We start from the raw sequence: 57,671 nt of genomic DNA on the forward strand, positions 1-57,671 counted from the left end.
CGAATAGGAATCGGTAATTTTTCTAACTTAATTGCCGAAAACCATTTATTAAAAGCAGAATTTAGTTTATACTTATCCATAAGTTGGGTCCTTTTTATTGGTCTTGGATAAGTCATCCAAGTTCAGTATAAAGGACTTTTTTGCATATTGGAATAGGATACATAACATTGTGAAACATATTATGTTTCATGCAACACTAGTGAGACAATACGTTGAATTTAGAATTTGTTTTAAGGATGGTTAAATAATATGTGGAGCAAGAAAAAGTTACTCTTTTAGGAGTGTCATTTGATAACAAAACAAAAAAATTGTTGAAGAATTATTGCTCCGGATTCAAGAGGAGAAAAAATTGTAGTTACGGCAAATCCTGAAATTGTTATGTATGCTAAAAAATCCAAACTATATGAATATCATAAAAAAGCCAATTACATTGCTGCTGATGGTATCGGCAACATTAAAGAAGCTAAAATTATTCAAACACCAATAGTTGAAAGAATAGCAGGATATGAATTAATGCTCAATTTACTTAATAAAGCAAATCAGCATAAGTTGAAGGTTTCTTTTTTAGTTGCTACAGAAAAAGTATCTGTTAAAACAATAAAAAAGTGAAACAAATCTATCCTCCCATTAATATCGTTGGTTCACATAATGGTTACTTTGACTTCTCAGATCAATCTATTATTGACAAAATTCAATATACTAACCCTGATATAGTATTTTGTTGCTTTGGGGTTTCCAAAACAAGAGCAATGGGTTCAACAATATATGACTACTGCTACTGAAGGTTTATTAAGGGGTGTTGGTATAAGCTTTGATGTGCTTTCTGAAAAAACTAAACGAGCTCTAAAATTTTTTCTTAGGTTTCATCTTGAATGGTTTTATCGCCTGAACAAACAACCGTCACGAATTGGCAGGATGATGGTTTTACATCATTTCATTTTAGAACTAAGAAATAAAAAAAAGTAAGCATAATTAACTGATTATTTTTATTAGTAGTCGCCAGTAAAGTATAAAAAAACGTTTAGTTATATTATATATTCTGTTGATGCTTCTTGATATTATTCGTTATAAATTTAAAGCAGAGGCTGGGACAAAACCCCAGCCTCTGCTTTTTTATTTTGATATTTTATTTCGTAGTTTTTGCAGAGTCAGATAACTTTTATCTTTCCAAGTGACTGTTTTGATTTGTGCCATTTTTTTATTTTTACTGGCAGGTCCTACTGGATTCTCTTTCAGTCCATTATAGATCGACAACATTTGGCGTTTTATCAGTTTCTTCTGTTCTTTTGAATAGTTGTTTTGAAAGTACATCTTCTCTAATTCTTTATAGATGACTGCGTAAGAATCAAACGTTCGTTTCAGTCTTTCATTACTTTGATTGGTCATTATAGAATTTTCACGATAACGTCTATTGTAATAATAATGATTCATGTACATCATTGAATGAATAGCTACAAAAACTTGTGTCGTGAACAACTCATCTTCATGTAAAATACCCTCATAAAAGCGAATGTTGTTTTTTTCAAGGACTTCTCTTCTTATTATATATAAATACACTGGGGATACAAAAGTTCGACGATTGGCTTTAAACAAATTATTTGTGTAAATTATGTCCTCTTGTAAACGATGACTAAAATCATAAGAATTTTGTTCAATAGGTTCGTTCAGCTCGTCAAGAAACGCCTTACCATTAAAACGAATCAAATCCAATTGATTTTTTTCAAGATACTTTACAGTTTCTTCTATAGTATTCAATTGAATGTAATCATCTGAATCTACAAACAGTACGTATTTTCCAATCGCTATTCCCAATCCGGTATTTCTTGCCCCAGACAATCCTTTATTGGCTTGCGTAATCAGCTGAACTCGCTTATCTGATAAATAAGGTTGTACTTTTTGATTGCTGTTGTCGGTACTGCCATCATCAATGACAATGATTTCTAATTGTTGATACGTTTGGTCAATGATTGATTGAAGACAGTCTTCTATATAAACTTCTACATTGTATACTGGTACAATCACTGAAACTAAAGGATATTCTACCATTACTTTTTTCCTTTCACTAATACATCTTTAAGTAATTTCATTTGCCCCGTAACCATCAACCCGATTCCAAATAACACTACAAAAGCTGACCCGTAGATAAGAAGATTAATAAAGTTCACAAAAGGCAATTCGGGCATGAAGAAAAAGAATACCATTTGGAGCGCAGCCATAATCAGTGGCTTTACTAAAGCTTTGATGACTTCTGTAAAGTTTGTTTGAAATAATCGATACATCAGGAGATAAATGGTTTGAACAAAATTGATTGAAAAAGCGATAATGACCATTAAAGCCACATATTCTATCTTACCAGCAAAGATCCCGATGAAAATAGCGGAGACTGTCACAATGGCTGATAAAATTCCAGAAAGCAGCAATAAATCGGTCCGGTTAGCGGATTGGAAGATAGCCCCTGTACTGCTGGATATCATTTGCACCCACACAGAAACAGCTAAAATTTGAAAAGGAAGCACACTTCCACTCCATTGATCTCCAAATAAAAATAAAATGATTTCGCTCGCATTAAAGAATAAAAAGACTGACAAAGGAAGTCCAATGGAAGCTAAAATAGTCGTAATTTTTAAGTAGACCGTTTTGATTTTTTGCAAATCCGTTTCATACTCCGACATGATCGGTTGGATAACAGGTGAAATCACGTTGGTCAATATTTGATTGGGATACAATGATACCTGATAAGCTTTATCGTAAAAAGCTAGCGCACTAGCTGAAAAGTAACGCCCAATCAGCATACTGTCCAGATTTCTTGAAAAATAATTGATAAAATTAAACAGAAACTGATTTTTAGAGAAACTGAATATCTTTTTTAACGGACTGGTATCTAATTTGAATTGAGGGTTGATATCTGTTTTAAAATAAAAGACAACAAATAATAAAGCCGCTTTGACAGTATTGCTGATAATCAATGCATAATAACTGAATCCATTAAATGCCAAAACGATTGAGACTACTCCTGAAGCTACATTTGCTAAGATAGTGACCATGTTTACGGTACTGAATTTTTTTTCGCGCAGCAATATCGATTGCGGGACCACTAATACGCCATAAAAAAACAAACAAACGGCTAATACCATGCTAATGGGTATGTACACTTGATTGCTGTAAAAAATACTAATGGGATAGCCTAGGAAGACAAACACAATTCCTAAGAATAAGGCTAAATAAATAGAAAATCCAAAAATACTGTTTATTTCATACTTTGTTAAGGTTTTATTTTGAATAATGGCTGGCCCTATTCCGAAATCAGCCAACATTTGGAAAAAGATCAAAAAAACATTTACTACCGCCACGATTCCATACTCTTGAGGAGTCAAAATTCTTGATAAAATTGCCGTTACTACCAGCTGAATCACAACGTTGGAATATTTTCCCAAAGCGCTGTAAAAAACACCTTTCTTAAATTCATCAGCCATTCCCATCAATGATCTTCTCCTTATTGCCTTAGCTAAATTTTTCTTTGATCCATTTAAAGCTGGTTTGGAAATTCTTCCCCACCACTACCCTTAAATGCATCACTTGTAACGCACTAAAATAACGTTCTTTTTTTAATAATTTGATCAGTAATTTTACAAACGCATTCGATTCCTCTTCTACGTTAAATTCTGACACTGCCAGATTGATTTTCGAGTCACTCATAATCTCTTCTACTCGTTCCACTTTTTCACTAGTACTTAACGGGCAATCTTTCCATGCCAAATTGCTTAATTCCAAATAGAGAGCACCCCAGTATTCTTTATGAACCAGATCTGCATACTGCTGTTCTTTTTCCCAGTGCTGCATCCATTTTTCAAAATGGTTTGCAATGTTGTATTCATATGAAAACCGTTCTTTTCGATAGCGATTGACCGCTGAGCCTTCTCGAAATACATAATGGTAATACGCTTTTTGGTGATAGACTACATCCTCTAGATCATAGCCTACCTGTTGGTTGAATAAAGCATCTTGTCCTACTTTTTGATTTGTAAACCGGCAATGGCGTTGTTCTAAATATTCACGTCGATACAATTTATTCCATAACGCATACGGAGACAGAGCATAGTGTTTTCGAAACTGTTCTCTGAAGTCTTCTTTAGAAAGTTTCCCGCTTAATAGAGGCAGCTGCTCTACTTGATGGACATCCCCAGCTTTATTGATCGTTTCGTTAATGTAACCAAATACCACCATATTTGCATTGGTCTCTTCAGCTTTTGCAACAGTTTCTTCAATCAAGGTTTCTTCAAAGTAATCATCAGGATCAGCGAAGTAAATATATTCTCCAACAGCTGCATTAAGACCTGCATTTCTGGCATAACCTGAACCCGCATTTTTTTGGTGAATGACTGTGATTCGCGTATCTTCTTGTTGGTAATGATCGCAAATAGCTCCAGATTCATCAGTTGAACCATCATTCACTAATATCAGCTCGATATTGTGGTACGTTTGATTTAACGCGCATTGAATGGCATTTTTTAATTGTTCAGCCACGTTATAAATAGGCATAATAATAGATACTTTGCTCATAGGTCTATCCTTTCCTGCTGACTGTTGCAATGACTTGCCTATTATAGCATAATCTTACAGTCCAAACATTACAGTTTTCTTAAGAGTTTCTCGGTAAACTCTAGAGAATTGTTATATACATGAGGCGTTATTCTATTGTTCAACCCTAAGTAAAATATGCTTACGGATTATAATCATACAAAAAAAAGTTTTTTTCTTTCTTTTTCCGTTATACTAAAGTGGATAACTTTCATTTGAAAGTTCATTTGCACAAAAGGATTTATACCTTATTTTCAGTTTAATAAAAAAGGAATCTTTACTTTATCTCTAAGCTACTTCAATGGTATGATAAATAAAAAGTTAGACTAGTAAACGTGTTAAGGATGATTAGGGAATATGGAGCATAAAAAAGTATCGGTATTAGGGGTTTCTTTTGATAATAAAACTAAAGGCACACTCCTCAAAGAATTAATGAAACGGATCCATCAAAACAAAAAAACATTTGTCGTCACAGCGAATCCAGAAATCGTGATGTACGCAAAAAAAGATTCCTCTTATATGTTGCTAGTAAAAGAAGCGGACTATGTCATAGCGGATGGTATCGGCATCATCAAGGGCTCAAAAATATTAGGAACGCCTATTGTAGAACGCGTCGCAGGATATGATTTAATGATCAGTTTGCTTGAAGAAGCGGATAAAAATGGCAGCCGTGTTTACTTATTAGGTGCAAAAGAGGACGTTTTACAAAGTACTGTTCAAAAAGTTCAAGAACGCTATCCTTCTATTCATTTAGTTGGAGCAAGAAATGGCTACTTTGATTTGTCCGATACATCGATTATTGAACAAATTCAACAAACTGAACCTGATATGGTATTTGTTGCAACCGGCTATCCGAGACAAGAGCAATGGATTCATCAATACTTGCAAACTGCTTCAAAAGGGTTACTAATGGGCGTTGGCGGCAGCTTTGATGTTTTGTCTGGCAAGTCCAAACGATCACCAAAAATATTTATCCAATTAAATATCGAGTGGCTGTATCGTTTGATCAAACAGCCTTACCGTATCAAGCGGATGATGGCTTTGCCTCACTTTTTGCATGAAGTCAAGCAAGAGAAAAAACAGCTTCGCAATAAACAATCCTAAAACTGAACATAACTTTGTTCAGTTTTTTTGTGAAAATAAAGAGATTAAAATTGATGATAAATGAGGTTAACTATCTATGAAAGTACTACACGTAAATGCAGGTTTAGAGAATGGTGGCGGTAAAAACCATATCCTGTCGTTGCTCTCTCAATTTGATTCAGCAACGGCTGAGCTACTTGTCTTAGAGAATGGTATCATCGCTGAAGAAGCAACAAAATTAGGTATTACTGTCCACAGGATTGAACAGAAATCGCGTTATGATTTATCTATTCTAAAACGAATGGCTCAATTTATTATAGAAGGTTCTTTTGATATTGTGCACACGCATGGCGCGCGTGCGAATTTTATGTTTGCCGCTATCCATAAAAAAATTCCTTCCATTTGGGTGACTACTGTCCACAGTGACCCTACTCTTGATTTCATGAATCAAGGATTAAAAGGGACTATTTTCACTAAATTAAATATCGCGAGCCTGAAAAAAGCAGATTATTTAATACTGGTATCTGACAGTTTAGAACGACCTTTACTTGATTTGGGAGTAAAAAAAGACAATATGACTATTATTTATAATGGAATTCAATTTGAAACGGATGAAGTCGAACGAAAGTCTAAAAATGAGGTATTTACTTTAACTTGTGTTGCTCGCTTGCATCCTATTAAAGGACACGAAGTCTTGTTGAAGAGTTTAGCCGCTGCTCAATTTATGGATTTCAATTTGCATTTAGTTGGCGATGGTGAATTAAAACCTACACTTGAGCAAATGGTTCAAGAATTGAACTTGCAAAAACAAGTCCAATTTCATGGATTTTTGGATTCCGGACAAGTTGAAACACAAATTGCTCAATCTGATTTGACAGTTTTAGCTTCTTACAATGAAGGCTTCCCTTTAGTTCTGCTGGAATCGGCTAAACAAAAAGTCCCATTTATCGCTACGAATGTTGGCGATATCCAACGATTACTGCCAGATAGCAGTTATGGCTGGTGTATTCCGGCCCACTCAGTCAGTTCTCTAACAGAAGCTTTAAACGAAGCTTATAACGCTTGGGAACAAAATGACTTAAAAGCTAAAGGTGAGAAAGTGTATCAGTTAGCTTCCGATCAGTTTTCTCTTCCTCGTTTCTACAACAATACTGTCGCTCTTTACCAAAAGTTGCTTCAGTAAATCATGTCGAAAAAATAGACATTCCATTCTAAACTATCAAGAAAATAGTTTGTGTGATAAAATAAAACAGATGAAAGAACCTTTTAAATTAAAGAAACCAACTTAAGAAAGAAGGCTAATTTATGTCAATTTTAGTTACAGGCGGTGCTGGTTATATCGGCAGCCATACAGTAGTAGAATTATTGAATGCAAATTATGAAGTAGTCATTGTAGATGACTACTCAAACAGCAAACCAGAAGTCTTAAATCGCATCAAAGAACTTACGGGTAAAGGCTTCAAATTTTACGAAGCAAATATTTTAGACAAAGAAGCATTGGAACCTGTCTTTAAAGAGAACGCTATTGAAGCAGTGATCCACTTTGCGGGTTACAAAGCAGTCGGCGAATCGGTTGCCGAACCTTTGAAATACTACCACAATAACTTAACGGGTACTTTTGTATTGTGCGAATTGATGGCACAATACAATGTGAAGAAAATCGTGTTCAGTTCATCTGCAACCGTTTATGGAATGAACAATGTTTCTCCACTTACAGAAGACTTGCCATTAAGTACAACAAATCCATATGGGACAACAAAAATGATGATTGAACAAATCCTACAAGACGTGTATGCTGCAGATCATTCTTGGAGCATCGCGCTTCTTCGTTACTTCAACCCAATCGGAGCACACGAAAGCGGCCGTATTGGTGAAGATCCAAATGGAATTCCAAATAATTTAATGCCGTACATCACTCAAGTGGCTGTTGGCAAACGTGATCACTTAAGTGTATTCGGAGATGACTACGATACTCCTGACGGTACAGGTGTCCGCGACTACATTCACGTAGTTGATTTGGCAAAAGGTCATTTAAAAGCTGTTAAAAAAGTGTTAGAAACAGAACAAATTGAAGCTTATAACTTAGGAACCGGTGTGGGATATAGTGTGCTTGATGTTGTAAACAACTTCGAAAAAGCCACTGGTCAAAAAGTGCCTTACGAAATCGTTGAAAGACGTCCTGGTGACATTGGAACGTGTTACTCTGATGCAACTAAAGCTGCCACTGAGTTAGACTGGAAAGCGGAATTGTCTTTAGAAGACATGTGCCGTGACTCTTGGAAATGGCAAAATAACAACCCGAATGGTTATGCAGAATAATAACTGAAATGCCCCATTCGCTGATGAACATTACATCAGCGAATGGGGCATTTTTTTATTCTATTACACTACTCACTTAGAAGATAAACTCTTTTGATCAAATGGGTACACAATTGCTCGATAGACGGCTTCTAGCTCATAAACCTCACACTTCTACCAGCGCTATTGTGAGATAGACTGCTTCTACTTAATAATCCTCAACTTGCTGTCAGCGCTATTGTGAGATAGACTGCTTCTACTTAATAATCCTCAACTTGCTGTAACTGTCATTATGAACTAGACGGATTTCTAGCGAGTACAAAGCCATCATCCCAATTCAGATGATGGCTCCTGCAGTTTATGGTAAAACTTTCCCAGTACTCTTATACAATTTATACCACTCTTCACGAGTCAAGGTGATTTCTGACGCTTGGCAAATAGCTTTGATACGATCCGGATTCATGCTTCCCACAATCGGCTGCATTCGTGCTGGATGACGCAACAACCAAGCAACAGCAATAGCTTCGCGAGCCACAGCCTTTTCAGCGGCCATTTCATTGATCAACTGATTTAGCTCTGGATAATCTGGGTGATCAAAGAATAAGCCTTTCTTCCCATTACCTGCTTGGAATGGCGACCAGGGTTGGATGGTCATATCATTTAGTCGACTGTATTCCAAAATACCACCATCGTGAACTACGGACGCTTCATTGACCATATTGACGTTAAAGCCAGCATCAATCATGGGTGCATGCGTAATGCTCAACTGCAACTGATTAGCAATCAGAGGTTGTTCAACTGTTTTTTTGAGCAGTTCAATTTGAAGCGGATTTTGGTTGCTGACACCAAAATAGCGCACTTTTCCCGCTTTTTCCAGTTCGTCAAAAGCAGCTGCTACTTCCTCTGGTTCTACTAACGTATCGGGACGATGCAACAGTAATGTGTCGACATAATCTGTCTGAAGACGTTTCAAACTAGCTTCTACAGATTCAATGATGTGTTCTTTTGAAAAATCAAACATCACTCCTGGAACGATTCCAGTTTTCGTTTGCAGCAAAACTTTGTCCCGCGAGATCCCCAACTCTTTAAAGGCTTGTCCAAAAATCTGTTCCGAATCTCCGCGACCATAAATATCGGCATGATCAAAATAATCAATACCTTCATGAATAGCAGTCTCAATGACTGTTTTAGCTTCTTCATTGGACAAAGTGTTCATACGCATAATACCAAGGGAAATTTCGGATGCCATTAATCTTGATTGTCCTATGTTGATTTTTTTCACTTGTCTTCCTCCGCTTCACTATATTTTTGAAATCGTTTTCCATTATAGTATACCACTCTTTACCTGAAAAAGTCCTCTCCTGAGCCACTGCTTTTAGCATTGTTCTATAAAATCCATTTTTTGAGTCCAGGTATTTTGATCAGCATTTTCACGACAACATAACCCAAAGCTGCCACAAGTAATACTAATAAAGGAACCGAAATCAAGGGGTTCAACAATTGGGTATCTATGTTAGCTGAGTTCAACAGAAAGATGATCAATACATGGCTCAAATAAACCCCAAAGGAAATATCGGAGAATTCCTTGATCCATTTTCTAGCTGTTTCAGAAAAAACACGATTGTTAAAAGTTTCTTTGAACCACACAAAAACAGCGATACTGGTCATCATGACATTCGGTGTCAAATATTCAAACAACCACCCTACTGGTTTTCCGGCTTCTAAAGATAAATAGCTGGTTCCGAACAAGGTTACTAACAGCCCCACAATTCCCAATCCATAGATCCAGCGCTTTACTTTCGGTGTTACTCCATAGCGGTGCAAATAACTTCCCGCAAAGAAATATCCGACATAACCAAACGTAATGTCCAGATTTATCCAGTCATCGGCGATAGTGACTGTTGAGCCAATCGGAAACTGTCGAATTGTCGGAATGAGAAAACCTAGCACGAAACAATACGCCATTATGTATTGCATTAATTTCTTTTCTTCCGCTATTTTGCGTAAAAAAGGCGTCATAATATACAATTCCACAATCCGAAATAAAAACCACAAATGAAAATGCCCTTCAATAAAGCGGTCGATTGTTTCACTCACTTGGTCTGCAGAAAATGACTGAAACGGATAAAACGCCATAAAAACAGCATAGAAAGACGACCAGAAAAGGAATACACGTACGATCCGCCAGATATTTTTGCGGTACAATTTTCTGATCCCAATTTCTTTTGTGGGTTCTAAGAAAAATATTCCACTGATCATCACAAATAACGGCACACAAATACGTGCTACCGCATCAAAAGCATTTAATGTCTGCCATTCCATCGAATTGATTTGGTACCAATCAAAATTGCTGGATGAAACATGGACAACAATGACTAAAAAAATGGACGTGATGCGAATTAAATCTACATACCATAAACGATTTTTCATAATTTACTCCTTTTTCATTATCGTACTGTATTATACCAAACAATTATGAAAAGGTTCTTCTATCTGCTCTTCAGGGTCAGTAGTTTAGTCACACTCGTTCTTGTGATTGTATTAAATAGGATTGAACTGAATCGGTAACGCTCCACCGAAAGTTAGGCTAACACTTAATTTTCAGGTGCATTTTTTATATCCACGCATAGTTACGAATTTAGGCTGCAAGTGGTTCAAAGGGGGCTAAAGGGGGCTTTTGCGGACATTTATTCACGAAACATAAGATATTTCTTATTACTCTATCCTTAAACTCTGTTGGAACAGTAATACAGTGGCTTTGAGACAACCAGTGGCGTTGTTATTTTAATTTATTCTTCAAGTGAGTCTTCTTTCAATGTTCACTTGATGAATAAACCTGCTTTATTAGTCAAGTGAGTACTTCTTTTAATGCCACTTAATGAGTAAACCCACTTTATTCATCAAGTGGGAAACAATTCCATGCTCACTTGATGAATAACCTGCCTAAATTGATTTTGCGTTCCTGTTTTGTCTTTTTTACTGGAAATTGGAACATCTAACCTTTCTCACAACTCTAGCTTTCTCCTCACTAAACAAAAAACATCATCACCAGTCAATGAATTCGACTAATGATGATGCTAGTTTATTTATTGATCCCCTTGAGAAGTTAAAATGCGTGGACCGTCTTTCGTGATCGCTAATGTGTGCTCGAATTGGCAGCTGATTCCGCCGTCTTCTGTGCGCGCTGTCCAACCGTTGTTGTCCATTTTCGATTTCCATGTACCAGTATTGATCATGGGTTCGATCGTAATGACCATTCCTTCTTTCAAACGCAAGCCTTTACCTGCTTCACCATAGTGAGGTACAGATGGGGCTTCATGAAGTGTTGGTCCAATTCCATGACCGATAAATTCACGTACGACTGAAAAGCCTTCAGGTTCTACATAAGATTGAATTGCATGACCGATGTCACCGATGCGGTTTCCAACTTGTGCTTGCTCGATTCCTTTGTATAAAGCTGTAAGAGTTACTTCCATCAATTTGTCCAACTCAGGAGTAGACTCTCCAACAATGTAACTCCAACAAGAGTCGCTCAAAGCCCCTTTCAAATTGATAACCGTATCCACTTTGATCAGATCTCCATCTTTTAATTTCTCTTTACGCGGAAAACCATGACAAATTTCATCATTGATGCTGACACAAGTTGCGTATTCATATCCTTCAAAACCAATTTGCTCTGGAATAGCTCCATTATCAATAATAAATTTATGGCAAAATTCTTCAATGTCCCAACTAGTAATCCCAGGTTTAATAAAATCACGCAATGCAATATGCATGTTCGCTAGTAAAGTACCGGACTCATCCATTGCATCAATTTCACGTGCTGACTTTAATGTAATCACTTATATTCCTCATTTCTATTTTTTACACTGTCCATTCCTTACTATTATAACGCATTTTCACAGATTGTGAAGGGTAACTCTGTCTGTTATTTATCCCAAAAGCCTATAAATACGCTTACTATAGTTCTGTATTGAGATTCACGAAAGACATCTCCACCATGTCAAATCGGTGTCGAACTTTAGAATATTCCAAAGGTATGCCACTTGAAGTGAACATCACTTTACTCACTTCTAGGACCGGTTCGTCTTCTGAACAGTTTAAGTATTCCTTATCCAATTCATCCGGTTGAGCGGCTCGAATCGTTTGCCGATTTTCGCCAAATACGATCCCTAATTCATTCCGAATGTAGTCATACATAGATTGCTGCAAGACCTCTTGAGTCACCCCTGGAACAAGAGTCAGCGGCAAGATCGAATGTTCCAAAGAATAAGGCTGATTGTTCAAAATACGCAACCTTTCAATTTCATATACCGGATCTTCTTTTTTGAGCAGCAATTGTTCGCACTCTTCTTCTGTCGGAAAACGCACATCGAATTTCAACGTTTTGTTTTCCAATTCCATGCTTTCGTCCACATGAGCAGTTAGACCAACATTTTGTCCAATGCGGATACTGGATTCTGCTAATTGGAGGGCGTTCTGTTTGATGTACGTTCCAGAACCTTGAATCGTATAAATCAAACCGACAACTGTCAGCAGATCTAACGCTTTTTTAATAGTCACGCGACTCGTTTGGAATTCTTTTGCCAATGTCGTTTGGTCAGGCATTCGGTCTTCAATGGGGTATGTCCCGTTTTTGATACGTTTTCGAATTTCATTTGCGACTTCTTTGTATTTTGCCACCACTTTTCACCTACCTCATAAGATAACGGGAATTCTTATTTAGTATAGCACGAAGCTGTCTACTTATACATATCAGTGAACTAAATTGTATAGTCAAATTTAAAGGAATAAAAAAGAGTTGACAGAATCAACTCTTTTTTTTATTTGCGCTATTTAAATTCAGGCTCATCCGGGAGAACCAATTGACGTTGTGCAATCATTTCTTTATACCAAAAAGCCGATTTTTTTAACGAACGGTCGCGATTGTTTTCTAGATCAATCCGTACCAATCCATAACGGTTCTTAAAGGCATTCATAGGCGAAACGCAATCTGTAAAGGCCCACAGCATGTACCCTCTACAATTCGAACCCGCTTCGCGCACATCTAATAAGCGGCTGATATGTTCGCTGACAAATTCAATGCGGTAATCGTCTTGAACAACTCCTTCTTCGTTCATGAAACGTTCTTCATCTTCAATGCCCATTCCGTTTTCAGTCAGGATCCATGGAATATTCCCATATTCCTCTTTTAAACGCATTCCCATATCGTAGACGATTTGTGGATAGATCTCCCAACCGCGTGATTTGTTCATCCGACGACCAGGTAATTCAAACGGATCAAAGTAATAGGCAGGATGGAATGGAGTATTTTCATTCCACTGATGCTTAGGTGCTTGGACACGATGCGGAAAGTACAAATTCACACCTAAGTAATCCACTGTATTTTCTTTGATAATAGTAAGCTCCTCTTGTGTGTAATCAAAAGTAATGTCGTGTAAGGCCATCACTTGGAACAAGTCTTCCGAATATTCACCTTTTACCAATGGATCCATAAAGACTCGGTTATAGAATAAGTCATACATGTCAGCTGCTTTTTTGTCCGCAAGCGAAGAAGAACGTGGATACGTCACTTCTGGATTCAAAACGACACCGATTTCTCCATCGTATTTTTTTCGGTGGTACAATTCGACCACTTTTGCTGTAGCTAAAACTTTGTGGTGATTCCATTGCATCCATTTGCGCGTATCTTGTTCATGGGGGTAACGGATCGCGTCTAAATACACACGTGTTTGGATTACGATCGGTTCGTTGAATGTAAACCAGCTCTTTACTCGATCAGCGTACCGTTCAAAGGCGATTTCGGCGTAACCGACAAATAATTCAACGACTTTTTTCGAACTCCAACCATCGTACTTTTCCTGTAAGGTAGTCGGCAATTCATAATGTTCCAGACACAACATCGGTTCAACACCAGCATCCAGTAAAGTATCAATCAAGTCGCTCACGTGTTGTGCATACTCTTCATCTACTTCAAAAGTTTCATAATTGGTAAAGAAGCGAGACCAATTGATAGAGGTCCGGTAATGAGTCAAGCCGATCTCTTTCATGTAGGCAACGTCTTCTGCGTATCGTTCATAAAAGTTTGTCGCTACCCCTGGTCCGTATCCATCATGCCAAACGTGGCGTTCATTCTTGTACCACGTATCTAAGTAGGAATCTTGTCCTTCTTTTTTGCCTTTCCAGCCTTCTGTTTGCCATGCGGATGATGCTGCTCCAACGATAAAATCTTCTGGTATTGTTTTAATCACGAAATCTCTCCTCTAAGTTTAGTCTGCTACTGCTTTTGTCACATTTGAAGCTTTTACAAATGGCAAGTAAATCAAAGTCGCCACAACGATACAAATCAACTGTGTCGCAACAGCTCCAAGACTACCTGCTGTTGCAAGGTAAGCACTGATGATTGGTGGCGTTGTCCATGGAATCATCACGACTGCTGGTCCTGCAAATCCAATAGCTGTTGCAAAATAGCCAATGACTCCAGTAACTAAAGGCGTAATAATAAATGGAATCGCCATTACCGGGTTTAACATGATGGGTAATCCAAAAATCATTGGTTCGTTAATATTGAACAATCCTGGTGCTAGCGATAATTTAGAAATAGAACGGTAGTCTTCACGCTTACTGACAATGAAAATAGCAATCAGTAATCCAAAAGTCACACCAGATCCACCAATACTCATATAGATATCCCAGAAAGGCATGTTGATAATATTTGGAATAGCTTCTCCAGCTTCAAAAGCAGCTGTATTTTCTGCGATTGCAGCTAATAAAATCGGTTCACGGATTGGTTTGATGATTTGATTCCCATGAATCCCTATCACCCAAAAAACTTGAGAAACAAACATCAGCAATAATATGCCCGGTAGTCCCGAAACCAAGTTGGACAACGGTTCTTGAACAATCGTATAAATAATGTCATATAGTGACATTCCTGTAACAGCCAATACAATAAATCCTAATGTAGCGATAGCTGTGATAGTCAAAATAGTAGGAATCAATGCTGAGAAGCTGGCAGAAACATTAGATGGCACAGAGTCCGGCATATGAATGGTTAATTTGTCTTGTCTCTGCAACCAGCTAAATAATTCAATCGATAAAATAGCAATAAACATTCCTAAAAATAAACCTGAACTATTCGTGTACTGTTTAGCAATTACGTCTACTACAGCAACCGGCTCTTCATTGACTAAGGCATCAATTGTTTTGGGGATAACGGCTATGTAACTGATAACAGCTAGTAATCCGGGAAAAAAACCTTTTAAGTTGTTTAGCTTCCCTAGCTCCATCCCAATTAAAAACACTGCACTGATTGTCAAAAAATTTAACGTTGCATAGCTGATTGAATCAGTGATCGGTTTTAAATTCTCCAAAAATCCAAAACCGTTAACAGCGGCTAGACCACTCGTAGTTCCAAATACCATATTTGAAACCAAAGTGGCAAATGCACCAGTGATAATGACTGGCAATAACATCGTAAAAGCATTTTTGATCGCAATAATGTATTTGTAACTGTTTACCTTAGCTGCAAAATTCCCTAGCCACATGACCCATTTACTATCTTCCATTCTTTCTTCCTCCTTTGTATCTTTTTTACATTTTTATTGTAACCCCTTTCAAAATAACTGTAAAGAGATGTGTATTAATTTGTAAATACAAATTAATACACATCTTAAAAAAAGAGCCGTTGTGGTCAACTATCCATTGACCACAACGGCTCTTCCCAATTCTTTAATGATTACTTTTCCGCATTCCCATACAGCCATTCCAGTCCTTGTTCAATACTGGTATTCCAATAATCCCAGTTATGGACGCCTGGGGCTTCAATACATTCATGTGCATAATCGTGTTCTCTTAAGAAGCAATGGAAACTTCTTTGTTCGTCAATCAAGCTATCTTCCGTCCCGCAAGATAAATAGAGTCTTGGATTGCCCTCTTTTGATTCAAAAACTTTTACCGCTAATTCTTCGATATCCATATCATCAGGTAAAGCGGCTGTGGTCTCTCCCTTAATCAACGTTTGGTACCGCCGAGAGATTGGCTGGTCAAAAACAATATCTGAAGATGAGCGTTTTGTAAAAATTTTACTTGAGAACGCTAAAATATTGCCGAACGTTTTGGGGTAGTAGAAACCATTTCTCAGCGCCCCATAACCACCCATCGATAATCCGCCAATCGTTGTATCTTCTCTTTTATCCGACAAATGAAATAATTTGCGGGTCTCATGAACAAATTCTTCTCCGATAAATTTTCCAAAATGATCTCCATTCGGCTGGTCCACATAGAAACTATTCTGTCCATCTGGCATAAAGATAGCGATGTGGTATTTTATCGCCAGTTCGGCGATTCGTGTGTTGTGCAGCCAGTCTTCATGATTTCCGTCCCATCCATGCAATAAATACACCGTTTTTAAAGGCTCATCTTTATTGTCAGATTCAGCATTCTCAGGTTCATAAATTGAACGAGTGGTTGTAGGAATAATGGCAGTGAAGCTGACTTTTCTGATTAATTCCTTTGATTGAAAAGATCCGGTTAAAATAGCCATCTTATTTCTCCTCTACTGGTTTGATTGTTTGTTGCTGTGCAGCAAAATAATAGGCTCCTAAGATTCCAGCATCGTTCAAATAGCGGCATGGTTCAATTGGAACATTAAAATCAGTCACCCAACGCTCATCAACGTGTTTCATTTGTGCTTGAATCCTTGGAATTAGTTCAGGGTTGGCACTAACACCGCCGCCAATTAATAGTTTATCAGGATTTAAAGTGCAAGCTAAATTATAGATTCCCACACATATCCACTGTACCCATTCAGTTAAAAGTGCTTCCACTGCTGGGTTTTTTCGAGCAGCTTCAAAAACAGCTTCACCTGTTACGTGTTCCGTACTGCTTATGCCTAGAAGCTGCTTATACCGTTTGACGAGAACGCGAGTAGAAAATATATCGTGCATGGTAGCATGCGGCTGCTGTTGATAGTTGATTCGGGAATGGCCATATTCACCAGCTTTAAAACTGGCTCCCCGAAAGAGACTTCCGTTTAAAAACAAAGCTGTTCCGATTCCGGTGCCAATGGTCATGACGATAAAGTTATCAATCCCTTGAGCACTTCCTGAATACCGCTCAGCTAAAGCTGCACAGTTAGCATCATTTTCGATATAAATCGGCAGCGTGATTTTTTCACTCAGTAACTCGATCAAATTCATGTGATCCAAATAAACTAAAGCCCCCGCTCTTTCAGCGTATCCCGTTTCAGGATTGATGTACCCTGGCATACTGATGGCGACTGCATTCACTTCATAATCGAGAGCAAATTGGTTTACGATCGCTGCTATCTCTTGTTGGAACGCATCTTTTTGATAAGGGGTCTCTACTTTATCTTGCTGCAAGATCTCTCCAATATTTGACACTAAGGCATACTTGATATACGTTCCGCCGATGTCGAAGCAAACTGTATTCATCATTTTATCTCCTTTTTCGTCAAAAAACTATCCGCCTCCATAAATCAGAGGCAGATAGTTTTTCAAATTTTAAGCGTTTGCGCTTGTAGTGTCTTGTGCGTTATCCATTTCTTCCATTTTTACAGCTGCTCTATTTGTTGCCATAACAAACGGCATGTAAGTCAGAACGGAAACTCCTAGACACAAGAGCCCCACGCCTAATGCTCCCCAACTTCCTCCGGTACCCAAGAACGGAATCAATGGTCCTGGCGTCGTCCATGGGACCGAGTAACCAATAGGCGGTATAATTTCACTAACTGTAAAGAAATACCCGATTAAAATATTGATGATTGGTGTGAATACAAAAGGAATGATCATAATTGGATTCAACACAATTGGAAGTCCAAATACAACGGGCTCATTGATGTTAAACAAACCTGGAGCAATGGATAATTTAGCAATATTACGGTAGTCTTTTCGTTTTGACACTAAGAAAATAGCAATCAACAAACCAAGTGTCATCCCGCTACCACCATAATTACCAAAACCATCATTCATAGAACCCCAGTTGATTGGGTAAGGAACACCCCAAGTCGTTCCTTTTTCAGCAATGTAATTTAAATTTTCAATTCCCATTGGTGAGAAGATAGGATCACGGATAGCTGCAATGGTGTTAGGACCATGAATTCCCAATACCCATAACAAGTTGGAAACAAGTGCCAAAATAATAACGGCAAAAACGTTTCCTCCGATATTTGTTAATGGTGCTTGAATCAATGAGTAAATCAATTCATTAATTCCATCTGGGAAAAATAGTGCCACAACGTAATTTACAATAGAGAAGAGCATTAAAATCAAAATAATCGGAATCAACACTGAGAAAGAACGAGCAACAGCCGGCGGAACTTGCTCTGGCATTTTAATTTTCAATCGTTTGTTCAATGAAAGACGACTAAAAATTTCACCAACCAGTAATCCAACAATCATCGCTACAAACAACCCTTGTGCACCGATGAATTGAGTTGTTAAGTAATTTGCGCCTTCCACATTTTGATAAGGCGGATACAAGATAAAGAATGTAGCGATAGCTGTTAATCCACCTAACAATGAATCTTGTTTATATGTTTCAGTTAAGTTCCGAGCAATCATAAAGACGATGAAAATAGACAATACGTCATTGGTTCCTCGAACAACCGGTGCAAAAATATTTTGTGCTTCTGCTAAATTAGGAAAAATACTGTCTAAATTTAGCAGAGATGCGATAAAGCCATCTGGTGATAAGACCGCAAAATTTAATAGTAAAATCAATGAACCTGCCATTGTTAATGGAAAAGCTAAAATAAATGCATCTCGGATCGCTCCGATATGGCGTTGACTGTTTAACTTGATTGATAAAGGCACTAAAGTCTTCTCTAAAACGCTTTCAAATTTATCCATAAACCCCATTTGGTTTCCTCCAATAAATCAAATTGTTTTGAGCATGTTTTAATCTGTTAATCCATTCGCATCAATAACCTCTTTATACCAAAAATAACTATCTTTTTTGTATCGTTTGAGTTCTTTTTCATCGTTTTCTTCACGGTCTACATAAACGAAACCATACCGTTTTTGGTAACCGTTCAGCCAGCTCAACAAATCTGTGTAACTCCATGTACAGTACCCTAATACATCTACTCCATCAGAAATCGTTTCTTGAATGGCTTTGACGTGGGCTTTTAAATAATCAATTCGATATGTATCGTGAATCGAACCGTCTTCTTCTAATGTATCGTATTCACCCAGTCCATTTTCCGTAATTAATATCGGCAAGTCATAACGACTGTCGATACGGCGCATAGCAATGCGTAAACCAGTCGGATCAATGTCCCAATCCCAGTTGGTTTTTTCTACATAAGGATTATCCGTTCCTTTGTACAATCCTGGAATCCCACCTGCTTCAGTAGACCCTTTTTCTCCGGTAGTATTCATTTTTCCTTCGCCAACACCATCTAAAGGATTGAATTCAACTGTGGAGCTGCGGTAATAGTTTAAGCCCATAAAGTCTGGCTTGCCACTTGCCAACATTTCATAGTCCCCAGTTTCGATTGTAGGTGCCCAGTTATTTTCTTCTAACCATTTCAACGCTAGTTTAGGATATTTCCCAAATACATAAATGTCCATCCAGAAATGGGCATTGAACGTTTCGTTATTGTCCGCTGCCAATTGGTTTTCTGGTCTAGAATCTAGTGCATACGTTGGACCATAAGCAAAACTCGGACCAATTTTCCCAGAAATCCCTAATTCACGGAAAGCCTGAATGACAGAAGCATTCGCTAAGTTTGCAATGTGATTGGCTTCATAAAAGCGTTTTGGATCTTTTACATCTGGCGGATGGCTTCCCATCATATAACCATGCGATGTAAACACATTTTGCTCATTTAACGTCACCCAGTAGTTTACTTTTCCATTAAAGCGTTTAAATAAGATCGTTGCATAACGAGTAAAATCTGCAATTACTTGACGAGATTCCCAGCCCTTGTATTTATCTTGTAAAGCTTGTGGGATATCCCAATGGTATAGTGTAACGATTGGTTCAATATTGTGTGCCAACAGTTCATCAATCAAATTTTCATAAAATTGAATCCCCTCTTCATTTATTTCCCCATCTCCATCTGGAATCACACGACTCCAAGCTACCGAAAAACGGTAAGCTTTCAACCCTTGTTCTGCCATCAATCGTACGTCTTCCTTGTAACGATGATAATGATCTACTGCCACCTCCCCAGTGGTTCCTTTAAATGTTTTGCCGGGAATCTTAACAAATTCATCCCAGACAGAAAGTCCTTTTCCGTCTTCTTCCATCGCACCTTCTACTTGATAGGCAGCCGAAGCCGATCCCCACAGAAAGTTTTCCGGAAAAGGCGTTAACTGTTTGTGTTCCATTTCCTCACCTCTTTTTCTTTTCTTACACTTTTTATTGTAACCGTTTTTTTACATAACACAATAACCTTTTCACAAAAAGAATCCGGTTTCAGTTTTTTGAAATATATTTCAATATTGAAACAATACGTTTCATTCTTTTCGTTTACGCTTCGTGTAATTTTTTCGTGCTAAAGTCTCTAGTAGATAAGTAACGGGCACTTGAGAAGTAATATTCACTTCTTTTCCCACCAATTCCGGCGTGAGATGATAAGCTAAATTCACATCCGAATTTTTAGCTAATGTATTTCCCGAAGTATTGGTAATGCTGATAATCTTACTGCCTTGTTCTTTTAAGGCTTCCATTTGTTCAAGAACTTGTTCCGTTTCTCCTGAGACCGATAAAATGATAGCAGCTGATTCTGTAAAATCTTCACTGGCGTTTTTTATGGGGTAAAATGGATCTTTTACGAAAAAGGTTCGTTTCCCTAAATTAATAAATTGTCGAGAACCATATTCTGCTAGAATTCCGGATGTCCCAATACCGAAAAAAATGACCAATCCGGATTTATGTATTAGTTCAACGGCCTTGTCTAACTGCTGATTGTAATCTTTGGTTAGTGTTCGGTTAAAAAATTCATCTACAATTTCTTTTGTATCAAATACTGGTTGTTGCTGATTTTGTTTCGTCTGACGGCGAACTTCTGACTTAAACTCTGCAAAACTTTCATACCCGCTTTTTTTCAGCAAACGAACTACGGATGCTGGAGAAACATGAGCTGCTTCCGCCAAATCGCGAATACGCATGTAATAAATCTCTTCCTTATGCTGCAGGATGTAATCATAAATAACGCGGTCTGTTTCTGTAAATGATTTAATAGCTTCAAAATTGAACACACTCTTTCCCCCTGTTCTCTCTTATCAATCTTTTTTATTTTAACACAAGTCTTTGTCCCTCACTATCATTCATCATGGAGCTTTCAACCTTGATGTTCAAACGCTAATCTTCATCATGGAGCTTCCCTCCTTGATGTTCAACGATTTAATCAAAATCTAGTCTTGCGCATAAGAATCATACTCTCTTAATTTTTTGGGAAATGTGTATTAGTAAAGGAATTCACAATAAAAAAGCCGAAACAAATGCAGTCGAAGCCTTCTCTTTTATGTTAGTTTTTTAAGGTCTTTTCTTCTTATTCAAAGTTATTCTAAAATAATTCACATTTCAAACATTATCTATAATCAAAGAATTTCTTTTTAATTTAAAATAATGTATGATAAACATTGTGAATTAAATCATTTGATTAAATTGGAGATGAAAATAAGTGGAAGAAAAGGTAGCTGAAGCATCTGTAGGGCAAAGTAAAAATATAGTAGAAGGTTTTTCAACTGGTATGATGGGCGACATCGAAAAAAGCATCTTAAAAAAAGCAGACTTGTTTGATAAGAGCATCGGTCGTTATATTATGCGAGCCATGTTAGCGTGTTTTTACTTAACGTTGGGTACTGGGATCGCAGTCGGTATGGGAAATTCTATTGAACATTTAACACCAGGATGGGGTAAATTCGGGTATGCCTTTATGTTCACTTGGTCATTAGTCATGATCATTTATTTGAATGGTGAATTGGGTACTTCTAATATGATGTATATGACAACTGCTGTACATCGAAAAGTTCTTCCTTGGAAAAAAGCATTGAGTATTTTGGGTACTTGCATTCTTTTTAATGCTGTTGGAGCTATTATGATTAGCTGGGCCTTATCTTATACAGGTGTCTTCCATGATGTTGCCATAGACCACTACTTAATCACTGCTGTTTCAGGCAAATTGGCTAAAGCACCCTTACAAATATTTGTTGAGGGGATATTTGCAAATATGGTCGTGAATATAGCTTTCTTTGTTACTATGCGAATGAAAGATGATGCAGGAAAAGTATTAGCTATTGTATTTCTGATCTTTATTTTTGCTTTTCTCGGTTTTGAACACGTTATTGCCAACTTTTCTTCTTTCTCTCTGGCATTTTTTGCCAGCGGTGGAAATGTTCCGGGAATGACAATTGCTGCTGTTGTAACAAATATCTTTTTTGCGACATTAGGAAATTATGTTGGTGGTGGTTTAATAATGGGCCTAAACTATTCATGGTTGAACAATGGGAAAACGCGTTATGCCGATTAAACCTCATTTGTCATTGAGTTCCTTGTGTTCTTTCTGATTGGTACTGCTCCTCAAAATTTGGTATACTATTTTGAGAATCTAACCGTAAAGGAATGAAAAAAACGTGACCAGTGCTATGATTGTTTATGCGAGTTTAACGGGGAATACCGCTCAATGTGTCGATATTGTTGAGGAAACATTACAAGAACTAGGTGTAGAGGTTCAGGTAGAAGAAAGTATGCAAGCTGATCCCGAAGATTTTTTGGATGTAGACTTGTGTCTGGTTGCTACTTATACTTACGGAACGGATGCGAATTTGCCCGATGAAATCGTGGACTTTTATGAGGAATTAGCTGATGTAAATTTAACGGGGAAAATTTTTGGGACTTTCGGTTCTGGAGATACCTTTTATGAAAAATTTTGTCAATCAGTCGATGATTTTACAGAACAACTTAAGGCAGCTGGAGCAGTTCAGGGTGCCGAAAGTGTCAAAGTTGATTTAGATCCCGAAGAAGCAGATATCGAAAAGTTAAACGCCTTTGCCAAAGCTCTAGTCGAAAAAGTAAATGCTCAATAAAAAAACCTCAACGTCAAAAACGTTGAGGTTTTTTATTTAGATTACTTTTAAGCAACCTTTAAAGGATTGTTTTAAATAACCGATTAATTCTTCTTCATTAAAAGGAATCAATTCTTGAGCAATTAGAGATGCTAGTCCATGCACACTAGCCCAAAATAAGCTGAAGAATTTTTCTTTTTCGCTTTTGGACAATTCCTTAGTTTTTTCATCATTTTCAAATGAATCTAACACCACGTCATGAGAAATAGCAAAAATTTGCTCAGCATCTAAGCGATTTTCCAAATACAGCGCCTTAAAAAATACAGACTCTTCTTTTGCAAAGTACAGATAATTCAAAGCATCATTAAGAACAGGTTTTTCTATTCTTTCTTGGACATAAATCGTTTCCGTCAAATGAGCTTTTATTCTTACCAATAATTCTTTTTTCAAGTCATCCATATTTTTGAATTCCAAGTAAATCGGTTGCGTAGAACAGTTCATTTCTTTTGCAATATTGCGTGCAGTAAATCCATCAAACCCCTCAGTTCTGACAACTTCATAAGCTGTATCCAGAATGCTGGACTTCATAATGGTCTTTTTTCTTGCCATATCTTTCACCTCTAAATTCTTTAAACTCTTACGAAACAGTTATAGTTCCGGATGCAGTATTACCTTCTGGTTATAATACCTATGAAAAAAAGTTCTTAAACGATAGAGAAAGCAGTCTACAAATCAATAGCTTTTCAACTTAAAAAACTAAAGTCCATTATTCTTTCTAAAGCGATCAAGAAATCTACCAATAATCTCTTTTAAATTTTCATTTTCAACTACTTATGAATGCCACAAAAGCACAAGGTTTATTGTATCACTTGTACATCTATAAAAACAAGTTGCTTCCCAATATAACGAAAGTTTTTCTTTAGAAAGTCAACCTTTCTCTATTCATATTATAACATAGTGTGTTCCACTAAAATACCGGAAAGACTTTCAAACACGCATTCGTTACAACATTGTAATCTGTTGAAATTTTTTTGTTAGCAAATTGTGTTTTGTTATTTGCGTATGCTATGATATGAAAGTGCAGTATGAATATCAACGAATATGAAATAAAATCAGGAGGAATAAAAATATGGTATTACCAAATTTCGAAGAAAACTTACAAAAATATGCTCGTGCGATTGTAGAATCGGGAGTAAATGTATCAAAGGGGCATACAGTCGTTTTATCTATTGATGTAGACCAAGCTTCACTTGCTCGTATGATTACAAAAGAAGCTTATGCTTTAGGAGCTACAGAAGTCATTGTCAAATGGGCAGATGACGTGGTAAACCGTGAAGTCATGATGAACACACCAGTGGAACGTCTGACAGATATTCCACAATACAAAATCGATGAGTCTTTAGACCACATTGCTAAAGGGGCTAGCCGTATCAGCGTTCGCTCTTCTGACCCAGATGCTCTAGCAGGAATTGATGCAGAAAAAATCGCTGCTTATCAATCTGCAGCTGGTAAAGCCATGATCGAACAACGTAAAGCTACTCAAGCCAACAAAGTGAGCTGGGTCGTTGCTGCAGCTTCAGGCGCTAAATGGGCAGCTAAAGTCTTCCCAGAATTAGACACTACGGAAGAACAAGTAGATGCTTTATGGGATGCTATCTTCAAAGCCGTTCATATTTACGATGAAGATCCTATAGCAACTTGGAACGAAAAAGATGTGACTTTAGAAACAAAAGCTGAAGAATTGAACGCGCAACAATTTACAGCTTTACACTACACCGCTCCAGGAACTGACTTAACGGTTGGATTACCTGCTGGCCACCGTTGGGAAGGTGCTGGAAGCTTAAATGCTCGCGGAGAACGTTTCATGGCAAATATGCCGACTGAAGAAGTTTTTACTGCTCCAGACGCTAATCGTGTGGATGGTGTAGTTCGCAGTACAAAACCATTAAGCTATGCTGGAACTACTATCTTAGATATGGAATTCCATTTCAAAGATGGAAAAGTGACGGACGTAACTGCAGCTCAAGGTGAAGAAACTTTGAAACGCTTAGTCGAAACAGATGAAGGAGCTGCACGTTTGGGTGAAGTGGCGTTGGTACCTAACCAATCTCCAATTTCTCAATCTGGCTTAACTTTCTTCAATACTTTATTTGACGAAAATGCTTCAAACCACTTAGCATTGGGATCAGGTTACGCATTCAATATCATTGGCGGAACTGAAATGTCAGAAGAAGAATTGGAAGCAGCCGGTTTAAACCGCTCTACTGTTCATGTAGACTTTATGATTGGTTCTAAAGACATGAATATCGATGGTATCAAAGCAGACGGTTCAACTGTTCCTGTTTTCCGTAACGGTGAATGGGCATAATTTTTTAAGTAAATAAGATAAACCAGCCATCCGACATTATCGTTCGGATGGCTGGTTTTTTGTATGGAGAGATAAATTCATGCTCTTTTTTTAACATCTCGGCTACAAAACCTTCAATACAAGCAATTGAAACTTATGGTGTTTCTATCCTTTTACTCCACCTTCTACTAAATTTTTCTTAATGAATCGTTCAGATAAAGCATACATGATGACTACAGGTAATGCAGTCAGTAAGGAAGCAGCCATCATTCTCCCCCAAACATAATCAGGAGTCGCAAACAAGCTGTTTAACCCTACTGTTAAGGTGAAGAATTCTGAACTGGAAACAAATATAGAAGCAAACAAATAATCGTTCCAAGCAACCATAAAGGCATACACGAAAACAGATGCAATTCCTGATATCGCCAGTGGAATAGTAATATAAAAGACGATCTGTACACGCGTCAATCCATCGATCATTGCTGCTTCTTCAATACTTTTAGGAATCGTATCAAAATAACTTTTCAGCATAAAAATAGATGTTGGCAACGTTTGTACGATCATCACAATAATGATCGATGTTCGTGTGTTGTATAGTCCCAGCGATGAAATGATTTTAAATAAAGGGACCACCAATAGAATTCCTGAAAACATGTACACAGTATAAAAAGCTGAATTCATTGTGGATTTAAATTTGAAATTTAATTTCGACATGGCATATGCTCCAAAAATCCCGATAAATACAGAGATGAATGCTGCTAGGAAAGAAACGATCATACTGTTTTTAAAATACGTTAAAAACGGAAATAAAGACGGGTTAAAAACATCTTGGTAATGTTCCAGCGTTACTACTTCAGGCAGTATAGTTGGATTATAAGAGATCGCTTCATTAGTCGGTTTCAACGATGTCATCAACATGATGAAAAACGGAAACAGAGATATAACTAAGATCAGCACTAGTAAGATATAAAACAACGTTCGGCTCAGCATGTTTTTTCTTTTACGTTTCATTTGTGACATCCACCTTTCTACGTGAGAAGAAAATAACTGTAAACAAAATAACAAAAAGAACTACAGAGATGGCGGCTGCTTGTCCCATGTCATTTTGAGAAAAAGCTTGCTCATATAAGTAAACCCCAATCACATCCACTTGTTTAGTTAACAAATAAACATCATTAAACATATAGAATGTCCAAATCGTTCTCAATGTCACGATGGTGATCAATACAGGTCGAATGGCAGGTAAAGTAATGTTCACAAATTTCTGCCAAGCATTTGCTCCATCGATTTCAGCGGCTTCATATAGCGTTTCATCCATTGTCTGCAATATCGCCAAAAAGGAAATAAATGCATATGGAAAGTAACGCCAAATCGCAAAAATAGTGACCAATGCAAAACTTGATGCAGGATTGTCAAACCATAACGGAGCTTTATCTAAGATACCTGTTACATCGACCAGCCAATGATTGATGATGCCATAAGTATTGTTAAACATGTATTGCCATGCAAATACTAGCGAGATAGACGGCGTAACATAAGATAAAATAATGATCGAACGCGACAATTTCCGAAACTTGAATTCTCGATTAAACAACATCGCTACTCCCAAACCAAGAATAGTACTTCCGACAACTGTTAAGGCTGTATACAATACAGTTACACCAAGTGATCGATAAAAATCTGGATCAGTCAATATCGTTTGATAATTTTCTAGACCTAAAAAAATCTCATCCAAATTTGGATTCAAAGGTACATCAAAGAAACTGATACGGATATTTTCAATCATGGGATACAAAACCAGCCCAGCTAATAAGATGATCGTTGGCAGTAAAAATGCCAATGCGATTTTTGAGTCACCTGTTCTGCGTTTAAATTTTTTATTTTTCATATGTGTTTCTGTTGAATTTTGGGGCGGTTTCATTTCTCTCACTTCCTTAATAAAATACTAATTTTTCCTAGTTTATTGTTATTTCTGGAAAAATGACCAAGTAAGCTCGTCTCCCTTACTTGGCCACGCTACGCTTATTTATGGAGTTAGCCTTATTCTGGCATAACATCTTCGATTGTCGATTGAGCTCGTTCTATTGCTTCATCAATACTTGCGTCTCCGACTGTAATTTGATTGATCAACGTACCGATCGCATTAGATCCAGTGATCGCTCCCATATGAGTGAAGTTTTGTCCCTCAACTAAACCAAAAACTTGAATAGCATCAAATGAACCGGCGATTTCTGTCGACAGCTCTCCAAAGGCTTGAACTACTTCATTATTTTGATATTCTTCACTATTAGTTACTTCATCACTGACAGGCTGTGCGCCTCCTGGAGACATCAGTACCCATTCAGTCATATTTTCTGGTTCAGACATAAATGCAATAAAGGCTTCTGCAGCATCTTTTTCTGCTTGTTCAAGTCCTCCCGAAATCGTCAATGCTGTAACAGACCCATAAACAGCTTCACTTTCTTCGGTTGGAATAATGAAACCAATATCGCTTGGATCACCATTTTCATAGATACCAGGTAAAATATATGTTGAGTACAACGCCATTGCTGCACTTCCATTTGAGAAGGCATCGTTTACTTGTGTGGTATCATTTGAACCAGGCATAGTGTATTCAGCTAATTGTTGGTACATTTCAAGTGCTTCACGCATTTCTGATGTATCTAAGTCCAGATTTCCTTCATTATCTAAAATATTGGCATTATTTGATAAAGCAAATTGCGAGAATCCTTGTTCTGAAAATGGTCCTTCAACTGTTGGCAACGCAATACCATATTGATTATTGGCTGTATCTGTCAGTTGTTCAGCTGCTGATAATAATTCTTCCCAATTAGCAGGCTCCTCGATTCCGGCTTCTTCAAGTTTTGATTGGCTGTACCAAATCCCTTGCACCCATCCGCTTAATGGAACTCCCAAGTAGCCTTCTCCATCTTCACTGCTCAATAAATTCAATGCGCCTTCGTAATAACTTTGTGGACCAATATCTTCCACCAACTGAGTAGTGGCCTCTACATCGATCAGCTGTTCATTTGCCATTGTTTTTGCAAAATCTTGCCCTACTTCAATGACTGCCGGCAACTCCCCTGCTTGAGCTAAAGTAACTACGTTCGTATTGTATTGCCCTTCTTCTACCGGAACAGTTTCTACTGTTACGCCTTCATTTTCTTCTTCAAATCGGTCGATCATTCCTTCGATGACCGTTAAACGTTCTTGTTCTACAGAAGAGGTCATAAATTGAATCGTTACATCTCCTGATCCGTCTCCTCCTTCTTCAGTATTATCTGTATTATTGCCACATGCAGCCAAAACTCCTAACGTTAAACTGCTCATAAGTAAAAAGGCTTTCTTTTTCGACATTTGAATCCCTCCAATTTGTGATGTGATTGAAATGATGTGTGGTATTACAAAAAGGTGAGCTTATGCGGAATGATGCAGGTTCAGAAACAAGTAAGAGCTTACATTTATTTTAACAAATGCCTCTTGTTTCTCCTACTAATACGATTTTAGAAAACTCAATACACACGCAAAGAAGCTGAGACAACATTAGTGTCCCAGCCCCTTTCATCATTAGTAGTTCTATTTAGTCAAACTCTTCATATTCATTTGGATGTTGCCCTTCTACTAAGCCATCTAGTCCTTTATCTAGGCTATCGATGCTTTTCATTTCTTCTTCACTCAAAGTGAAATCGAAAATATCAAGATTGGCGCGTTGGTGTTTAGCACTAGAAGCTTTCGGAATGACCAGCACATTTTCTTGATGATTCCAACGCAATATGATTTGTGCAACTGATTTTTGGTGTTTTTCAGCCAGCGCAGCAATGGTTTCATTTTCTAGTAAGTCATTGATTTCTCTTCCAAATGGGCTCCATGCTTCTGTTAAAATACCGTGTTCCTTATTGTATTCTATTACACGTTTATTCGTGAAATAAGGATGGCGTTCGACTTGATTGGTAGCCGGAGTGACCCCTGTTTCCTCAATAATACGGTCCAAGTGTTCTGGTAAGAAGTTGGAAACTCCAATAGAACGAATCAGACCAAATTTTTGAGCATCCACCAATGCTTGCCATGCTTCTACATACTGATCTTGTTTTGGCAAAGGCCAATGAATCAAGTATTTATCAAAGTAATCGATCCCCACACGATACAGAGACTCTTGAATCATTTGGATAGCATCTTCGTATTGATGTTTGGCTCCCGGCAATTTTGAACTCAATAGAATCTGGTCACGCGGTACAGAACTTCTGCGAACAGCTTCTCCGACCATGCCTTCGTTATTGTAATTCGTAGAAGTATCGATCAAACGATACCCATTATCCAGGGCATCCATCACTTCCGCTACTCCTTTTGCACCTTTTATCCCAACGGTTCCTAGACCGATCACAGGGATTTCTTGACCATCATTTAATGTATATGTTGGAATTACCTTGCTCATTCTCTTCATCCCTTTCACTGTGTTTTACCGTCTTATCTTATCAATTATTTGAACACAATGTAAAACGATACGAATGATGAAGTTGCTTTAGTAATTTTCCACTATCCGCTTGAACTGACGATCCAAGTCGTCCATTTTCACAAAACGAGCTTCGCGAATCAATTCTTTTCCTTCAGCAAATAACAGCAGCGCCGGCACACTGAAGACAGTAAAATCTCCCGCTACTTCAGGAATATGATCAGCATCCGCTTGAATCGATCGAATGCGTGGGTAGTTTTCAAGTATACTTTGCACTTGAGGTCGTACTGCATGACAAACACTGCAGTCTTCTCGAGAAATATACACAAAGGCTAGTTCATTTTCTTGAATAAATCGGCGTACTTCTTCAATAGAATGGGCTTGTTGAAATGATTCCATAATATCCTCTTCCTTTAACCATTTTTTATCATTGTAACACGCATCTCATGATTCACAAACAGGTGCAAAGTCACATTCACTTCATTTATCTAAATGGAAAAGTCGAAAAGTGCTAGACAAGATTTTCGAATCATGAGAAAATGAATTTAGTTGTATGGTCCTATAGCTCAGTTGGATAGAGCAAACGTTTCCTGTACGCAACGTTTTACTACAAACTAGATTTGAAAAAGTCTATAAAATGTAAGAGCCTATAAGGCTTAACTGTTATTACGATATTGTGCGGAATGAAAAAAGCACACTCAAGTCAACCGCTTGAGAAATACCTTGATCTCCGATTGGCAATCCCTGAAAATAGTTGGGTGTTGTCAAAAGTTCGGTGAAGTCGGCGAACAGCATGCGCTTAGTAGTCGGAGGGCTATAAATTAAATACGGTGAGAATGTGCTTTAGCACTGACGAACTTTCGAATGTACGGATGTTTTTTCATTTTATGGAATGAATTAAAGCGCGGTGGCTTGTTTAGGAAAGCAGATACTGTTGTTGAGGATGTACCTCAATAGTTTTTGGTTAAATGGTTGTGGATCAAAAACGCTGAAACATTTATAGAAAGCACCTAAGTTTAACTGTAAAGCTAGTAATAACGGAACGTTGGAAGCAGCTAAGAACCGCTATCTCCTATTTGAGGGTTCTAAATAGCAGGATAATGGCTATTGAATAGTTGCGGCAGCAGCTGTGTAGTACCGATGAAACTGGGATAACAACCAGCGGAGGAAAGATGGCTAGTCAATCAAATCATTCGTTGGAACATAATGCACTTATTTCCAATATCATAGTTTTTGCATTGCTCAGTCAATGTAAAAATAACTTATTCTATTCGTAAGAGATTTTTCTCTATTCAACGAATATTTGATTGATGGAACGCCTTGTGCGACGAAAGTCGCCTGCAGGGTGTGGACTGGGGGAAAACAAGTAATCTGATCAAGTAAGGTTGCAGATGAACGTTACCTATCAGTATAAACGTTAGGTCGGGAGTTCAAATCTCTCTAGGGCCGTTATAAGTTTAAAAAGAGATAAAACTAGGCTTTAAAATCTCTTTGTATCAACTATTTTTAGTAAACAACTCGCATAAGGTGATAAATCATTTCGGGTTCATTTCGGGTTAGCAGTCAGAAAAGTTGTTTTCTTATTTCGGGTTGGCCAATTCGGCTTATATATAGAACATTTAAAAAGAACATTCGTTAACTACGGTTGTTCTTTTTAAATGTTTTTCATTATTTTGCGTATATTAAAAATAAAAAGGACTGATTAAATGAACCGTCTGATTTATAGCATAAATTTAAATGGTGTCATATTAAAAATTGAAGAAAACAACTCGACATATTATTTCAAAATAGCCTTTGAAAAGCATGTTTTTATATTTTTTAATGCATCTTTAAGCGAATCTTTGGATATGATGCACTATATCATGAATCAGATTTGAACAACGAAAAAAGCCCCTACAATTAAGTAGAGGCTTTTGCTATGTCTAAATTAGAATGTTCCATTATTTAATCTGCGTTGCAATTCTCGGACCATTAACGATGGACGGCTCAATACTCCATCCGCCGGCGTACCTAATTTACGTTGTAAAGCTTTTAGTGTTCCGGGACCAAAGTTACCGTCTTCAGTAATTCCTAGATATTTCTGTAAAGCACGTACCATCATTGATCTGCCAGATCCGTATGTGATCGCATTTTGATCAATGCCTGCTGATACACTTGATTTGACTTGACCACTAATCACTCCGTCTTCAGGTGTGCCGAATCTGTGTTGTAACAAACGTACGGTGTCGCTACCTAGATAACCATTTTCGCTTATTTTTTCTTGTTGTGACTCGTTAATCGGCTCTGCAGAGGCTACTGCTTTACCACCGTTCGTGGTGATAAAAGCATCGTAACCTGCGGCTTTTACTTTTCTCTCTTGAGCTTCGGCATTGGTTTTATTCGCAAACGCCCCGATTTGAACTTTGTAAAGATCGTCAACTTGAACAATATAAGTGTCAAATCCTTTTTTACGGATATCACTTGCGGCTTGAATCGCATTGTTCTTATTAGCAAAAGCTCCTGTTTGGACACGATACAAAGTGCCTGCTGCAGCATCTACTGAAGTTATAGGAGTAACTGCTCCAGATTTTCGTTTCAATCCATATTCGGCTGCCACAGCTTGCGCTACTTTAGTTCCTAGCGAAGCTGTTTTTTTATTATCACGAAGTACTTTAATGTCAATAGTTGAATCCATATAGCCACCCTCGATCAAAGTAGCTGGCATTTTTGTATTTCTTAATACCGCAAAGTTAGCACGTTTAACTCCTCGATCTCTCAATGCATAAGCTTGTGCTGCGGCTTTATGTGCTGTCTGAGTTAATTTTAAGCTCTTAGAAGCATTTGCTGTATCTTTGTTGAAACGGTATGTTTCTGTTCCGGTCCATGTGCCCCATGCACCTGTATTAGCATTGTGATGAAACGAAATATATAAGTCTGCGCCCCAATCATTTGCGATATCTGTACGTTCATTTAAAGGGACATCACGTTTACCCGTGGGATCAGACACTACTTTAACAGACGCATCTTGGTAATTGCTCATTTCTTGCACAAAAGCATCTACATTTTGATCGTTAAAGTTCCATTCATACTCACCTGCTGGTGTACGTTTTCCTGGTGTTACTCCAAACCCTGCATGACCTGCGTCTGCTGCGATTTTAAATACCATAATTATTTTCCTCCTTTTTTAGGTGCGCTATAATTTAAAGCCTGTTGGCTGTCTGATAATCCGGATGTCGTTGGATCAACTACTGCGTTATAAACTGATACAGTCACCATCAATAAAACATAAGGGTTAGATATAGCATCGACTATTAATCTTAATAAAATAGCCCAAGACGTGATGTCCTGCGCTGTGATGCCTGCGTAAGTCAATATAGGGATAAAAACAGCTATAACCAACTGCGCAATAAATTGTGGGTTCTTAAACCTGATTTTCCAGTTAATTTTCATTCAACTTCTCCTCTTTTCATTCTTTTTTTGAACCCATCGACCAATTCTTTCAAGTGGTCAATGTAGTTATCTTTCTTTTGGACGATAATTTTCAATTCATTGATTTGGAATTTCAAATCTTGGATAATGCTGTTGAGCGTAATTTCATTTTTATCTTTTTTATCATTTTCTTCTTCGAGATCTTTGACTTTTTTATCTAAACGTTCGATTTCCTCACGAGCGCGGGCCAATAGATTCAATTCATGCTCTTTTTGTTTACTTTTGTATGTAAGAAAAGCAGAAACTAAAGACCCGGCTCCCCCTGTACCGATAAAAATACCTAGAATCACTTCCCAGTTCATGCACTGTAATCCCCCTTTAACGACACCCTAAAACAACCTATCATCATCGGAAGTATAAAAATATACGACGGATCTGGATAACCGGTGCCGAATGAGAATGTTAATGCTACAAAAAATAGGCCACTCCACATGCCGCTTAACGACCAGATGCCTAGTTTTTTAAGTGTTCTATTGTGGCTAATCAGTCCAACTAGCTTTAAGCAACCTAAAAACACTAACATTAACCCGATTACGTTTTCAGGCATCTTGTTTAGGTAAGGTTCAGCATTGTTAATGAAATAACCGTCAACTCTAAAAATGAATTCCCCGTACAAAATGCTTACGCCAGCTATTAAAGCACCCCAGAAATCGCTAGGCCTTTTACTTGATGCGTTTTGCAGATCTTGCTTCAATTTTCGATTTACCATTTATTCACTTCCTTTCTTGACAGAAAATCCTTTGTTAATCATTTCTGCGAAATACACCATCTTGTGACAATTTCTTTTTGAGTAGATGCGCATCAGTCTGATCCAGCATACCTTTATAGCTCATAACCGCTTGATGCACTCGAGGGACATCAATCTCATTTCTACCGTATTGTTTTTGTAAATATTTTAGATGCGTTTTCATGCGTCTTACAGTTGATTTACGTAGTTTCTTATGTGTAAACCATATTCTAAAACCGACGAATTCAATTCCTAAAGCAATTGGGCGGATGCAGGTTTTGTTATTCGTCTGCAAACTAAGCTTTTCATCTAAGAAAGAAATGATTTCCTCTTTCCATTGATTCAATTCTTGTTTGTTGTTAGACAACAAAATGAAATCATCCATATACCTTATGTAGTAACGAACCTTTAATTCATTCTTTACGAATTTATCCAATTCATTTAAATAGATATTCGCAAACAACTGGCTCGTCAAGTTGCCAATCGGCATACCCTTATCGCCTTCCCGGATATTCGTGTCTGTCAAGGAGGAAGCTACAGGAAGACCAAATTCTGTGCTTTCGGAGTTTATAAGCAACTTCAAAAGAGAAATAAGCTCTTCATCTTTTATTTTGTTTTCAATGATCTTAATTAGTATTTCGTGATCTACTCGGTAAAAATACTTCGAAATATCCATCTTCAAGTAATACCACTTACCAGGTTTCTTATTCACGATTCGTAGCCATTCTTGAAGCTTGTTGGCTGCTGAGTGAGTACCTCTACCGACGCGGCATGCATACGAATGATCGTAATACTGTTTTTCGAACAACGGGTTCAAAACTCTGTAAATAGCCCACTGAACTACTCTGTCTTTGAAAGGTAACGCCATGATCATGCGTTGTTTAGGCTCATACACGAAAAACTCTCGGTATTTACCAACTTCGTATGTATGGAAAATCAATTCATTTTGAATTTCAATTAAGTTTTCCTCTAAATTTGCAGAGAATCGCAACACTTCTTCGCGGTATCTTTTGCCTTTTCGGGCTGCTAGATACGCTTGGTACAAATTATCAAAACTACATATCTCGTTATAAAGATCTCCGACGCGTTTTATAACTTCATCCCCTTAGGGTTAGTGATGCTTTGCAACGTTCGTTCTCTACTAGTTGCATACATCCGTACATTGATTTTCCGCTTCTTTCTCAAGCGTGGATATAGATCCCTTTACTCTCTTATGAGCTGGATGTAACCCCTTGGGGTTACAACTTCTGTCGATGAAAATTGAAAGTAGAGCGGACCGGAAGCCGATGTTCGTGTTCACGTTCGAACGAGCGTTGTTGCCATTCAGAGAAAAGACACCAGCGTTAGACGTGTTGTTCCAATTGCCACCACGATAAGCCAGCCGTATATGACCTATACCCAATTTTTGTTTATTTCATTGTTTTCATCCAACCGCCTAGCATACGGCCGATTTCATTTAACATTTTTGCCCAATTCTCGTATTTGCTTAACGGCAAATACTTCAAACTTTTATCAGCTGATAACCTGATAAAAGTACGGAGAACTTCTAGTTCTACATCCATTTGTTGAGCTGTGGTTTTTTTGTGATATTTTTTATTCGATTCAATCACTAATCTTAATAAGCGATACATAGATCGCTTGATATCTGCGGCCATTGCATACTTTTCTGACTTCGGAAAATGTTTTAGACATTGATTACCGTAAAGAATCATGTCATAGACCTTTTGCAATATTTTAAAATCGTTCAAGAGACACCTCGGTTGACTTAGAGTGAAAAACATAAAAACAAAAGCGCCCGCTATCGCGGACACTTCAGAGATTCAGTGCTACAGATTTCAGTTATTCAACAAAAGCGGACCGGAAGCCGAGGGTCGTGCTCACGCCCGAACGAGCGCCGTGGCCACCCACGGAAAAGACACCAGCGCTAGACGTGCGGCTCCACGTGCCACCACGATAAGCCAGCCGCTCTCCAGAAGAATCTGTGTAGAATCTGTCTCCACCTAAGTTAGTTCCTGCTGGAAACAGTCCTAAAGATTTTAAAATTTCTGGAACAGTAGTAATGCTCGCGTCTTTTGCCATAGATTCAAATTCAACATTCCCTTGTCCCGTTGTACCTGATTGTGTCGTTACCAATTTAGAAGTGTTGTCGAATTTAAGAGTACCTGAAGTACCTGGAGCAACTAATGATCCTGTAGTATCGATAGCCTTCCATAATGTACTAGAAGCCGTTTGATTCGTTCCGGTAACAGCTGCATTATTATCAGGAATGACTTGGATTTCACCTTCGTTAGTCCGGTAACCTCCTACCCATTCCCAAACATTTCCGTTTAAATCATAAATACCAGAACCATCTCCATTATGTGACCAAGTAACAGGTCCGGATCCAGTTGCGATTCTAGCGGTTCTATTTCCCTCGCTATATGAAGCAGCTCCTGTTTCGTGACTAGCGGCATGATCAGAACCGTAGTTATTATTTCCACGTGGCAAGAATCCGTTTTTTAAACACCACAAAGCAATGGCAGACCACTCTGCATTCGTCATCAAATGCCATCCTTGCCCCTTATTCTCGGAAAAAGCTTTTGCTTGATCAAAATTGACCGCAACTTTAGGGTCTTGCATAGGCAAAGAATAAGCTCTATCATCAATCACCATATTTTGGTATTTTGAAATGTAAATAAAATCTTTTTCAACACCATTAACGATAAAAGCTGGATGTGTACTTTGAGACCCCCCTGTAATCACATCACTAACTTTAAATTTAGGAACTTTCACCATAATCGACGGCATTCCTTTGTCGTCAAACAAAACTGTATTATTCGGCATTGCCGCTTCTACTGATAACTTTAATGCATCAAAGTTGCTCATATTATTCTAACCCCCATAAATTTAACGTACACTCATCCATTTCAAACGGAACTGGAACAGATTCGACAATCGGCTCTTCTCCCAAAACACTTCCGTCTTCATTTGATTCAGTCTCTATATTCACTTTTTTGTATTTGCGAGCAGGAAGCTTAATTTGCGCTACGTATCGTCGCCCCAAACCGTTAACCAGCATGAAGTTTTCGTCTTCGCAAATATCAATAGACATTTCATAATCACGCTCATACTTCTCGAGGTTCAACATCATTTCATCGTTAAAAAAGATCATGTTTCCGTTTGTCGTATAAGGAATTTTTCTTCCCTCTGTTATATTATTGATTATCATTTATAGATCCCTCCTGAAACTTTGTATTTAATCAAAACTGATTTAGCTGATCCAGTAAAATGTATCTTAAAACCGTTGACTTGCTTGTCATAAACAGTGACTTCTTCAACAAAGCCTTCTGCGCTACTCAAAACCTCTGTCTCGACATCATAATTTAAGTTGGATCTTACTTTTGAAATAGGGATAGTCACGCCAGAGTTATTGAACGGGAACGCCCGACTATTGGTTAACGTTGTTTGACCTACCGTTCCGCTCAAATCCGTTAGCTTTCTTTCGCTTTGAAGGATTCTTTGCTCGGTTTGTAAGATTTGAATTTGATTACCGAAAATCCCTTTCTCTAAGTTATTAAAATTAGTAGCACTTTGAGGAGTTCCCCTTTGCACTATGTCACCTTCAGCACGTTCAAAATCAACTGTACCATCAGGATTTTCTGTTACTTTTTTTCGCCCAGGATACTGGACAACATGATCTAACCAATGAGTGAAATCATAAAATAAACTCATTATTTACACCGCCTTCCCGGTAAATTTGAAACTAAATTTGTATAGCACGCCTTCTTGGTAAGCTTTAACTGAGATGTTTTCTTCTTGCTTAAACCAAACGTCTCCGCCGGTATCGAATAGCCGGACTTCTTTGACCGTTACATCATCTGAAAAAGGTGGGTTGATCACTAAAAACACCGAGATTGTATCATTTTCAGTTTGTTCAATCCGGTCAATTCCTGCCTCGTAATACGTTGACCCAATTTTATATTGCGCGGATGAGACAATCCGTTTTGTGTATTCACAATAATTTTTTAAAGCTACATCTGTCAGCAATTCCTATCCCTCCCTAAAAATCATCTTCTCCAGAGAACTTAAATTCAATTTTGTAAGATTCTGCATTTGTTCCCGGATTCACTGAATTGTTATTGATATCACCTTTTATATTTACATACGGCTTTTCACCATTTAGTGGGTAGTGTATTACAAAAGAATCTGTTCTAGCGTTTAAATCTATATCTTTCTTCGACACTTGCGCCAAATTGACCACATAAGGTTTTTCCCCTGATAGCGGATAAACAATCACAGAGTCTTTTGTAGCATGCTCTATTTCGACCGTTTTATCACTTACACGGGCTTTAAAAACTTCGTAAGGTGTTTCTCCGGAAAGTGTTCCATCTCCTGAAAACGACCCGTATTTAATCGTGTAAACGGTACGCTTGTGTTGAATCTCCATGAGACTGGCAGACTCAATAACAATTGACTCTACTCGTACACCTGCAGCGACTGCATCTCTCACGCTGTCGACAAATGAACTGATTTTGATTCCGGTATCGTTAAAGTACTTTATTGGCACTTTCTCAATCTGGATAGCCAAAGGTTCGTTTTCGTAAACGATTACACTCACGTCTTCCGGATTTGCATTGATAGACTTGCAAATGACATTGATAATTTCATCGAATGTCCCGTTCGACTGGGCTGTAGCAATCTTTGATTTAATTCTAAAGCGGTACAAGTAATCATTGTCGCTTCCTCGGATAACCTCGTAATCATTACCGATTTTATTTAAAGTTGAACCTTTGGCCAAGTCCATATCATGCCATTCTTCAATAGTTTGTGCTGTTTCTTTTACCTTCATCAGCTGATGATCCATGAGAATAAGAATTTTCCCGAAATTGCTCTCAGGAAGATTAGAAAAAGCTTCAGGAATCATATTCAACATTTTTTTAAGCATAAGTCACATTCACCTCTATCGCTGCATCGCTAGTCGTTAACACGCTATTCAGCCCTGGAGAAATATTACCAGCAGTCATATTTTCTTGATTGACTCCGGCTAATAGTTCAGTCGTATTTTCTACTCCCGGAATCGAATAAACATTATGGAATAACCTGGTGTAAATCAACTCTTCTGATAAATCTAAACCTGTGTAGTTTGTTCCGTCGCTGGAATTTCCGCCGATATAAGAAATGATATTGTCCTTAATCATTCCAACTCCGTCAGCCGGGAACTCTTCTGTGACGGTCACAGATACTTTGAAATAAACAAGCGTAGAAATAGCTTTAGAGAAGTGAATCTCGTGTGTATTTCCATCTGCTGCTGTAGCTGTATAAGTTATTTCCCCGCTCGTCCCGACTCCAGCAGCTACAGAGCTGTAGATAGCCTGCCCAACTTCTGCGTCATTCCCGCCGACGACAATAACATTAAGCGATTTAGGAGGTACTCCATCTACTATGTCCATCGTATTATTATTCTTGATTTTGACAGACACTACTCCGTTGACATTTCTTACTCTTGAATAGATAGCGTCTAATATCGCGTTATTTTGAGCTATATTCCCTTGAATCAATCGTTCCCGATAACTAACATCTGATTCTTGATTAGAGCCACCAGCAGCCTCTCGTTCATTTGTAACACTATATAACTCCTCGACGGGTTCAGAAATAACGACGATCGTATTAGCTAGTACGTTATTTTCAGCTCCTCGTTCAGCCGAAACAGCCTCTACCGTCCCTGCGCCCACTTGATCTAAAGTCAATTCGTAAATAGTCATGAATCGGATTTCATCTTCAGTTTCAAAATAACTACCAATTGGAATTGTGTAATAAGGGGCGCCCGTAATCGTCAAGAAAACAGTCGATTCGCTTGCTGGATTTCTAGTGATCGCCCTATTGCGACCATGCCTATCCAACTGGATACCTTCGCTATCTTTGATAAAAGAGCTATGATAGACGTTTTCCACCACTTGCCAAATGATGGCCAGGAACCAAGAAAAGATTCTCAACAGAATTCCTAAAGGCGTGTAAGAAGATAAATTGATATTTTCTCCAAATAACTCTTTGGATTTACTCTCCATCTCCGTTAATAAATCAGCATACGTCAGAATTTTTAAACCTTTGTCATCAAGCATCAATAATCACATCCCCTTCTACATCTTGACTATCAATCAGTTTGACAGAAAAACGAACAGTGGCATTCCGACCATTTTCGATCTTGATATCTATCTCATTCACAACCTCAACTCTGTCATCGATTGACAAACACGAAATGAGATCATCTCTGATTTCGTCGTAGTTTCTTGACTTGCCAAGTATATTCGTTCTGTCCAATCCAACTAATTCATCTAAATCGAATTCTCCTAATCGTATCGACAACAAGTTTTGCAACGTTTGTGCAACCTCGTCAACTTCCGACACCATAACAAATTCGTTGTTTTGAATATCTAAATCTGAACCATTCATTTTCAACGTCTTCATTCAATCACTCCAATCACTACAGAGTCATTGTCATTAAATAGGCGTGTGCTATCAGGATCAATCAGCTTAACGCCGTCCATATTGTCAATAGATCGCTGCATGGCCAAACAAATAACTAAGCCGTCTATTCCAATGTCCGGCCTGCAATGTTTAACTACTGGTATCCGATAAATCGGTGTTTGTTTAGATTTTTCTCCGCTCTTTAGTTTTCTTAAAAACAACGGCTGAACACTTGCTGTGGAACGGTCGTCTGATAGCCAGATGACTTTTGCCGGGAATCCAGTATTAACCTCCAACAGAACCCCTTTTTTGAACTCTTTATAGAACATATCCGTATTACTCATGAGATAACCAACGCCTCCGTTCTAAAGCTGCTACCGTCAAATGAATGTCTTCCGGACTTCACCCGGTAAGTTCCGGAGACAAAACGAGAAGATAACGTGATAATGCTAGCTGTAGCGATCCTGTATTGAAGAACACACTGGATGTTATAACCTTTATAATCTTCCGTTTCTACGTAGCTAGGAGAACCGATCAAGCCTGTTTCTGCGCTCAGATTAAAGCGTTCGTCATCACCCTTTTTGAGATTTCGAATATACAACTTCCCTTTTCTGTAATATGAGGAAGCACCGCAATCGTCGATTACAGTGGAAAAAGAACTTTCAATCGAGCCGGATACTTTATACCCCTTCTCATATTTCTTGTTTGTCGGAAGCTCCAAATAGGCAATAGTAATGCCCGCCAACGCTGCCAATCGCCTAAGTATTGTCGCTGCTCTTGTGCCATCTGAAAAGGTTATTTCTACTGTTTTTTTGCCAAAACTAAAATCGGCCAAACTGATCACTGTTTCTTTGTTGGCGCCTGAAATTTGAGTGTGAACCTTCGAGATAGAACCTTCCATCAATACGCCTGACTCTTTTTTAGCACCAGCATTGACCGTCATTTTATGCCCTTTTTTAATACGATTGACGCTGCTTTGTGACAAATTATAAATAGTCACGGTGGCTTCGTTTGGTGTCGGGTCATCATCAAAAGGTACGTCAACATGAATTTCGATTTCTGGATAAGAGTATTTTGCATAATTGGTTCCTCCCTCAATCGTCACATTCAATACACGTTCGTTTAAATTAGTCATCCGAATCGCCTCCGTCGTCTATATATAAAAAAACGGTAACGCCCAGGTTATTGGCCGTTACCTTAGCTTCGTTTTTCGATGTGTCTGAAGGGATGATAACAGGTCCGGGAAATTGGTCATCTGTATAATCTTCAAACAGCGGTCTATCAATAACCATCTTTTCTCCCAAAACTAAAGCCTCGCTGTCTGAATCGAATAAATCAACGGTCAAAAAATCATATTCCATGTTGTTGTTGATTCCCATTAAATAGACAGTTCCTCCTAAATCTACCTCGAAGACAACAGGGATCTCTCCTGGATTCAATTCAATTAATGTGTTAAAAGCCATTTGATCACCTCACTGGTATCTGATTTTTACCCCAATCGGGATAAATCTTGCGGGCCAAGGATTTTCCTTGTAACCCATAATGGTTTTTAAATTCTTTTTGTATTTCCTAGAAACGCCCCAATAAGTATCGCCTTTTTTTACTCTGTGATATTTCTTAGTCGATGCACTAGTTTTCGCCTTTGTTCCGCTGTTTGTAGTTGTTGTTTTGCGAACAACCCAAGGGCTTTTTGGAATCCTGATTTTTTTAAGCGATATCGAAACCGCCATTCCGTTTTGAATATTTCCAGAATAACTAGGATTGATAGCAGTAATCAGCACATCAGACGCAATCACACGCCCGACGTACTTTACTACTGCACCTTTCTCCATTTTGCTTTTGAATTTATTTAAGATGTTTTCTGGGTTCTTGTCAATGATATAACCTGTTACGGTAAAAGTGTCCGCTACTTGGATGACTGTGTCCGAAAGCGGCATGCCTTTTTCAACCGGATACTCGGTCACGTTGACACTGTATGACGCTGAGTCGGTCGTGTTCGAGATATAAACATTATCCAATTTAGCCATTAATAAGCCACCTCCGGATCAAATAATCTACGCATTTTTTCGTACATCAGTTCCATTTGTTCAGCCACTTCTTTCTTAACTTTGTTGGCCACTTCTTGAGGATCACCACTGCCCTCGATATTGATGTTAATCTCTGGTTTAAATTCAAATGTTTTCGCCTCAGACTGTTGTTGCCCGATTAACTTAGAAGTTAATCCATTCGGCAAGATAGTCGTTGGATCCTGCGCTGTGATCAATTCTGGTCCGTTTTCTCCAGCTAAGAATGTTTCGCCCTTGCTAGCCTTACCACCTTTCGCATAACCAACATAGGCGCCTCCTCTGCTCATGGACTTGATTCCAGGAACATTAAATACATCTCCGTAACGTGACTTGATGTAATTGATTGAAGCTAGTACGTTATCGATTGGGTTCATGATGTTCCCATGCCCAGAAGCTTTATATGCGTTGAACGTTGGACCAATCGTTTGCATCAATCCTTTTGAAGGAATACCGTTTTTAGCGTTAATGTCCCAATTGTTTTGCGCCGTTGGGTTACCACCAGATTCCTTCATAGCTATCGTTGACAAAGGTCCAGCCCAAGAAGCGGGAACTCCTGCGATGCTGATAGCTTTAGATATCCAGCTGTTAACTTGCTCTGTGCTTCCAGTTCCTGAAAAATTGAATAAACCAGCAACTTTCTCGGTTACCCAATCTTTGGCACCGTCAGCAGCCGTTTTGATGAATCCGGCTCCTGTCAATTCCATCGTGTTGTTTGAGCCGAGGCTGAATGGATTGTGTTTAGCGACTAATTCTTTTAATTTACCCGCCGGATCACTCACCCAGTCCCACGCTCCTGAAGCTATATCAGCTACTTTTCCACCGATATTTTTAGCTCCGTCCCATGCATTCGAAGCAAATTCTTTAGTATTACCCCATAGGTTAGATGCAACGCTTTTAACTTTAGCCATTCCACTAGACACCATTCCGCCGAGTGATGTATTGCCTCGGTCGAACCCTGGCAACACTGACCCAGCTCCAAGACCACCGCTCATTAATTTGACAGAATCTCTGTGATTCAAAATCTGTGTTCCTGATTTAATTTGAGTCACTTCTGGACCATTAGCCCCCAAAATCATGGCTTGTGACGCTGCTTTGTCGTAAGCTAACTCAAACCCTTCTTCACCAACTAAAGCAGGACCACCATAAGCAGCAGACGTACCTGAGTAATACATTTGAGTGGCGGTGGATTGAGGCTTAGCATTGCTTTTTGTTCTTGTGTTATTGTTGTAACCCGAAGGCTTCCATTCGTCAATATGCCAATCCAACCCCAAGGCTTTCATGACGTTGTTGATTCCGCCTGTGATAGCGTTCCATACTTTTGCGATGCTGGCAACGAATCTATCCCACATACTTAACGATTCTCCGGTTTGCCAATCAACTTGTTTCAAATGACCTTTCGCTTGTTGCTTAGCTTGATCAACGACGCCTTCATGCATTTCTTCGGCTGCTGTTATGGATGAGTCTCGTTGCGATTCAGCGTTAGCTTTTATTTCCTCAAACTGAGCTTTAGAAATAGTGCCATGAACGTAGTATTCCTCTTCAGCTGCAGCAATGACTTTATCATACTTATCGTTCGCTGCGCTGATGGCACCATCTCTAGCTTCGACAGAGTTTTTAACGATGTCTGCAGCTTGTTTTGCGGATAACTGTTCCGTATTGTCATTTAATCTTCCTAGAATAATCGCTTGTTCTTCAGCCGAAGCTGATAAAGCTTGCACTGCTCCTTTTTTTTGATCCTCTTGGATTTGAGTAATCTGTGGTTCATACTTTTCGTAGATGCCTTTCCGCTCTAATCCAGCTTGTTCTTCCAAACGATTAATTTCAGCTAATTCTTCTTGCGTTAGCGTCCGACCATCTTCTTTAGCTTTTTGCTTGATGCCGCTGATTTGCTCTTCATACTTCTTAGTAATAGCTAATTGTTCGTCATATTTTTTTTGTTCGAGAGCTTTCAGCTCGTTGCTTAGCTCGTTAGCTTTATCAACTCGTTTTTTGTTCAAGTGATCTGCTCTTTCAAGAATACTTGCAACATCATCTGAACCTAAAACACCCGCATCTTGGAGGATGTTGACGTTTTTCCCAGACGCTTCTTTTTTCCCATTAAGGGCATCAACAATTGTTTGATTTTGTTGATCGCGAGCAGACAACACAGCATCTAATTCTTTTTGAGAGATAGCCCCGCCGGTGAATTGTTTCTGAACCCTAGCGGTGTCTAATTCGTTCTGACCTTCCATCCATTCAGTGACCTTTTTAGCGGATTCTTTCGAAACTCCGTCTTTGACTAAATCAACTTCAGTCGTATCTGCAAAAGGGTCTTTAAATAGATTTTTCATGAAATCTATACCATCTTTAGCAGCTTCAACAGAATTTTCAACGAAACGAATCGGCATACCTGTAATTGGATGCTTTTCGCCAAAATCTGAAAGTTTGTCTCCCCAATCTTTCCAGTGTTCCTGAACGTACTCACCCATGTTCTTTCCGAGAGCGCTACCTGCAAACGTACCGATTGCCCCTCCTATAATAGTTCCGATTCCTGGAGCAATAATCGAACCAAGAGCAGCGCCCATGCCTCCACCGGCAATCATTCCACTGGTTTCTCCGACTTTTTCGCCAGCATTATCTTGATTCATTCCAATCAAGTTGCTACCAGCGAGCAAGAGGCTCAATCCAGGTACTGACTTAGCTGCCGTTTTCCCTAGGACCCCGACATTTTTAGCGCCGTTTAAAAGTTTAGCCCCTTTAGTAGCTCCGCCGAAGAACATTTGGGCGCCTTGCGTGGCTTTTGCACCTTGAGTAGCTCCAGTTAACCATCCACCTGTGTTCTTAGCTCCTGTGAGCAATTTCGAGCCAAATCCAGCGACTTTAGACCCAACACCTTTAATAAAAGAACCGCCAGTAGCTGTAGTTGCAACTGGAGCTGCGCCTGTTGGAGCGATTGGTGCTGTCTTAGCGCCGGGTATTTTAAGCTTAGAAAGCCATTTATTCGCGTTTTCCGTTGATGGAGCGATTTTGTCAATGGCTCCGACGATACCGTCTATAATGCTGATGACTGCAGAAACTGGCTTTTTGACCGTGTTAAACAGTAACAACCCACCTACAGCAATAGATGCGCCTTTAGCAATCATTTTCATTTGTCCTGGATTCTTAGCTGAATAGTCTTCCAACCATTCGAATGCGGGTTTGGCATACTCCTCAATCACTGTTCCAATCGTTTCGAACGCCCAAATACCTGCTTCCATGAACCCCGGACCCATACTTGAAGCCAATTCTCCGATTGTTGGAATAAACGTGTCTATCATGAAATCTTTTGCCGTTTCCAGAGCTTCTAAAGCTGGTTTTATGACAGGTTCAAATTTAGCTGACGCTTTCTTCAATGCCTCCGGAACATCATCTATCCGTTCTTCGATCCACTTAAGACCTTCGCCGACTTTCTCGCTGTAAGGTGCTAGAGCTTTCTCCCAAGCAGGCAAAGCGCCATTCAGCCTAGAAATCATTTTAGATCCAAATTGAATTACTGGTGTAAATAACGGTAGTAACGACTGGCCGGCATTAGCGGCAAACTCTTTAGTCGTTTCCCAGAACACGCGCGTACTGTTGGCTGCTTGATCGGATGTACGCGCAAAGTCGCCTTGGGCATTCTTCGTCATTTCCATCACGTATGCATAGCGCAATTGAACCAGTTCGGCTTGACTCATTTCCTTAACTGATTTTTCCATACCTTTATTTAAAGCGAATTGCTCTAAGTTGGTTTGAGTCATTATGATACCAAGAGTTTTAAGCGATTCTGTCTCGCCTGTAAACACTCCATTTAGAGCAGCATAAGTATTTTCGATATCGATATTTTTGAAAGATGATAAGTCTCCGGCTAATCCAACCATTGACATGGACATCTTGGCCGCCTCTTTATCCGATAGCCCCATCGATGTGGACATATCTCCAAATGTTGCTGCCAAATCTAAAGCCGTACCTTGGGCTAACCCATAGTTTTCAATGGTATTTTTAGACCAATCCTTAATAACGTCTGATTGAGAATCGAATGCTACTTCTGTCTTACTAAATGACTCATTCAAATCAGACGCAGCATTAAATGAGTAGCCTGTACCGGCAACGGCCAAAGCACCAGCAACCAAAGCGGTTTTTCCTAACGTAGCAGCCAACGTTTTAGCTGCAGAAGCTACTCTAGTGCTCAATGTATCTACTTTAGATATGACCCCAGAAGTAGCTGATTCGGCTTTTTTCATACTGGTTTTAAAACTAGAGGCAAATCCAGAAACTTTCCCTTTTGCGGAGTCTGTTTTATTTCCGATATCCCCCACTGAATTAGACACGTCTTTTGATGCTCGACTTGCTTTATTCAACGAGTTTTGAGAACTATTCCCAAGTTGAATAAAATCCGTTTTGGCCGAATCAGTCTTTTTACCTACTTTTTCCATGGATTGATTCAAGTCTTGTGCTTCGTCATCAGTTTTATCTAGTGAGTCCGCTGACTTTTTACCTAAATCAACAAAGCTGTCCTTTGCAGAATCAGCTGATTTTCTAGCATTATCTGTGCTTTTTGAAGTATCTACTATGACGACATTGTGTTTTTTTAGAGAGGCTGCAGATTTATCGATGGAAGCTTCTGTTTTCCCGAAAGCTTGTTCAGCATTCTGGCCAACTCGACTAATTAAATCATCAGTTTCCTTATTTGCTTTGACCAAGCTATCATTATTGATTTTCCAATCGATTGTGATGACCGACTTACGTAATGAATCACTCACCTTACAGACCTCCTCTCATCAATTTTATTTTTTCTATGGCCATAAAGTAAAAAAGCGACAGCTCATGAGCCGTCGCTAATTCGACTTCTTCACGAGTCGCTATGCCTGCTATAACAGGCAGGATATGCATGTAATTATCGTCGATTTCTTTCTGTAATTCATATTCATTTGGACTACTTAAGCATTCGACCAAGAAAGTTGTCGGCTATTGCCATTAACTCACGATAGCCCTCATGCTCATCCCAATAGTCCCAATCAACTTTTGGTTCTACAATTACACTTTCCATGATTTGTGAATTATATGCTTCGTCGTTAAAGATTCCGCCGATTTGTTTAGAGCTATCTAAGATTCTTTGTGCAGCACGAACTCCAGGGAATTGAAGAGTGTACTCAATACCAGCCACTTCTTTCTTTTCTTGAACCCCGAACTTTTTCATAGGTGTTTTTTCAGCTGCAGGAATCGCACTTTTTGCTTCTAATTCTTTCAATTCTTTATTAGTTGCCATCAATCATTCTCCTCTGTAGTTAGAATTAAAATAAAAGCGAACTAAAAAGTCCGCTCATCAATTATTTAACGTTATGTGTATAATCCATTACTTTAATCGTAAATGAACGCGCTCCAATAGATTTCCCGAAGTTTGTGTCAGGTGTTTTAGTGACGATCCCTTGAGTCCCGCCAATTTTTTCAGTTCCATTGACTACGTATACAGGAAATACTTTCTGTTTAAGAGCTAAGTCCATCATTTTAGGATAGCAAGGCGATACTTGAGAAAGTTGTACTGTGATAGTGCCCAATTTGTCGTTATTCTTGGCCAAGGAAGAAAATCCTTGTGCGTCTGACACGATTTCGACGTTATCGTTGTCTTTCGAAGTAGTGACCATGTCTCCATCGGCAAACCCGAAAGCTGCCCATCCGTCAATCGTTACAGTAACGCTTTTAGCATCATAAGTAGCTGTATTGTTCATGTGTATTATCCTCCTCTATTAGACTTCAACAGTGCCGGTTACTGCCACAGAGTGGATAGCACCAGAACGTCGGTATGTGAATGAAAGACCTTTGTAGTTTCTTGCAGCGATATCTGCAGGATCTAAATCAGCTCTTTGTAGTGCGACAACAGCAAAATCAGGTTCTCCAGATTCGTCGACCATGTCAACAATGCCGTTGATGAATGCTTGTTGTAAAACAGTCGTCAATTCAGCATCTAGCAGCGCGATACCGTTTGCGTCAAAAGATAATTTGTCTGTGTTGGCCAATAACGATTGGACACGAGATTCAATCGTTGCTTTTACCCAGTGTTCTCCATGGATCGCATCAATAAACTCTCCGCCTACAGTTTTCCCTTCAGAAGTTTGAGAAACACCTGCTTTTGAAACGTACGCAATTCCTCCTGCGGCGTGAATAGCATCTAGCTCTGTTCTGTTAATGTTGTCTGGAGTAATGCCTGCCAGATTTTGACGGAACTTCCAAGTGATTGAACCTACAGTAGCGTTAGCTGCGTCGCCGACTAAAGCTGCATCTAAAGCCTCAGCTGGTTTAGAATGAACCACCCCAATTGTTAATGAGTTGTTTTCATACGGTAATAACTCTTCAGCCATTTCTACTTGTAAGACTACGAATTTGTAATTTTGTTCTTCTACAAAGTTAGACAACGCTAATGCATCAGTCTCGTTATACTCTGCTAATAAAGCAAAGTGCCAATCTTCGTAAAATGCGTTATCTGCAGCTGCAGCTACAGCGCCTTCTGCGTATGTGACCACAAGAACTTTTGCTGGTTTATTGATTTGTGCGAAGATTGTCTTCGCTTTGTTGTAGACGCCTGTCCCAACTGCGTAATCCGCTGCCAATCCTTCTAAATCAGAATAAGATTTCATTCCAGCTGTTAGCCCTTTTACAAAAATAGCTGGATTACCTAAACCGACAACGGATGTAGGAGTTTGTACGGTAATCTTAACTGTAACGTCACTAATTGGTTGTGCCATGTAAATACCTCCATTTTTTTAATAATCTATTTGTACTGCGCTTATTCCTTCTACTTGCTCGCCTATATATTGGTCAGTAACCCTGAATCGGATATCAAAACCTGCTGTGCGTTCATAATCGACAGACACAAAATTATCTCGACTTCCTGAGTTAGTGGCTTTTACAACGACAATTCCATCTTTCGCTAACACCAAACGAGTAGTGTCTGATCTAAACCATTTATTGATGTTTCCGGATGTATTTAATGCATCCAAAGTGCTTCTAGTGTGAATCGTGAAGCTTATAATCATCTCAAATATTTCGTTTTCGACAATGTCTTGTGTTGTGGAAATATATGGACTTGTGATGGTATAGGTGACAAAAGGAAAATCCAGCTGTTCACCGATCGAATTAGATTCAATAAGCGATAGCTGGAAATTAGTCTTCAGCAATGTTGCTATTTTATTGATGAACTCGCGGTAATCAAAGCTTTGGCCCAAGATTTTCCACCCCTCTACAGCCGTATTGCGTTACATTTGAATAATCAGTGAACGGAGTAGCATCTTCAACGGTATAAAATTTACCATTATGCTCTACAACTGTTTTCAATTCGACTACCAATGAACTGAACCAGGTCATTTCATACATTTCTTTTACTCCAGATTGACCATAATCCAGCATGATAGGCACGCGACTGTTCAAGCTAGACGGAATGAAAGGTTCGTTAACTATTTTAAAGGGTGTATTTTTAACGCTGCCCTCAACCCATTCTGTCCCTTCGTAATGCCCTTCTAAGCTATCTTTTGAGTAAACCTTAAGAGGTACGCCGAAAACAGCTAATAGACTGGCAAAATCCATTTTTTCCATTACCTTTTCACGACCTTCCATGTAACGGATTGGAGCATTCGTCCGGTGCTGATCAAAGGGTTGTTTTTAGAAGGATTGCGCTGCAAAGTCAATTCTGATTTGCCAGGCGTCTTAATTTCCCTAATCTTGTTTTGAACATCCTTTGTGATCAATGCCCCCAGTTGCTCCCAAACGTTCTTGGCGGTAATTTTGCTTAATACGATGTCATCCAATCGATTTTGGAAGAATTCAAACCAATCATCTTCCTTTTCGTCAAAAGTGGAGCGAATAAAGGATCGTTCAGGAATATTTACCTCTTTAGCCAGCCAGAACATGACAATAAAGCCATCTTTGTTCCTTCCTCGCTTTCGTTTGTCTTCTACAACCAAGGCATTAACGCCTTTTGGTTTGAATAAGTCAGGTATATCCTTCGCCGTCCTGTTTCCCGCTTCTTTAGTGGGAATAGTAAGCCATTTCCCTTTTGGTTTAATTGTCATCCCAAACTCATGAACATTTGCGATCATAGCCATAAATGAATCGTCCGAGCCGAATATCCCGATTTCTAGTGAGTACTTGTTTAAGTCTTTAAAGACTTCTAAAATACGGTCTTGTTCGGAATAATCATTCTCCACTTTCATTAAATCACCACCAAGCTAATTCCTTTTTTTGCTTTGTTTTTAGCAAACTCTTTTTCTAATTCCTGGTACTTTTGCCCATAAACCGTTGAAGCTAAGCCTTCGGATAATGTGTTTTTGTCGCTGTATTCGCGCTTTAAGGTTCCGACAGCTTCAGCTATAACATGTTTATTCGACATAGTGGCCAGATGAGCAGCTAGATAACGATTGGCCATCTCTTCATACTCTTCAGGAAATGATTTACCTTTGACAGATAGATAAGCATCGTCGATGTACATTTCTAATGAAGCGTCATTCATAGCAGATAGATCAGCGAATACTTTCAGCTTTTCGACGGTAGTTTTCACAATGAAAACCTCCTATCCTTCTTGGTCAACGATGTCATCTTCATTAGGGTCGAGAATTGAAGCGATTTGATTTTCAATAGTTTTCAATACTGTTGTACGGGGTCTTTTAGAACCTTCCTCTTCGTCGTGGAATCGATTCAATAAATCCACATCAAATGTATCGGCGATTAAAAGTAATGCATCATCAGCTTTGATTTCACTGATAACCGCATCCGGTTTTTCGGAATCGAAGAAAATTTCTTTGCCTACAAGAGCTTTGTCTAACGGGTTAGTTCTGACGGCTTCTTTAAAAGCCTCAGCCTCGTCAGTCTCTAAGTTGTTTGTCCCAGGAATCAATCTAACCCCTACGTGGCGGATGTATTCCCCTTTATTTTGCACTAACATTCTCATTCCTCCTATTTTTTATTAAATACCGTCTACACGAACGATTCCGTAAGGTGCACGAATGATCATACCGCCACAACGCTCTTCGTTAGGGATAGTCCAATTTGGGTATTTCCATTCTTCTTCCAATCGAGTGACATCCATAGGGATCAATAACTCTGCAGTAGTACGGCTTGTTTCAATGATCAACATTGATGCTGTTTTACCCGTTCCAGCTGCTTTTAAATCAGCTACACGAACGATATCAGTAAACCAGCCGTGAGCTCGAATTACTTCTTTAATTGTTCGAGTATCGAAGTCTGAATAACGTTTATCCAACATTTCGTACTGTTCTGGTGGCAAAGCCAAAGCTAAACCTGCAGCAACGTAGCCTGGTAATACAGTCACTTTTGAACGTGCCTCGCGGATTTCTTCCTCGATTTGTGCGGGTGTCTTATCTTTCCATTTTGTCGAGCTCCCTGTACCAATCGCTGCAGCATTAACTACTTGAATCCCAGTAACGTTTGACAACCCTTTGATGTTGTATTTGCTATCGCCGGAAAACGCTAATGAATTTTCTTTCTCGGCAATGGCACGACGAACTGTTTCTGCTTTAGTAGCATCAACAGATTGATTCAACATCTTTGCTTGTCTTAGTTCTTGAACACTGTAACGGAATCCAGCTGCAATAGTGTAAATTTGAACGAATTCACGTTTCATGTCCACGTCTACTAACGGTAAATCGTCCGCTCCGTTTGCGATGATTTTCGCTACACCTGTACGAGTAAGTACGTTATAGCCATATGTTTCAGCCCCGGGATCAACGTCTGATTTCACATTGAATAATGACCGTGCTACTAATTCTTCTTTAGGTGCTTCGTATAGAATGCGGTCAATAGCTTCTAGGTCGCGTGCTTCTAATGTTGCTGTGATATTTCCTGCCATGTTCTATTTTCCCCCTTTAGTTATGGTAAGTTGATTTGAAGCATTGCAAGTCCGTCTGCCATAGCAGTAGACATGAATGTCCCAACAACTTCCGTCTTAGATTCTAACGCTGTGTTCGCTGGTAGAAAGTTACCTGTAGCCGTGTTAACGACTGCCTTTTGATTAGAGATGACATCTTCATCCACTTGGACCCAGATAGTTCCTTTTCTAATCACTGGGACAGCATCCCCTTTGACATAAACACCAGCTTTATCCCCAGCTGTGATCTCTTTGACGTAACTTCGTGCTAAAACAACGCCGAAAAAGTCTTTTCCAGTAGTCATTACTTGAGCTACGTCTTCCTCAGCGTAAACTGCTTTACCAAAAACGATTTCTTCAGCTCCGCAAGCTGTGGTATTCGCTTCAACCGATTGATAATTGGCAATCTTACCTAGTGCAGCTGGTGCTTCCATATATTCTTGTCCGATAGGAATAGGCATGATTATTTATCTCCTTTCTTAGAAGCGTTTTTTAAGTTCAAACGCTCTTTTTTCATTTTCTCAATTTCTTCCTTGCTAGACTTCGCATCTTTAGCGTCGCCAAAAACAGCCCCAGCGGTATAACCTTTAGATTCAACTACTGTAGTCATGGAATCATAGAAAGCATTAACATAATCTTCAGACTTGCCAGTTAAATCGATAGAATCATTCAAAGTTTTGATAGCCGCTTCTTTGATTTGACGATCGGATTTTCCTTTGAAATCAAAAGAATCACCTACCAATGATTTAGCTTTGTTCATCAATTCGATACGATCGTTAACAGCGGTGTCGAATGCATCACCGGTTAATTCTTTCGCTTTTGATTCTTCTAACTCTTGTTCTTTTGCTGTTAATTGAGTCTGCAGGGCATCTCTTTCTCCTGAGATCGTGTCAACGTTACTTGCTTTAGTTTTCTCAGCAGTTAATTGTGCTTCGAGTGTGTCGATGCGTGCTTTAACAACTGAATCCACTTCAAATTCTTTGCTATCAATAAGTAATTTAGCCATTGCTCGTGTTCCTCCTTTTTGGTTGTCTATATCATCGTGATCAATCATGAATGCTTGAGAATCGCCTCGAATAGATACTTCACTGCCAGCTCTCCCTTTATCCACGACGGCTAAGTGGTTAATATCCATATTTCTTTGGACGCTATCATAAGTCATTCCGTTATACTCGCCTTGTTCTTGACTCACATCGGCCATAAATCCAATAGAAAGCTCTCTTTTCCCATTTCTCACCTTGCTGATCAAATCTGAATCAGTGATAGTGAATGAGATGCAAAGCTTTTCATCATCAATTGATGCATCAGTATGAGTCATTCCTTTGGCATATCTGTTGTGATTTGAAACAGTGACTAGCTCTGTAGGATGGTCATCGGTAACAGGCTTAGCATTTGCAGACCGAATTGTTTTTTCACTAAAAAGCTCTTCAGGCAGTTTTGCTTCCATCTCGATGCCGCCATCAGAACGTAAGTACGGGAATACCCCAGGACGAGTAATAGGAGCTTTAACTGTCAAATACCCCTCGGATGTTTCTGAGAAGTCTTTGATATAAGCTTTGTCAAAACGCTGTACTTTCATCCTTATTCACCATCCCGGGTCAATTTGATCTCGTCACCAGCTTTGAATTCACGTTTTTGATCATTTAAAATAAGTAAATTCCCTACGGTCATGCCATTTTTAGTAGCAATCTCATGCAGTTGGTCACCTTTTTTAAACACGTGAGTTCGTGCTTTAATCGATTGGTTAACTTCTTTTGGTTTTGGCGCATTTACTTTTCCGTCGTTCATTGTCATCACCTCGCTTTTCTGTCTCACTCATACGTGTCTTTTGTAATACAAAAAAAGCCCCGGCGTTAGCCAGAGCTCTAAAGTGATTATTGAGTTAATAAACGAATCCTTCTTCGTAAGGTATTTCTCCGATATCTCCATCAACTTTCAGTTTAGGCGCATCATCAAAAAAATTGTGTTGCAGATTGTTGTAAATATTCATCATTGAGCCAGGTTGGGAATAGAAAGTTCCGCCAATAGGATCAACTTCATCTTTTAAAATGTAGTCATACACTTCGCTCTCTTCACCGTCGATTACCACTTTTCCATCTTCGGCAACAATGTGTAAATATTCTCCTCTACGTTTACCCGTAGCGGTTATTTTAGCCATAAGCCCTCACCCTCTCCTTTACATCAATGCTAATATGCCGCAAATCCATCTAAACATATCTTTATCTTTCATTAACGTCTCGGGATCAGTATACAGCTTTTCGAATCCCATGCTAACTAGTTCATAAGCTCTGCCGCCGTAATCTTTACCCATGTATATGTTCAAAAAGTCATCTTTTCTTGATTTTTCGTCTCTTCCGTAACCTTTGCCCATCCACTTTAACGGCTCGTCTTTTGTTCTTCGGTCGTAGAATATCTTTTCTATGCCAATCAGACCATCAACAGCTCTTTCCATCCTGTGACCCAGCTCGTGGATAGCGACTCTAAAAGCCTGCTCTCTTTCTCCGGACAAAGTTAATTCTGCGTATTCACTGTTTTTATCGTAGTGCCGGTAAAAACCCCGCTTTACTTTTTTAACCTTCAGTTTATTGTATGATACTGATTTTTCTACCCACTCAGAGGGGTAGAAATTGTACGCATTTGCTATTGTTTTTGCTGTTTCAGTTCTAGAACCGTTTAAGTGTGATTTGATATCGATTCCGTCGCTTCCCATAGGTCTGATTTTAGCAAATATCTGTTTCACGTCTTCAGCGTTATCATAATACAAATTAGAGCGCATGTCATCACATATCTTCTTTAATTCATCGCTTTTACGTGGATTTTTTTCTTTGTACTCGCTCAATCCTTTGTTCCTTAATTCCGCAGCTTTAGACAAACGTTTATTGTATTCGTTGACGTTGATCAATCCGTCCTCGTATTGGTCTTCTAATTCGATGACAGTTTGCTTATATTTGTCTTTAATTTTTTGAGTTTGCTCTCTTTCTGTAACTATTTCTTTGATCGCAACTTCTTCATAATTTTTTTGAGCTTCAGCTATTTTTTCCGCTCTGTTAGATAAAGAAGTGGCTTTTTTGAATTCGTCTTCGATGATTTTTCCAGCTTCTTTGATGGAAGCTTCATCAGGGAGGTCATAAATAGTGCTTTTGATTTTTTCTATTTTCTGTTTAACATCGACTTCTTTTGACGCCAACTCTTCACTTTGATTTTTCGTTTGATTCGTCTCACGAGAAATCTTATCGGGATCCAACAGACCAGCTGCAGCTAGCTCATCATCAAATACAGGTTCGGCGACACACCTGCAGTTGTAATCCTCTCCTGGGAGTAATTCGTCATCGGCATAGAAGTAAATTTTCCCATCACGTTCTGCATGGCTGTCTCTCACTGCCAAATCATCTGAGTCACGCCATCTATAAGCCTTTATACCACTTTGAGTGTGTCTTTTGGCATTCATCTGCCCTAATATAGATCCGGTCTGATCTCTAGCGATAAAAGCAGCTCGATTCTCACTGATTCCAGAACGTTCGACTAATGCATCTTTGATGTCTGCAGCTGATTGCCCTTTTTCCACGCCGTTTTTAACAATCTCCTCGAACTTGTCCAAAGTCTCGTCGCGTATAGAGGAAATATATCCTACGTTCTCTTTGACCTTTTCGTCCATGTAAGACTTCAACCATGATTCGTTATCAATTGGATTGATGCCTTTAACTCGCTCTTGAGCTGCTACATTACTTTTGTTCACTGTGCTGATGTTTTTGATGAACTGCCCAGCTTCTTTGCTGACTTCTTTTTCTCCAACGTATTCCAGCGATTGTTTGCGAATCTTTTTGAAGATGTTTTTAACCCTTTGAGATACGTTCACATCTTCCCTAATTTGCTGTTTTTTCAGCTCAGAATCGATTTCAGATAGTGTTCCGGATAATTCTTCCAGAACATAGTCCCCGAGCTCAGAGAAGTGTTTTTTCAGCTTTTTAGCATATTGTTGTTCAGCCCGATGCGGATAAATTGTTTTAGGTATCTTTTTAACCATTTAGTCCACCTGCTTATTTTTTAAATGAGCTTCGTATCCTTCTTTAACCGCTTTTGCCAAGACATCAATCGATTCATCTGCAGCATCAGCATTATATTTAGATGATTCAGTCAATCCGAAACGACCAAAACGAACGTCATTAACATCTTCGGAAGATAACACTCCGGTCTCGATGTAAATTTTGTCCGTCTCGGCTAATAATTTACGTATTTCAGCATCAGTTTTGGCGTCAACATTCCATAATGGATTGAATTCTATCGACCATTCTATAGAATCAGGATCAACAGACCCGCCTAGTTCATCTGAAGCGACCATCAGTAAACGAACCAACCTTTCTAGCTGCGGTCTCAACTCGTTCTCTTGAATTGCTGCGATGCTAGTGTAGTAATTCATTACATCATACTCTGCTCCAGTTAATGTGCCGGCTTCTTGCCCTTTTAAAATAGTCTTTGGAATTTTGACTGATCCTGCTAAAAAGTCCCAAACGAAACTCAATAAGTCATTGATTCCGCTAGCAGGTGTTCCTCTCTTATCCAGTTCTTCATCAGCTCCAATGATGGCCAATGCTTCTGTTCTAAATTTGTAGTCCATCAGCATCCCTAGCTCTGCTTTTTCGTCTTTAGTCAACGTATCCACATCGTTCGATTTAAATACTTTGAACGAATAATCGTATAACATCTGGCCAACTGACCATAGAGAGGTGTCTAGCACAGTGATGATGTCGTATAATGATTCGATTAGACTTAATCCTTCGTGTTCAAATTCCAGCCTTTTACTTTGTTGATGGATCAATCGAGAATGATGGACCTTATCCATCGTCTGCATTGAATAGCTAACTGTTTTCCCGTCGTTTTTCCTTCTGGAGACCTCGAACAATTCGACTTTGCCATAGTTCTCATCAAACATATCTTCATTGATGTAAAAGTTGCTGACTACCTGGTTAGAGAACGCATTTATGTAAGGGATGCGTTTGATCTTTTCTGGAATTAATTCATCTTCCAACGTATGCGTATGGTCCTCAACTGTTCCGATTGAAATAAATCCATCTCCATACATTCGATCGTAGCGGTACATGTCATTAAAAGCATCTTTCGCTCTCAATTGTCTCAGCTTAGATTCAAGAGCGTCTTTTACTTTTTTATCTTTCATGTTGATGGTCCACCCTGCACGGGTTAGATCATTTGCTGGAGTGTCTATGATAGTCTGTACCATCGCACTACTTGCGTATAAATCAGTGATTTCTTGAGCACTCAAACGTCTTCTAGGTGACGCCTTTT

At 38.8% G+C, this 57,671-nt stretch carries 61 protein-coding genes and 1 pseudogene (1 of these 62 running past the window's edge); 9 read left to right on the forward strand and 53 right to left on the reverse strand.

All coding sequences use genetic code 11. From position 1 onward, the window contains the following. Positions 1-378: 378 nt before the first annotated feature. A pseudogene (locus tag ACEN4I_RS03955) lies at positions 379-782 on the forward strand (WecB/TagA/CpsF family glycosyltransferase). Next, complete coding sequence (locus ACEN4I_RS03960) at positions 766-966, forward strand: WecB/TagA/CpsF family glycosyltransferase (protein ID WP_407102846.1); 201 nt, start codon at positions 766-768, stop codon at positions 964-966. Before ACEN4I_RS03955 ends, ACEN4I_RS03960 begins: the two are co-directional and overlap by 17 nt. Before the next feature lie 147 nt (positions 967-1,113). Here ACEN4I_RS03960 and ACEN4I_RS03965 read toward each other — a convergent pair whose 3' ends face one another. Genes ACEN4I_RS03965 through ACEN4I_RS03975 form a run of 3 tightly spaced genes read right to left on the reverse strand, consistent with a single transcriptional unit; the run spans position 1,114 to position 4,560 of the window. After that, a complete protein-coding gene (locus ACEN4I_RS03965) occupies positions 1,114-2,046 on the reverse strand; it encodes a glycosyltransferase (protein WP_407102847.1) in 933 nt (310 codons plus the stop codon). Next, positions 2,046-3,479 carry a lipopolysaccharide biosynthesis protein gene (locus ACEN4I_RS03970; protein WP_407102848.1) on the reverse strand — a complete coding sequence of 478 codons (1,434 nt, stop codon included), beginning with the start codon at positions 3,477-3,479 and terminating at the stop codon, positions 2,046-2,048. The genes ACEN4I_RS03965 and ACEN4I_RS03970 overlap by 1 nt, the downstream gene beginning before the upstream one ends. 22 nt (positions 3,480-3,501) lie before the next feature. Continuing rightward, positions 3,502-4,560: a glycosyltransferase family 2 protein gene (locus tag ACEN4I_RS03975; protein ID WP_407102849.1), complete on the reverse strand. Its 1,059-nt coding sequence runs from the start codon at positions 4,558-4,560 to the stop codon at positions 3,502-3,504. Between the two features lie 375 nt (positions 4,561-4,935). Between ACEN4I_RS03975 and ACEN4I_RS03980 the strand changes: the two genes are divergently transcribed. The 3 genes from ACEN4I_RS03980 (at position 4,936) to galE (ending at position 7,980) form a co-directional block, all read left to right on the forward strand. Beyond that, on the forward strand, positions 4,936-5,682 hold the full coding sequence (locus ACEN4I_RS03980) for a WecB/TagA/CpsF family glycosyltransferase (protein WP_407102850.1): 747 nt from the start codon (positions 4,936-4,938) through the stop codon (positions 5,680-5,682). A gap of 76 nt (positions 5,683-5,758) precedes the next feature. After that, the gene (locus ACEN4I_RS03985; RefSeq protein ID WP_407102851.1) at positions 5,759-6,844 is read left to right on the forward strand and encodes a glycosyltransferase; all 1,086 of its coding nucleotides are present in this window, start codon (positions 5,759-5,761) and stop codon (positions 6,842-6,844) included. Positions 6,845-6,966: 122 nt separating this feature from the next. Beyond that, a complete protein-coding gene (galE, locus tag ACEN4I_RS03990; RefSeq protein WP_407102852.1) occupies positions 6,967-7,980 on the forward strand; it encodes a UDP-glucose 4-epimerase GalE in 1,014 nt (337 codons plus the stop codon). Positions 7,981-8,317: 337 nt separating this feature from the next. Here the strand turns inward: galE and ACEN4I_RS03995 are convergent, their stop codons facing one another. From ACEN4I_RS03995 to ACEN4I_RS04045, 11 genes are all read right to left on the reverse strand, one after another. Beyond that, positions 8,318-9,241, reverse strand: a complete 924-nt coding sequence (locus tag ACEN4I_RS03995; protein ID WP_407102853.1) for an aldo/keto reductase family oxidoreductase — start codon at positions 9,239-9,241, stop codon at positions 8,318-8,320. A 104-nt stretch (positions 9,242-9,345) separates the two neighbouring features. Continuing rightward, entirely contained in the window at positions 9,346-10,389 is a 1,044-nt protein-coding gene (locus ACEN4I_RS04000) for an acyltransferase (protein WP_407102854.1), read from the reverse strand. A gap of 656 nt (positions 10,390-11,045) precedes the next feature. Beyond that, positions 11,046-11,801: a type I methionyl aminopeptidase gene (map, locus tag ACEN4I_RS04005; protein ID WP_407102855.1), complete on the reverse strand. Its 756-nt coding sequence runs from the start codon at positions 11,799-11,801 to the stop codon at positions 11,046-11,048. Positions 11,802-11,919: 118 nt separating this feature from the next. Next, complete coding sequence (locus tag ACEN4I_RS04010; protein ID WP_407096977.1) at positions 11,920-12,642, reverse strand: GntR family transcriptional regulator; 723 nt, start codon at positions 12,640-12,642, stop codon at positions 11,920-11,922. Between the two features lie 149 nt (positions 12,643-12,791). Continuing rightward, positions 12,792-14,210, reverse strand: a complete 1,419-nt coding sequence (locus ACEN4I_RS04015; protein ID WP_407096978.1) for a glycoside hydrolase family 1 protein — start codon at positions 14,208-14,210, stop codon at positions 12,792-12,794. A gap of 18 nt (positions 14,211-14,228) precedes the next feature. After that, the gene (locus tag ACEN4I_RS04020) at positions 14,229-15,527 is read right to left on the reverse strand and encodes a PTS sugar transporter subunit IIC (protein WP_407102856.1); all 1,299 of its coding nucleotides are present in this window, start codon (positions 15,525-15,527) and stop codon (positions 14,229-14,231) included. Between the two features lie 170 nt (positions 15,528-15,697). Further along, complete coding sequence (locus ACEN4I_RS04025; RefSeq protein ID WP_407096980.1) at positions 15,698-16,504, reverse strand: alpha/beta hydrolase; 807 nt, start codon at positions 16,502-16,504, stop codon at positions 15,698-15,700. A 1-nt stretch (position 16,505) separates the two neighbouring features. Next, complete coding sequence (locus ACEN4I_RS04030; RefSeq protein ID WP_407127526.1) at positions 16,506-17,417, reverse strand: ROK family protein; 912 nt, start codon at positions 17,415-17,417, stop codon at positions 16,506-16,508. A 66-nt stretch (positions 17,418-17,483) separates the two neighbouring features. Further along, complete coding sequence (locus ACEN4I_RS04035) at positions 17,484-18,830, reverse strand: PTS sugar transporter subunit IIC (protein ID WP_407097011.1); 1,347 nt, start codon at positions 18,828-18,830, stop codon at positions 17,484-17,486. 48 nt (positions 18,831-18,878) lie between these two features. Continuing rightward, on the reverse strand, positions 18,879-20,315 hold the full coding sequence (locus ACEN4I_RS04040; protein ID WP_407096982.1) for a glycoside hydrolase family 1 protein: 1,437 nt from the start codon (positions 20,313-20,315) through the stop codon (positions 18,879-18,881). A gap of 129 nt (positions 20,316-20,444) precedes the next feature. Then, positions 20,445-21,188 carry a MurR/RpiR family transcriptional regulator gene (locus ACEN4I_RS04045; RefSeq protein ID WP_407096983.1) on the reverse strand — a complete coding sequence of 248 codons (744 nt, stop codon included), beginning with the start codon at positions 21,186-21,188 and terminating at the stop codon, positions 20,445-20,447. A gap of 425 nt (positions 21,189-21,613) precedes the next feature. Here ACEN4I_RS04045 and ACEN4I_RS04050 point away from each other — a divergent pair, with 425 nt between their 5' ends. After that, entirely contained in the window at positions 21,614-22,462 is an 849-nt protein-coding gene (locus ACEN4I_RS04050; RefSeq protein WP_407102857.1) for a formate/nitrite transporter family protein, read from the forward strand. A gap of 103 nt (positions 22,463-22,565) precedes the next feature. Beyond that, positions 22,566-23,018 carry a flavodoxin gene (locus ACEN4I_RS04055; RefSeq protein WP_407102858.1) on the forward strand — a complete coding sequence of 151 codons (453 nt, stop codon included), beginning with the start codon at positions 22,566-22,568 and terminating at the stop codon, positions 23,016-23,018. Positions 23,019-23,054: 36 nt separating this feature from the next. Here ACEN4I_RS04055 and ACEN4I_RS04060 read toward each other — a convergent pair whose 3' ends face one another. Beyond that, positions 23,055-23,606 (reverse strand): TetR/AcrR family transcriptional regulator, encoded by a 552-nt coding sequence (locus ACEN4I_RS04060; protein ID WP_407096986.1) that lies wholly within the window; start codon positions 23,604-23,606, stop codon positions 23,055-23,057. A gap of 520 nt (positions 23,607-24,126) precedes the next feature. Here ACEN4I_RS04060 and ACEN4I_RS04065 point away from each other — a divergent pair. Further along, entirely contained in the window at positions 24,127-25,365 is a 1,239-nt protein-coding gene (locus ACEN4I_RS04065) for an aminopeptidase (protein ID WP_407102859.1), read from the forward strand. A 144-nt stretch (positions 25,366-25,509) separates the two neighbouring features. On the opposite strand, the gene ACEN4I_RS04070 is transcribed toward ACEN4I_RS04065, so the two are convergent. The 10 genes from ACEN4I_RS04070 to ACEN4I_RS04115 form a co-directional block, all read right to left on the reverse strand. After that, positions 25,510-26,355 carry a carbohydrate ABC transporter permease gene (locus ACEN4I_RS04070; protein WP_407096988.1) on the reverse strand — a complete coding sequence of 282 codons (846 nt, stop codon included), beginning with the start codon at positions 26,353-26,355 and terminating at the stop codon, positions 25,510-25,512. After that, positions 26,345-27,265: a carbohydrate ABC transporter permease gene (locus ACEN4I_RS04075; protein WP_407096989.1), complete on the reverse strand. Its 921-nt coding sequence runs from the start codon at positions 27,263-27,265 to the stop codon at positions 26,345-26,347. Before ACEN4I_RS04075 ends, ACEN4I_RS04070 begins: the two co-directional genes overlap by 11 nt. A 119-nt stretch (positions 27,266-27,384) precedes the next feature. Further along, positions 27,385-28,701, reverse strand: coding sequence for an ABC transporter substrate-binding protein (locus ACEN4I_RS04080; RefSeq protein WP_407102860.1), 1,317 nt, complete (start codon positions 28,699-28,701; stop codon positions 27,385-27,387). A 223-nt stretch (positions 28,702-28,924) separates the two neighbouring features. Next, positions 28,925-29,776: an aldo/keto reductase gene (locus ACEN4I_RS04085; RefSeq protein WP_407102861.1), complete on the reverse strand. Its 852-nt coding sequence runs from the start codon at positions 29,774-29,776 to the stop codon at positions 28,925-28,927. 87 nt (positions 29,777-29,863) lie between these two features. Then, on the reverse strand, positions 29,864-30,193 hold the full coding sequence (locus tag ACEN4I_RS04090; protein WP_407096992.1) for a thioredoxin family protein: 330 nt from the start codon (positions 30,191-30,193) through the stop codon (positions 29,864-29,866). Positions 30,194-31,721: 1,528 nt separating this feature from the next. Then, on the reverse strand, positions 31,722-32,939 hold the full coding sequence (locus ACEN4I_RS04095; RefSeq protein ID WP_407127528.1) for an N-acetylmuramoyl-L-alanine amidase: 1,218 nt from the start codon (positions 32,937-32,939) through the stop codon (positions 31,722-31,724). A gap of 2 nt (positions 32,940-32,941) precedes the next feature. After that, positions 32,942-33,223 carry a phage holin gene (locus ACEN4I_RS04100; protein ID WP_407127530.1) on the reverse strand — a complete coding sequence of 94 codons (282 nt, stop codon included), beginning with the start codon at positions 33,221-33,223 and terminating at the stop codon, positions 32,942-32,944. After that, positions 33,220-33,564 (reverse strand): hypothetical protein, encoded by a 345-nt coding sequence (locus ACEN4I_RS04105; protein ID WP_230523503.1) that lies wholly within the window; start codon positions 33,562-33,564, stop codon positions 33,220-33,222. Before ACEN4I_RS04105 ends, ACEN4I_RS04100 begins: the two co-directional genes overlap by 4 nt. Further along, on the reverse strand, positions 33,561-33,971 hold the full coding sequence (locus ACEN4I_RS04110) for a hypothetical protein (RefSeq protein WP_407127532.1): 411 nt from the start codon (positions 33,969-33,971) through the stop codon (positions 33,561-33,563). The genes ACEN4I_RS04105 and ACEN4I_RS04110 overlap by 4 nt, the downstream gene beginning before the upstream one ends. 34 nt (positions 33,972-34,005) lie before the next feature. After that, complete coding sequence (locus ACEN4I_RS04115; protein ID WP_407127534.1) at positions 34,006-35,034, reverse strand: reverse transcriptase domain-containing protein; 1,029 nt, start codon at positions 35,032-35,034, stop codon at positions 34,006-34,008. Between the two features lie 187 nt (positions 35,035-35,221). Here ACEN4I_RS04115 and ACEN4I_RS04120 point away from each other — a divergent pair, with 187 nt between their 5' ends. Beyond that, positions 35,222-35,365 (forward strand): hypothetical protein, encoded by a 144-nt coding sequence (locus ACEN4I_RS04120; RefSeq protein WP_407127536.1) that lies wholly within the window; start codon positions 35,222-35,224, stop codon positions 35,363-35,365. Between the two features lie 33 nt (positions 35,366-35,398). On the opposite strand, the gene avd is transcribed toward ACEN4I_RS04120, so the two are convergent. The 28 genes from avd to ACEN4I_RS04260 all read right to left on the reverse strand — a co-directional run. After that, entirely contained in the window at positions 35,399-35,737 is a 339-nt protein-coding gene (avd, locus tag ACEN4I_RS04125; protein ID WP_407127538.1) for a diversity-generating retroelement protein Avd, read from the reverse strand. A gap of 91 nt (positions 35,738-35,828) precedes the next feature. Further along, complete coding sequence (locus ACEN4I_RS04130) at positions 35,829-36,854, reverse strand: SUMF1/EgtB/PvdO family nonheme iron enzyme (protein ID WP_407127540.1); 1,026 nt, start codon at positions 36,852-36,854, stop codon at positions 35,829-35,831. Between the two features lies 1 nt (position 36,855). After that, complete coding sequence (locus ACEN4I_RS04135; RefSeq protein ID WP_407127542.1) at positions 36,856-37,197, reverse strand: hypothetical protein; 342 nt, start codon at positions 37,195-37,197, stop codon at positions 36,856-36,858. Then, complete coding sequence (locus ACEN4I_RS04140; protein ID WP_407127543.1) at positions 37,194-37,700, reverse strand: hypothetical protein; 507 nt, start codon at positions 37,698-37,700, stop codon at positions 37,194-37,196. The genes ACEN4I_RS04135 and ACEN4I_RS04140 overlap by 4 nt, the downstream gene beginning before the upstream one ends. Positions 37,701-37,703: 3 nt before the next feature. Next, entirely contained in the window at positions 37,704-38,015 is a 312-nt protein-coding gene (locus ACEN4I_RS04145; RefSeq protein ID WP_407127545.1) for a hypothetical protein, read from the reverse strand. Between the two features lie 13 nt (positions 38,016-38,028). Continuing rightward, positions 38,029-38,913, reverse strand: coding sequence for a hypothetical protein (locus tag ACEN4I_RS04150; protein ID WP_407127547.1), 885 nt, complete (start codon positions 38,911-38,913; stop codon positions 38,029-38,031). Continuing rightward, a complete protein-coding gene (locus ACEN4I_RS04155) occupies positions 38,906-40,087 on the reverse strand; it encodes a baseplate J/gp47 family protein (protein WP_407127548.1) in 1,182 nt (393 codons plus the stop codon). The genes ACEN4I_RS04150 and ACEN4I_RS04155 overlap by 8 nt, the downstream gene beginning before the upstream one ends. Continuing rightward, positions 40,080-40,433, reverse strand: a complete 354-nt coding sequence (locus ACEN4I_RS04160) for a hypothetical protein (protein ID WP_407127550.1) — start codon at positions 40,431-40,433, stop codon at positions 40,080-40,082. Before ACEN4I_RS04160 ends, ACEN4I_RS04155 begins: the two co-directional genes overlap by 8 nt. After that, positions 40,430-40,777, reverse strand: coding sequence for a hypothetical protein (locus ACEN4I_RS04165; RefSeq protein WP_407127552.1), 348 nt, complete (start codon positions 40,775-40,777; stop codon positions 40,430-40,432). The genes ACEN4I_RS04160 and ACEN4I_RS04165 overlap by 4 nt, the downstream gene beginning before the upstream one ends. Then, on the reverse strand, positions 40,774-41,568 hold the full coding sequence (locus ACEN4I_RS04170) for a phage protein (RefSeq protein ID WP_407127554.1): 795 nt from the start codon (positions 41,566-41,568) through the stop codon (positions 40,774-40,776). Before ACEN4I_RS04170 ends, ACEN4I_RS04165 begins: the two co-directional genes overlap by 4 nt. After that, on the reverse strand, positions 41,561-41,896 hold the full coding sequence (locus ACEN4I_RS04175; RefSeq protein WP_407127555.1) for a phage baseplate plug protein: 336 nt from the start codon (positions 41,894-41,896) through the stop codon (positions 41,561-41,563). Before ACEN4I_RS04175 ends, ACEN4I_RS04170 begins: the two co-directional genes overlap by 8 nt. Before the next feature lie 9 nt (positions 41,897-41,905). Further along, positions 41,906-42,460 carry a phage baseplate protein gene (locus ACEN4I_RS04180; protein ID WP_407127557.1) on the reverse strand — a complete coding sequence of 185 codons (555 nt, stop codon included), beginning with the start codon at positions 42,458-42,460 and terminating at the stop codon, positions 41,906-41,908. Further along, entirely contained in the window at positions 42,460-47,256 is a 4,797-nt protein-coding gene (locus tag ACEN4I_RS04185) for a transglycosylase SLT domain-containing protein (protein ID WP_407127558.1), read from the reverse strand. Before ACEN4I_RS04185 ends, ACEN4I_RS04180 begins: the two co-directional genes overlap by 1 nt. A gap of 173 nt (positions 47,257-47,429) precedes the next feature. Next, positions 47,430-47,762 carry a hypothetical protein gene (locus ACEN4I_RS04190; RefSeq protein ID WP_407127560.1) on the reverse strand — a complete coding sequence of 111 codons (333 nt, stop codon included), beginning with the start codon at positions 47,760-47,762 and terminating at the stop codon, positions 47,430-47,432. A 61-nt stretch (positions 47,763-47,823) separates the two neighbouring features. Next, positions 47,824-48,222, reverse strand: coding sequence for a phage structural protein (locus ACEN4I_RS04195; RefSeq protein WP_230523521.1), 399 nt, complete (start codon positions 48,220-48,222; stop codon positions 47,824-47,826). Positions 48,223-48,240: 18 nt separating this feature from the next. Then, the gene (locus tag ACEN4I_RS04200) at positions 48,241-49,236 is read right to left on the reverse strand and encodes a DUF3383 family protein (RefSeq protein ID WP_407127562.1); all 996 of its coding nucleotides are present in this window, start codon (positions 49,234-49,236) and stop codon (positions 48,241-48,243) included. An 18-nt stretch (positions 49,237-49,254) separates the two neighbouring features. Further along, positions 49,255-49,716 carry an LIC_12616 family protein gene (locus ACEN4I_RS04205; protein WP_407127564.1) on the reverse strand — a complete coding sequence of 154 codons (462 nt, stop codon included), beginning with the start codon at positions 49,714-49,716 and terminating at the stop codon, positions 49,255-49,257. Next, a complete protein-coding gene (locus tag ACEN4I_RS04210; RefSeq protein ID WP_407127566.1) occupies positions 49,700-50,083 on the reverse strand; it encodes a hypothetical protein in 384 nt (127 codons plus the stop codon). Before ACEN4I_RS04210 ends, ACEN4I_RS04205 begins: the two co-directional genes overlap by 17 nt. Further along, positions 50,083-50,700, reverse strand: coding sequence for a hypothetical protein (locus tag ACEN4I_RS04215; protein ID WP_407127567.1), 618 nt, complete (start codon positions 50,698-50,700; stop codon positions 50,083-50,085). The genes ACEN4I_RS04210 and ACEN4I_RS04215 overlap by 1 nt, the downstream gene beginning before the upstream one ends. Next, complete coding sequence (locus tag ACEN4I_RS04220) at positions 50,700-51,044, reverse strand: DUF4054 domain-containing protein (protein ID WP_407127569.1); 345 nt, start codon at positions 51,042-51,044, stop codon at positions 50,700-50,702. Before ACEN4I_RS04220 ends, ACEN4I_RS04215 begins: the two co-directional genes overlap by 1 nt. Positions 51,045-51,056: 12 nt before the next feature. After that, positions 51,057-51,428, reverse strand: coding sequence for a hypothetical protein (locus tag ACEN4I_RS04225; RefSeq protein ID WP_407127571.1), 372 nt, complete (start codon positions 51,426-51,428; stop codon positions 51,057-51,059). Between the two features lie 21 nt (positions 51,429-51,449). Beyond that, entirely contained in the window at positions 51,450-52,352 is a 903-nt protein-coding gene (locus ACEN4I_RS04230) for a DUF2184 domain-containing protein (RefSeq protein ID WP_407127573.1), read from the reverse strand. Positions 52,353-52,372: 20 nt separating this feature from the next. Next, complete coding sequence (locus ACEN4I_RS04235) at positions 52,373-52,831, reverse strand: hypothetical protein (protein WP_407127574.1); 459 nt, start codon at positions 52,829-52,831, stop codon at positions 52,373-52,375. A 2-nt stretch (positions 52,832-52,833) separates the two neighbouring features. Beyond that, complete coding sequence (locus ACEN4I_RS04240; RefSeq protein ID WP_407127576.1) at positions 52,834-53,949, reverse strand: DUF2213 domain-containing protein; 1,116 nt, start codon at positions 53,947-53,949, stop codon at positions 52,834-52,836. A 2-nt stretch (positions 53,950-53,951) separates the two neighbouring features. Next, positions 53,952-54,158: a hypothetical protein gene (locus tag ACEN4I_RS04245; RefSeq protein ID WP_407127578.1), complete on the reverse strand. Its 207-nt coding sequence runs from the start codon at positions 54,156-54,158 to the stop codon at positions 53,952-53,954. Between the two features lie 94 nt (positions 54,159-54,252). After that, positions 54,253-54,528, reverse strand: a complete 276-nt coding sequence (locus ACEN4I_RS04250) for a hypothetical protein (protein ID WP_407127580.1) — start codon at positions 54,526-54,528, stop codon at positions 54,253-54,255. 18 nt (positions 54,529-54,546) lie between these two features. Continuing rightward, positions 54,547-56,394 (reverse strand): minor capsid protein, encoded by a 1,848-nt coding sequence (locus tag ACEN4I_RS04255; RefSeq protein ID WP_407127582.1) that lies wholly within the window; start codon positions 56,392-56,394, stop codon positions 54,547-54,549. Further along, positions 56,395-57,671: the 3' portion of an anti-CBASS protein Acb1 family protein gene (locus ACEN4I_RS04260; RefSeq protein ID WP_407127584.1), read on the reverse strand. The gene runs 115 nt beyond the window's last position; 1,277 of the gene's 1,392 nt are visible here — the last part of the coding sequence; its start codon lies off the right edge, out of view — the gene reads right to left on this strand; it ends in the stop codon at positions 56,395-56,397.

The organism is Desemzia sp. FAM 23990 (assembly GCF_045528485.1).
Taxonomy (GTDB): domain Bacteria; phylum Bacillota; class Bacilli; order Lactobacillales; family Carnobacteriaceae; genus Desemzia.

Bases quoted from the DNA above. Each gene is read 5' to 3' on its own strand.
- ACEN4I_RS04025 (WP_407096980.1), bottom strand. From the start codon at position 16,504: ATGGCTATTTTAACCGGATCTTTTCAATCAAAGGAATTAATCAGAAAA.
- ACEN4I_RS04200 (WP_407127562.1), bottom strand. From the start codon at position 49,236: ATGGCACAACCAATTAGTGACGTTACAGTTAAGATTACCGTACAAACT.
- ACEN4I_RS04060 (WP_407096986.1), bottom strand. From the start codon at position 23,606: ATGGCAAGAAAAAAGACCATTATGAAGTCCAGCATTCTGGATACAGCT.
- ACEN4I_RS04135 (WP_407127542.1), bottom strand. From the start codon at position 37,197: ATGATAATCAATAATATAACAGAGGGAAGAAAAATTCCTTATACGACA.
- galE (WP_407102852.1), top strand. From the start codon at position 6,967: ATGTCAATTTTAGTTACAGGCGGTGCTGGTTATATCGGCAGCCATACA.
- ACEN4I_RS03970 (WP_407102848.1), bottom strand. From the start codon at position 3,479: ATGGGAATGGCTGATGAATTTAAGAAAGGTGTTTTTTACAGCGCTTTG.
- ACEN4I_RS04130 (WP_407127540.1), bottom strand. From the start codon at position 36,854: ATGAGCAACTTTGATGCATTAAAGTTATCAGTAGAAGCGGCAATGCCG.
- ACEN4I_RS04100 (WP_407127530.1), bottom strand. From the start codon at position 33,223: ATGAAAATTAACTGGAAAATCAGGTTTAAGAACCCACAATTTATTGCG.
- ACEN4I_RS04170 (WP_407127554.1), bottom strand. From the start codon at position 41,568: ATGACTAATTTAAACGAACGTGTATTGAATGTGACGATTGAGGGAGGA.
- ACEN4I_RS03965 (WP_407102847.1), bottom strand. From the start codon at position 2,046: ATGGTAGAATATCCTTTAGTTTCAGTGATTGTACCAGTATACAATGTA.
- ACEN4I_RS04090 (WP_407096992.1), bottom strand. From the start codon at position 30,193: ATGGAATCATTTCAACAAGCCCATTCTATTGAAGAAGTACGCCGATTT.
- ACEN4I_RS04110 (WP_407127532.1), bottom strand. From the start codon at position 33,971: ATGGTAAATCGAAAATTGAAGCAAGATCTGCAAAACGCATCAAGTAAA.
- ACEN4I_RS04080 (WP_407102860.1), bottom strand. From the start codon at position 28,701: ATGTCGAAAAAGAAAGCCTTTTTACTTATGAGCAGTTTAACGTTAGGA.
- ACEN4I_RS04230 (WP_407127573.1), bottom strand. From the start codon at position 52,352: ATGGCAGGAAATATCACAGCAACATTAGAAGCACGCGACCTAGAAGCT.
- ACEN4I_RS04190 (WP_407127560.1), bottom strand. From the start codon at position 47,762: ATGGCAACTAATAAAGAATTGAAAGAATTAGAAGCAAAAAGTGCGATT.
- ACEN4I_RS04075 (WP_407096989.1), bottom strand. From the start codon at position 27,265: ATGAAACCGCCCCAAAATTCAACAGAAACACATATGAAAAATAAAAAA.
- ACEN4I_RS04215 (WP_407127567.1), bottom strand. From the start codon at position 50,700: ATGAAAGTGGAGAATGATTATTCCGAACAAGACCGTATTTTAGAAGTC.
- ACEN4I_RS04095 (WP_407127528.1), bottom strand. From the start codon at position 32,939: ATGGTATTTAAAATCGCAGCAGACGCAGGTCATGCAGGGTTTGGAGTA.
- ACEN4I_RS04250 (WP_407127580.1), bottom strand. From the start codon at position 54,528: ATGGCTAAAATAACCGCTACGGGTAAACGTAGAGGAGAATATTTACAC.
- ACEN4I_RS03975 (WP_407102849.1), bottom strand. From the start codon at position 4,560: ATGAGCAAAGTATCTATTATTATGCCTATTTATAACGTGGCTGAACAA.
- ACEN4I_RS04105 (WP_230523503.1), bottom strand. From the start codon at position 33,564: ATGAACTGGGAAGTGATTCTAGGTATTTTTATCGGTACAGGGGGAGCC.
- ACEN4I_RS03980 (WP_407102850.1), top strand. From the start codon at position 4,936: ATGGAGCATAAAAAAGTATCGGTATTAGGGGTTTCTTTTGATAATAAA.
- ACEN4I_RS04225 (WP_407127571.1), bottom strand. From the start codon at position 51,428: ATGTTAGTGCAAAATAAAGGGGAATACATCCGCCACGTAGGGGTTAGA.
- ACEN4I_RS03960 (WP_407102846.1), top strand. From the start codon at position 766: ATGACTACTGCTACTGAAGGTTTATTAAGGGGTGTTGGTATAAGCTTT.
- ACEN4I_RS04040 (WP_407096982.1), bottom strand. From the start codon at position 20,315: ATGGAACACAAACAGTTAACGCCTTTTCCGGAAAACTTTCTGTGGGGA.
- ACEN4I_RS04035 (WP_407097011.1), bottom strand. From the start codon at position 18,830: ATGGATAAATTTGAAAGCGTTTTAGAGAAGACTTTAGTGCCTTTATCA.
- ACEN4I_RS04065 (WP_407102859.1), top strand. From the start codon at position 24,127: ATGGTATTACCAAATTTCGAAGAAAACTTACAAAAATATGCTCGTGCG.
- ACEN4I_RS04070 (WP_407096988.1), bottom strand. From the start codon at position 26,355: ATGAAACGTAAAAGAAAAAACATGCTGAGCCGAACGTTGTTTTATATC.
- ACEN4I_RS04155 (WP_407127548.1), bottom strand. From the start codon at position 40,087: ATGCTTGATGACAAAGGTTTAAAAATTCTGACGTATGCTGATTTATTA.
- ACEN4I_RS04245 (WP_407127578.1), bottom strand. From the start codon at position 54,158: ATGAACGACGGAAAAGTAAATGCGCCAAAACCAAAAGAAGTTAACCAA.
- ACEN4I_RS04180 (WP_407127557.1), bottom strand. From the start codon at position 42,460: ATGGCTAAATTGGATAATGTTTATATCTCGAACACGACCGACTCAGCG.
- ACEN4I_RS04255 (WP_407127582.1), bottom strand. From the start codon at position 56,394: ATGGTTAAAAAGATACCTAAAACAATTTATCCGCATCGGGCTGAACAA.
- ACEN4I_RS04175 (WP_407127555.1), bottom strand. From the start codon at position 41,896: ATGGCTTTTAACACATTAATTGAATTGAATCCAGGAGAGATCCCTGTT.
- ACEN4I_RS04020 (WP_407102856.1), bottom strand. From the start codon at position 15,527: ATGGAAGATAGTAAATGGGTCATGTGGCTAGGGAATTTTGCAGCTAAG.
- ACEN4I_RS04150 (WP_407127547.1), bottom strand. From the start codon at position 38,913: ATGCTTAAAAAAATGTTGAATATGATTCCTGAAGCTTTTTCTAATCTT.
- ACEN4I_RS04140 (WP_407127543.1), bottom strand. From the start codon at position 37,700: ATGAGTTTATTTTATGATTTCACTCATTGGTTAGATCATGTTGTCCAG.
- ACEN4I_RS04210 (WP_407127566.1), bottom strand. From the start codon at position 50,083: ATGGAAAAAATGGATTTTGCCAGTCTATTAGCTGTTTTCGGCGTACCT.
- ACEN4I_RS04195 (WP_230523521.1), bottom strand. From the start codon at position 48,222: ATGAACAATACAGCTACTTATGATGCTAAAAGCGTTACTGTAACGATT.
- ACEN4I_RS04235 (WP_407127574.1), bottom strand. From the start codon at position 52,831: ATGCCTATTCCTATCGGACAAGAATATATGGAAGCACCAGCTGCACTA.
- ACEN4I_RS03985 (WP_407102851.1), top strand. From the start codon at position 5,759: ATGAAAGTACTACACGTAAATGCAGGTTTAGAGAATGGTGGCGGTAAA.
- ACEN4I_RS04165 (WP_407127552.1), bottom strand. From the start codon at position 40,777: ATGAGTAATACGGATATGTTCTATAAAGAGTTCAAAAAAGGGGTTCTG.
- ACEN4I_RS04000 (WP_407102854.1), bottom strand. From the start codon at position 10,389: ATGAAAAATCGTTTATGGTATGTAGATTTAATTCGCATCACGTCCATT.
- ACEN4I_RS04240 (WP_407127576.1), bottom strand. From the start codon at position 53,949: ATGAAAGTACAGCGTTTTGACAAAGCTTATATCAAAGACTTCTCAGAA.
- ACEN4I_RS04030 (WP_407127526.1), bottom strand. From the start codon at position 17,417: ATGATGAATACAGTTTGCTTCGACATCGGCGGAACGTATATCAAGTAT.
- ACEN4I_RS04085 (WP_407102861.1), bottom strand. From the start codon at position 29,776: ATGAGCAAGGTAATTCCAACATATACATTAAATGATGGTCAAGAAATC.
- ACEN4I_RS04160 (WP_407127550.1), bottom strand. From the start codon at position 40,433: ATGAAGACGTTGAAAATGAATGGTTCAGATTTAGATATTCAAAACAAC.